The organism is Roseovarius sp. MMSF_3298, from assembly GCF_030733705.1.
In the GTDB taxonomy this organism is placed as follows: Bacteria; Pseudomonadota; Alphaproteobacteria; order Rhodobacterales; family Rhodobacteraceae; genus Roseovarius; species Roseovarius confluentis.
This window is the reverse complement of sequence record NZ_JASHIN010000017.1, coordinates 1-56276: the sequence shown is the minus strand read 5'-3', so window position 1 is coordinate 56276 and position 56276 is coordinate 1. Positions and strand designations below refer to the sequence as shown.

At 63.8% G+C, this 56276-nt stretch carries 55 protein-coding genes (1 of these 55 running past the window's edge); 32 read left to right on the top strand and 23 right to left on the bottom strand.

Annotation, left to right across the window (positions count from 1 at the left end; translation table 11 throughout):
* Nucleotides 1-493: the 3' portion of a long-chain-fatty-acid--CoA ligase gene (locus RBB18_RS15425; RefSeq protein ID WP_103764860.1), read on the top strand. The gene continues 1130 nt to the left of window position 1, outside the view; the window shows 493 of its 1623 coding nt (coding positions 1131-1623); its start codon lies beyond the left edge, outside the window; the stop codon is at nucleotides 491-493.
* Nucleotides 494-638: 145 nt separating this feature from the next.
* Nucleotides 639-1664, top strand: coding sequence for a hypothetical protein (locus RBB18_RS15420; protein WP_103764859.1), 1026 nt, complete (start codon nucleotides 639-641; stop codon nucleotides 1662-1664).
* A gap of 18 nt (nucleotides 1665-1682) precedes the next feature.
* On the opposite strand, the gene RBB18_RS15415 is transcribed toward RBB18_RS15420, so the two are convergent.
* The 5 genes from RBB18_RS15415 to RBB18_RS15395 all read right to left on the bottom strand — a co-directional run bounded on the left by RBB18_RS15415 (nucleotide 1683) and on the right by RBB18_RS15395 (nucleotide 6799).
* On the bottom strand, nucleotides 1683-3125 hold the full coding sequence (locus tag RBB18_RS15415) for an SPOR domain-containing protein (protein ID WP_306111432.1): 1443 nt from the start codon (nucleotides 3123-3125) through the stop codon (nucleotides 1683-1685).
* A 64-nt stretch (nucleotides 3126-3189) separates the two neighbouring features.
* On the bottom strand, nucleotides 3190-3822 hold the full coding sequence (gene upp, locus RBB18_RS15410) for a uracil phosphoribosyltransferase (RefSeq protein WP_103764857.1): 633 nt from the start codon (nucleotides 3820-3822) through the stop codon (nucleotides 3190-3192).
* A gap of 74 nt (nucleotides 3823-3896) precedes the next feature.
* Nucleotides 3897-5084 (bottom strand): phosphopentomutase, encoded by a 1188-nt coding sequence (locus RBB18_RS15405; RefSeq protein ID WP_306111433.1) that lies wholly within the window; start codon nucleotides 5082-5084, stop codon nucleotides 3897-3899.
* Nucleotides 5081-6388: a thymidine phosphorylase gene (locus RBB18_RS15400; RefSeq protein WP_103764855.1), complete on the bottom strand. Its 1308-nt coding sequence runs from the start codon at nucleotides 6386-6388 to the stop codon at nucleotides 5081-5083. The genes RBB18_RS15405 and RBB18_RS15400 overlap by 4 nt, the downstream gene beginning before the upstream one ends.
* A gap of 3 nt (nucleotides 6389-6391) precedes the next feature.
* Nucleotides 6392-6799 carry a cytidine deaminase gene (locus tag RBB18_RS15395; RefSeq protein WP_103764888.1) on the bottom strand — a complete coding sequence of 136 codons (408 nt, stop codon included), beginning with the start codon at nucleotides 6797-6799 and terminating at the stop codon, nucleotides 6392-6394.
* Nucleotides 6800-6939: 140 nt separating this feature from the next.
* On the opposite strand from RBB18_RS15395, the gene RBB18_RS15390 reads away from it, so the two are divergent.
* Together RBB18_RS15390 and prpE are read left to right on the top strand one after the other, a co-directional pair.
* Entirely contained in the window at nucleotides 6940-9219 is a 2280-nt protein-coding gene (locus tag RBB18_RS15390) for an NADP-dependent malic enzyme (protein WP_306111434.1), read from the top strand.
* 122 nt (nucleotides 9220-9341) lie between these two features.
* Nucleotides 9342-11231 carry a propionate-CoA ligase PrpE gene (gene prpE, locus RBB18_RS15385; protein ID WP_306111435.1) on the top strand — a complete coding sequence of 630 codons (1890 nt, stop codon included), beginning with the start codon at nucleotides 9342-9344 and terminating at the stop codon, nucleotides 11229-11231.
* Nucleotides 11232-11234: 3 nt separating this feature from the next.
* Here prpE and RBB18_RS15380 read toward each other — a convergent pair whose 3' ends face one another.
* Nucleotides 11235-12002: an NAD kinase gene (locus RBB18_RS15380; protein WP_274593451.1), complete on the bottom strand. Its 768-nt coding sequence runs from the start codon at nucleotides 12000-12002 to the stop codon at nucleotides 11235-11237.
* Between the two features lie 161 nt (nucleotides 12003-12163).
* On the opposite strand from RBB18_RS15380, the gene glyA reads away from it, so the two are divergent.
* Nucleotides 12164-13471 carry a serine hydroxymethyltransferase gene (gene glyA, locus RBB18_RS15375; RefSeq protein WP_103764851.1) on the top strand — a complete coding sequence of 436 codons (1308 nt, stop codon included), beginning with the start codon at nucleotides 12164-12166 and terminating at the stop codon, nucleotides 13469-13471.
* Between the two features lie 53 nt (nucleotides 13472-13524).
* On the opposite strand, the gene RBB18_RS15370 is transcribed toward glyA, so the two are convergent.
* Complete coding sequence (locus RBB18_RS15370; RefSeq protein ID WP_274593450.1) at nucleotides 13525-13899, bottom strand: hypothetical protein; 375 nt, start codon at nucleotides 13897-13899, stop codon at nucleotides 13525-13527.
* Nucleotides 13900-13971: 72 nt separating this feature from the next.
* On the opposite strand from RBB18_RS15370, the gene RBB18_RS15365 reads away from it, so the two are divergent.
* On the top strand, nucleotides 13972-14745 hold the full coding sequence (locus RBB18_RS15365) for an alpha/beta fold hydrolase (RefSeq protein WP_306111436.1): 774 nt from the start codon (nucleotides 13972-13974) through the stop codon (nucleotides 14743-14745).
* Nucleotides 14746-14789: 44 nt separating this feature from the next.
* Here RBB18_RS15365 and RBB18_RS15360 read toward each other — a convergent pair whose 3' ends face one another.
* Nucleotides 14790-14975 (bottom strand): CTP synthetase, encoded by a 186-nt coding sequence (locus tag RBB18_RS15360; protein WP_103764848.1) that lies wholly within the window; start codon nucleotides 14973-14975, stop codon nucleotides 14790-14792.
* Nucleotides 14976-15952: 977 nt separating this feature from the next.
* Here RBB18_RS15360 and RBB18_RS15355 point away from each other — a divergent pair.
* Both RBB18_RS15355 and RBB18_RS15350 read left to right on the top strand, forming a co-directional pair.
* The gene (locus RBB18_RS15355) at nucleotides 15953-16240 is read left to right on the top strand and encodes a hypothetical protein (RefSeq protein ID WP_146050097.1); all 288 of its coding nucleotides are present in this window, start codon (nucleotides 15953-15955) and stop codon (nucleotides 16238-16240) included.
* A gap of 300 nt (nucleotides 16241-16540) precedes the next feature.
* Nucleotides 16541-16861, top strand: coding sequence for a transposase (locus tag RBB18_RS15350; RefSeq protein WP_306111437.1), 321 nt, complete (start codon nucleotides 16541-16543; stop codon nucleotides 16859-16861).
* Between the two features lie 87 nt (nucleotides 16862-16948).
* Here RBB18_RS15350 and lepA read toward each other — a convergent pair whose 3' ends face one another.
* Entirely contained in the window at nucleotides 16949-18748 is a 1800-nt protein-coding gene (lepA, locus tag RBB18_RS15345) for a translation elongation factor 4 (RefSeq protein ID WP_274593448.1), read from the bottom strand.
* A gap of 102 nt (nucleotides 18749-18850) precedes the next feature.
* Between lepA and RBB18_RS15340 the strand changes: the two genes are divergently transcribed.
* Both RBB18_RS15340 and RBB18_RS15335 read left to right on the top strand, forming a co-directional pair.
* A complete protein-coding gene (locus RBB18_RS15340) occupies nucleotides 18851-19132 on the top strand; it encodes an acylphosphatase (RefSeq protein WP_103764844.1) in 282 nt (93 codons plus the stop codon).
* A 191-nt stretch (nucleotides 19133-19323) separates the two neighbouring features.
* On the top strand, nucleotides 19324-20169 hold the full coding sequence (locus RBB18_RS15335) for an MBL fold metallo-hydrolase (protein WP_103764843.1): 846 nt from the start codon (nucleotides 19324-19326) through the stop codon (nucleotides 20167-20169).
* A gap of 3 nt (nucleotides 20170-20172) precedes the next feature.
* On the opposite strand, the gene RBB18_RS15330 is transcribed toward RBB18_RS15335, so the two are convergent.
* A complete protein-coding gene (locus RBB18_RS15330; protein WP_306111438.1) occupies nucleotides 20173-20760 on the bottom strand; it encodes a GcrA family cell cycle regulator in 588 nt (195 codons plus the stop codon).
* Nucleotides 20761-20885: 125 nt separating this feature from the next.
* On the opposite strand from RBB18_RS15330, the gene RBB18_RS15325 reads away from it, so the two are divergent.
* Complete coding sequence (locus RBB18_RS15325; protein WP_103764841.1) at nucleotides 20886-21689, top strand: ABC transporter permease; 804 nt, start codon at nucleotides 20886-20888, stop codon at nucleotides 21687-21689.
* A gap of 2 nt (nucleotides 21690-21691) precedes the next feature.
* Here the strand turns inward: RBB18_RS15325 and RBB18_RS15320 are convergent, their stop codons facing one another.
* The 3 genes from RBB18_RS15320 to RBB18_RS15310 form a co-directional block, all read right to left on the bottom strand.
* Complete coding sequence (locus RBB18_RS15320) at nucleotides 21692-22399, bottom strand: bifunctional 2-polyprenyl-6-hydroxyphenol methylase/3-demethylubiquinol 3-O-methyltransferase UbiG (protein ID WP_103764840.1); 708 nt, start codon at nucleotides 22397-22399, stop codon at nucleotides 21692-21694.
* A complete protein-coding gene (locus RBB18_RS15315; RefSeq protein ID WP_245890571.1) occupies nucleotides 22396-22746 on the bottom strand; it encodes a hypothetical protein in 351 nt (116 codons plus the stop codon). The genes RBB18_RS15320 and RBB18_RS15315 overlap by 4 nt, the downstream gene beginning before the upstream one ends.
* 145 nt (nucleotides 22747-22891) lie before the next feature.
* On the bottom strand, nucleotides 22892-23488 hold the full coding sequence (locus RBB18_RS15310; protein ID WP_274593445.1) for a hypothetical protein: 597 nt from the start codon (nucleotides 23486-23488) through the stop codon (nucleotides 22892-22894).
* Nucleotides 23489-23698: 210 nt separating this feature from the next.
* On the opposite strand from RBB18_RS15310, the gene RBB18_RS15305 reads away from it, so the two are divergent.
* Entirely contained in the window at nucleotides 23699-24550 is an 852-nt protein-coding gene (locus RBB18_RS15305; RefSeq protein WP_274593444.1) for a DUF4394 domain-containing protein, read from the top strand.
* A gap of 307 nt (nucleotides 24551-24857) precedes the next feature.
* On the opposite strand, the gene RBB18_RS15300 is transcribed toward RBB18_RS15305, so the two are convergent.
* The 9 genes from RBB18_RS15300 to coxB form a co-directional block, all read right to left on the bottom strand.
* Entirely contained in the window at nucleotides 24858-25442 is a 585-nt protein-coding gene (locus RBB18_RS15300) for a GNAT family N-acetyltransferase (protein WP_306111439.1), read from the bottom strand.
* Entirely contained in the window at nucleotides 25442-26704 is a 1263-nt protein-coding gene (locus RBB18_RS15295; protein WP_306111440.1) for a pitrilysin family protein, read from the bottom strand. Before RBB18_RS15295 ends, RBB18_RS15300 begins: the two co-directional genes overlap by 1 nt.
* On the bottom strand, nucleotides 26701-28089 hold the full coding sequence (gene thrC / locus RBB18_RS15290) for a threonine synthase (protein ID WP_306111441.1): 1389 nt from the start codon (nucleotides 28087-28089) through the stop codon (nucleotides 26701-26703). The genes RBB18_RS15295 and thrC overlap by 4 nt, the downstream gene beginning before the upstream one ends.
* On the bottom strand, nucleotides 28086-28775 hold the full coding sequence (locus tag RBB18_RS15285; RefSeq protein ID WP_306111442.1) for an SURF1 family protein: 690 nt from the start codon (nucleotides 28773-28775) through the stop codon (nucleotides 28086-28088). Before RBB18_RS15285 ends, thrC begins: the two co-directional genes overlap by 4 nt.
* A gap of 102 nt (nucleotides 28776-28877) precedes the next feature.
* A complete protein-coding gene (locus tag RBB18_RS15280; RefSeq protein ID WP_103764833.1) occupies nucleotides 28878-29678 on the bottom strand; it encodes a cytochrome c oxidase subunit 3 in 801 nt (266 codons plus the stop codon).
* 26 nt (nucleotides 29679-29704) lie between these two features.
* Nucleotides 29705-30292: a cytochrome c oxidase assembly protein gene (locus RBB18_RS15275; RefSeq protein ID WP_103764832.1), complete on the bottom strand. Its 588-nt coding sequence runs from the start codon at nucleotides 30290-30292 to the stop codon at nucleotides 29705-29707.
* Nucleotides 30292-30450, bottom strand: coding sequence for a hypothetical protein (locus tag RBB18_RS15270; protein WP_170067268.1), 159 nt, complete (start codon nucleotides 30448-30450; stop codon nucleotides 30292-30294). Before RBB18_RS15270 ends, RBB18_RS15275 begins: the two co-directional genes overlap by 1 nt.
* Before the next feature lie 3 nt (nucleotides 30451-30453).
* The gene (gene cyoE, locus RBB18_RS15265) at nucleotides 30454-31401 is read right to left on the bottom strand and encodes a heme o synthase (protein WP_103764831.1); all 948 of its coding nucleotides are present in this window, start codon (nucleotides 31399-31401) and stop codon (nucleotides 30454-30456) included.
* 86 nt (nucleotides 31402-31487) lie between these two features.
* Nucleotides 31488-32387, bottom strand: a complete 900-nt coding sequence (coxB, locus tag RBB18_RS15260) for a cytochrome c oxidase subunit II (protein ID WP_103764830.1) — start codon at nucleotides 32385-32387, stop codon at nucleotides 31488-31490.
* Nucleotides 32388-32580: 193 nt separating this feature from the next.
* Here coxB and tldD point away from each other — a divergent pair, with 193 nt between their 5' ends.
* The 4 genes from tldD to topA all read left to right on the top strand — a co-directional run bounded on the left by tldD (nucleotide 32581) and on the right by topA (nucleotide 38968).
* On the top strand, nucleotides 32581-34008 hold the full coding sequence (gene tldD / locus RBB18_RS15255; protein WP_306111443.1) for a metalloprotease TldD: 1428 nt from the start codon (nucleotides 32581-32583) through the stop codon (nucleotides 34006-34008).
* A gap of 209 nt (nucleotides 34009-34217) precedes the next feature.
* A complete protein-coding gene (locus tag RBB18_RS15250) occupies nucleotides 34218-35039 on the top strand; it encodes a class I SAM-dependent methyltransferase (RefSeq protein WP_306111444.1) in 822 nt (273 codons plus the stop codon).
* 128 nt (nucleotides 35040-35167) lie between these two features.
* Nucleotides 35168-36310 carry a DNA-processing protein DprA gene (gene dprA / locus RBB18_RS15245; protein WP_306111445.1) on the top strand — a complete coding sequence of 381 codons (1143 nt, stop codon included), beginning with the start codon at nucleotides 35168-35170 and terminating at the stop codon, nucleotides 36308-36310.
* A 126-nt stretch (nucleotides 36311-36436) separates the two neighbouring features.
* Complete coding sequence (gene topA / locus RBB18_RS15240; RefSeq protein ID WP_103764826.1) at nucleotides 36437-38968, top strand: type I DNA topoisomerase; 2532 nt, start codon at nucleotides 36437-36439, stop codon at nucleotides 38966-38968.
* 9 nt (nucleotides 38969-38977) lie between these two features.
* Here topA and RBB18_RS15235 read toward each other — a convergent pair whose 3' ends face one another.
* A complete protein-coding gene (locus RBB18_RS15235) occupies nucleotides 38978-39814 on the bottom strand; it encodes a lytic transglycosylase domain-containing protein (protein WP_306111446.1) in 837 nt (278 codons plus the stop codon).
* Nucleotides 39815-40173: 359 nt separating this feature from the next.
* Between RBB18_RS15235 and RBB18_RS15230 the strand changes: the two genes are divergently transcribed.
* The 16 genes from RBB18_RS15230 (at nucleotide 40174) to RBB18_RS15155 (ending at nucleotide 56173) form a co-directional block, all read left to right on the top strand.
* Entirely contained in the window at nucleotides 40174-40383 is a 210-nt protein-coding gene (locus tag RBB18_RS15230; protein ID WP_103764824.1) for a Flp family type IVb pilin, read from the top strand.
* A gap of 160 nt (nucleotides 40384-40543) precedes the next feature.
* Nucleotides 40544-40729: a hypothetical protein gene (locus tag RBB18_RS15225; RefSeq protein WP_103764886.1), complete on the top strand. Its 186-nt coding sequence runs from the start codon at nucleotides 40544-40546 to the stop codon at nucleotides 40727-40729.
* 183 nt (nucleotides 40730-40912) lie between these two features.
* Nucleotides 40913-41785, top strand: coding sequence for a Flp pilus assembly protein CpaB (cpaB, locus tag RBB18_RS15220; RefSeq protein ID WP_306111447.1), 873 nt, complete (start codon nucleotides 40913-40915; stop codon nucleotides 41783-41785).
* Nucleotides 41786-41984: 199 nt separating this feature from the next.
* Nucleotides 41985-43406, top strand: coding sequence for a type II and III secretion system protein family protein (locus RBB18_RS15215; RefSeq protein WP_306111448.1), 1422 nt, complete (start codon nucleotides 41985-41987; stop codon nucleotides 43404-43406).
* A gap of 14 nt (nucleotides 43407-43420) precedes the next feature.
* Nucleotides 43421-44086, top strand: coding sequence for an OmpA family protein (locus tag RBB18_RS15210; protein WP_103764822.1), 666 nt, complete (start codon nucleotides 43421-43423; stop codon nucleotides 44084-44086).
* A 248-nt stretch (nucleotides 44087-44334) separates the two neighbouring features.
* Nucleotides 44335-45573 (top strand): AAA family ATPase, encoded by a 1239-nt coding sequence (locus tag RBB18_RS15205; RefSeq protein ID WP_103764821.1) that lies wholly within the window; start codon nucleotides 44335-44337, stop codon nucleotides 45571-45573.
* Between the two features lie 13 nt (nucleotides 45574-45586).
* Nucleotides 45587-47032 (top strand): CpaF family protein, encoded by a 1446-nt coding sequence (locus RBB18_RS15200; RefSeq protein ID WP_103764820.1) that lies wholly within the window; start codon nucleotides 45587-45589, stop codon nucleotides 47030-47032.
* Nucleotides 47033-47037: 5 nt separating this feature from the next.
* On the top strand, nucleotides 47038-48006 hold the full coding sequence (locus RBB18_RS15195; protein WP_103764819.1) for a type II secretion system F family protein: 969 nt from the start codon (nucleotides 47038-47040) through the stop codon (nucleotides 48004-48006).
* Nucleotides 48007-48016: 10 nt separating this feature from the next.
* Nucleotides 48017-48997 carry a type II secretion system F family protein gene (locus tag RBB18_RS15190; RefSeq protein WP_103764818.1) on the top strand — a complete coding sequence of 327 codons (981 nt, stop codon included), beginning with the start codon at nucleotides 48017-48019 and terminating at the stop codon, nucleotides 48995-48997.
* A 68-nt stretch (nucleotides 48998-49065) separates the two neighbouring features.
* Nucleotides 49066-49626, top strand: coding sequence for a tetratricopeptide repeat protein (locus tag RBB18_RS15185; protein ID WP_103764817.1), 561 nt, complete (start codon nucleotides 49066-49068; stop codon nucleotides 49624-49626).
* A gap of 27 nt (nucleotides 49627-49653) precedes the next feature.
* Nucleotides 49654-50511 carry a lipopolysaccharide assembly protein LapB gene (locus RBB18_RS15180; RefSeq protein ID WP_274593429.1) on the top strand — a complete coding sequence of 286 codons (858 nt, stop codon included), beginning with the start codon at nucleotides 49654-49656 and terminating at the stop codon, nucleotides 50509-50511.
* 21 nt (nucleotides 50512-50532) lie between these two features.
* Nucleotides 50533-51039, top strand: coding sequence for a prepilin peptidase (locus RBB18_RS15175; protein ID WP_103764815.1), 507 nt, complete (start codon nucleotides 50533-50535; stop codon nucleotides 51037-51039).
* A 131-nt stretch (nucleotides 51040-51170) separates the two neighbouring features.
* Nucleotides 51171-52481: an ATPase gene (locus RBB18_RS15170; protein ID WP_103764814.1), complete on the top strand. Its 1311-nt coding sequence runs from the start codon at nucleotides 51171-51173 to the stop codon at nucleotides 52479-52481.
* Nucleotides 52482-52557: 76 nt separating this feature from the next.
* Nucleotides 52558-54960, top strand: a complete 2403-nt coding sequence (locus RBB18_RS15165; protein WP_306111449.1) for a ligase-associated DNA damage response DEXH box helicase — start codon at nucleotides 52558-52560, stop codon at nucleotides 54958-54960.
* Between the two features lie 50 nt (nucleotides 54961-55010).
* A complete protein-coding gene (pdeM, locus tag RBB18_RS15160; RefSeq protein ID WP_306111450.1) occupies nucleotides 55011-55685 on the top strand; it encodes a ligase-associated DNA damage response endonuclease PdeM in 675 nt (224 codons plus the stop codon).
* A 68-nt stretch (nucleotides 55686-55753) separates the two neighbouring features.
* On the top strand, nucleotides 55754-56173 hold the full coding sequence (locus tag RBB18_RS15155; protein ID WP_103764811.1) for a PaaI family thioesterase: 420 nt from the start codon (nucleotides 55754-55756) through the stop codon (nucleotides 56171-56173).
* Nucleotides 56174-56276: the final 103 nt, after the last annotated feature.

Genomic DNA, 56276 nt, shown 5'->3' with positions numbered 1-56276 from the left:
CGAGACCATGGAACAGGTCCCGATGGACGGCGAAACGCAGGGCGAGGTCATGATCAAGGGCAATGCCGTGATGAAAGGCTACCTCAAGAACCCCAAGGCCACCGAGGAGGCTTTCCGCGGTGGGTATTTCCACTCCGGCGACATCGCCTACCAGCACGAGGACGGCTATCTCAAGATCGCCGACCGCGCCAAGGACATCATCATCTCGGGGGGCGAGAACATCAGCTCGGTCGAGATCGAAGGCGCGCTGATGATGCACCCCGCCGTGCTCTTGTGCGCCGTGGTGGCCATGCCGGACGAGAAATGGGGCGAGGTGCCCTGCGCTTTCGTCGAGGTCAAGGAAACAGCAACAGTGACCGAACAAGACCTGATCGCCTTCTGCCGCGAGCGGCTGGCCGGGTTCAAATGCCCCAAGAAGATCGTGTTCGAGGAACTGCCCAAGACGTCCACTGGCAAAATTCAGAAATTCGAATTGCGCAAGGCGTTCAAATAGAGCATCTCGCCTTCAATCCGAGGCCACGGCTAAAGCCACAACCCGTGCAACGGCTGTGTGCCGCGTCATCGGCAATTGCCCGTTCACAGCTCGTCGTGATACACTGGCCCGAACGCGCTAACGAGGCAGAGCAGGCCCCCGCGACATGACGGCGTTAAGCGAATACGAACGGCTGGAGGCATCCGGCCTGTGGCGGGAGTCCCCGGACGCGCAGCGCGTTGATGTCTACGTCTCCCTTGGTGACGCCACCCTCACCATTCTCGACCGGCGCGAACAGCCGCTGACCCATTGGTCGCTTGCCGCCATCGCCCGGGCCAATCCGGGCAAGCGCCCGGCGCTCTATCATCCCGACGGCGACGCGGGCGAAGTGCTTGAACTGGGCGACGACGCATCCGAGGTGATCGATGCCATCGAAAAGCTGCGCACCGCCGTCGACCGGGCCCGCCCGCATCCGGGGCGGCTTCGGCTGGTCATGTTCCTGGGCAGCCTTGCCGCTGTCGCCGCGCTGGCAACCCTGTGGCTGCCAGGGGCGTTGCGCGATCACGCCACCAAGGTCCTGCCAGACGTAAAACGTGACGAGATCGGCCAGGCCCTGCGCCGCCATATTGAACGGGTTACCGGACCGGCCTGTGACGGCCCCGACGGGCGCCGCGCCCTGTCGGAACTGGCCAGCCGGCTTCCGGCCGGGGACAGCCCCGGCTCGCTCGACGTGATGCGCGACGGCGTGAAGGGCGCGGTCGCCCTCCCCGGCAAGACCATCCTGCTGGACCGCGCCTTGGTCGAAGATTTCGAAGAGCCCGACGTGCTGGCCGGCTTCGTCATCGAACAACGCCTTCGCGCCAGTGTCCACGACCCGATCGACGCCCTTCTGCAATACGCCGGAACCTGGGACAGCATTCGCCTGCTGACCACTGGAGAGTTGTCCGAGGATGTTTTGTCGAACTATGCCCGTCACCTGCTGACGCAAGACGAAGAGCCGCTACCGGACGAAACGCTGCTGAACGGTTTCGAAAGCTGGTCCGTGCGCTCCACGCCCTACGCCTACGCGCTGGATGTGACCGGCGAGTCCACGCTTGGGCTGATCGAGGCTGACCCCTTCGCCAGCGAAGCGCCGCCACCGATCCTCAGCGATGCGGACTGGCTGCGGCTGCAAGGCATCTGCGGCGGCTGAGGCCGCAGATCTGCCGGGTCACTTACGGAAATAGGCGTTGGGATAACCCGCGCGGCGCACGGCCCGCATACCCGATTGAAGCTGTGATTGCGTCCCGAACGGGCCGACGACAACCGAAGTGTAGGGTTGCCCCTTGTGCGTCGTCTTGCCCATCCGCGCGGGAAGCCCGGCATTGGCCAGCCGCTGTGCCGCGCTGCGGGCCAGGTCCGGCGCGCTGAAGATCCCGACCTGCACATAGCGGTGGCTGGCCGCCTTGGCCGGCGCCTTGGGCGCCGAGGACCGTGTCGACACGGTTGGTTTCACGGTCTCCCTGGGGGGTGCGGTCTTGGCGACGTTGCGGGTCCGCTTGACAGTGCGGACCTGCCCGTCGCGGCCACGCAAGACGGTGATCGGGTCGGGCACCATCTGGCCCCGCGTCGCTACAATCACGCCCGCCGCCCGCTGCTGTTCAAAACTGGTATAGGGATACTGCAACCCGGGATAGTTATGCGTCACTTCACGCCCAGTGCGGCGGTCGATCAGGCGGCGCGGTACGGTCTTGGTCCAGGCGACCTCCATCATCGCCTTGCCGGCGAAGGTCTGGTGCGCGCGTTGCGGGTTCAGACGATCGTCTTCCCAGACAGGCTGATAGCCTTCGGGCACGAACACGCCCCGCGTACTGCTGACTTGCCGCTCGTAAACATGGCGCGGCGCCACACGCACGGGCGGCGACGGCACATCCCTTGGGGTCACCACCTGCCCGGGCCGTACCACCGACGTGGGCGCGGGCCGCGTCGGCGGCGCCGGGGTTGCTGTGACGACGCGGATGGCAGTGCCGGTCCCGGACCCGCCTGAAATCACGTTGGCATGCGGCGTGGTTTGCGGACCGCACCGCACCGCAAGGCCGGGCCTGCTCTGGACGTAGCGTTGCGAGATCGCGCTCGCGCCGGGACAGGCGGGCTGGCTCTGCACCACGCGCCGGGTTTTCGGGACCGGCTTCGGCGCGGCCGCCGTTCTGGGCGAGACCGTGATGATCTTGGGCGAGGTTGCAGCCGCGCTGGGCGCGGCGGGCTTCGACGCCGGTGCCGGGCGTACGACTTTCTTCGGCGCAGTGGCCACGCGCCTGGTCGTCGGGGCCGGCTTCGGCGCCGCGGCGGGCTGTTGCGGTACGGTAATGACCTCGGGCTCGGGTTGCGCCGGGGCGGGCCGCGCAGCTGCGGTGGCGGTTCCCTGTGTCTGTGACGGCTTGAACCCGCAGATCACCTTGCGCCCCCGCGTCACACGCGGCACCCAGGTTGTCTGACCGTCGATCCCGGCGCGGATGAACACGCATCCCCGGCTGTCGACATATTGGCGTCCGGTGTAACTGGACGGTGGAAACTCCGCCGGAACTCTTGCCCCTGAATCACTCTGCGCCACGGCTCCGCCGTGGACGACAGTTGTGGCGATTGCAGCTATCGCCAGAACACGCGTCAGTTTCATTTTGCCCCCAAGACAGTTGGGGAAAGATTGCCTTATTATTTTCGCTGAGTAAACAGCATTTAGCCTATTTAGTGCCGAACATCCGGTCACCCGCATCACCTAGACCAGGCAGAATGTATCCGATGTCATTCAGACGCTCGTCCAGCGCCGCCGTCACGATCGGCACGTCCGGGTGCGCCTCCTTCATCCGGGCCACGCCTTCGGGGGCGGCCAGCAAACACAGGAACCGGATATCGGTCGCGCCCGCCTCTTTCACCATATCGACCGCCGCCGCCGAGGAATTGCCGGTGGCCAGCATCGGATCGACGAGGATGGTCAGCCGTTTGTCCAACTGCTCAGGCACCTTGAAGTAATACTTTACCGGCTTCAGCGTCTCCTCGTCGCGGTACAGCCCGACGAACCCGACCCGGGCGGAGGGGATCAGCTCCAGCATCCCGTCAAGCAACCCATTGCCCGCCCGCAGGATCGAGATCAACGCCAGCTTGCGCCCCGCCAGAACCGGTGCGTCCATCTCCTGCAACGGTGTCTCGATGGTCTGCGTGGTCATCTTCAGCTCATGCGTAACCTCGTAGGCCAGCAATTGGCTGATCTCTCGCAGAAGCTGCCGAAAGACGGCGGTCGGGGTATGCTTGTCGCGCATGAGGGTCAGCTTGTGCTGCACCAGTGGGTGGGTCACGACGGTCAGGTGCTCTTTCATCTCGGCTCCGTTCGGCAAGGCAGGTATGGCTAGAGCGTTCTTTCCAGAAAAAACCGCGAAGGGCAACGCAGAGCTCAGGGAAGGAAAGACCGCCCCGGTCCGCGCTCGGCCAGCCCAAGATGCGCGGCCACGCTCGCGGCCACATCGACCAAATCCACGATTCCCGCCTCATGCGGCCCGACCCCGGCCGCCAGCACCGGCACCCGCTCGCGCGTGTGGTCGGTGCCGGGCCAGGTGGGGTCGTTGCCATGGTCGGCGGTGATCATCATCAGATCTCCGGGCCGCAGGCACGCCAGGCACCGGCCGATGCCAGCATCGAACCTCTCCAGTGCCTCGGCGTAGCCTTTCACGTCCCGCCGATGCCCGTATTTGCTGTCGAACTCGACGAAATTGGCGAATGTCAGGCTGCCCTCTTCGGCCCCGGCCACCGCCTGTTCCAGCGCCTCCATTAGCGTCGCATCGCTGCCGGTCACGACGTCGTCGATCCCCTGCATCGAAAAGATGTCGCCGATTTTGCCGATCCCGTGCACCCCGCGCCCCTCTGCACTGGCCCAGTCGCACAAGGTCGGCGCAGGCGGGGCCATGGCGTAATCCCTGCGCCTGCCCGTGCGCTCGAACCCCTCGGAGGCGGACCCGACGAAGGGCCGCGCGATCACCCGCCCGACGCCCATCTCGTGCAAGCGCGGTGCGATCGTGCGGCAAAGCTCCAGCAACCGATCCAGCCCGAACCGCTCTTCGTGCGCGGCGACCTGGAACACGCTATCGGTCGACGTATAACAAATCGGCCAGCCCGTACGCATGTGCTCAGCCCCCAGCGCCTTCAGGATCTCTGTACCCGACGCGTGGCAGTTCCCGAGAATCCCATCGACCCCTGCCGCCTCTTGGACCGCCGCCACCAGCGCCTCTGGAAAGGCCGGTATCGTCTGGGGAAAGACGTGCCAGGCAAACGGCATCGGCACCCCGGCCAGCTCCCAATGACCCGTCGGCGTATCCTTACCCGGCGAGATTTCCTGTGCCGCACCCCAGCATCCTTCGGGCGTCGCGCCCAGCCCCGGCGCCACCGCGCCCGATGCCAGCGTCACCGCCACCCCAAGCCCAAGCCGGTCAAGGTTGGGCAATCTCAGCCCACCAGCCCGCGCCTGCGCGATGTGGGCAAGCGTGTTGGCGCCGGTATCGGGAACAGGCCCGTTGAAAAACCTGTCGGCATCGGGCGCCCCGCCGATTCCCACCGAGTCCATCACCGCCAGAAACGCACGGGTCATGGACCGACATGCTCGATCACCAGGGGTTTCTCGGCAGGGGCCGACGGACCGATGGCCATCGCGTCGCGCACGATGGCCTCGGCGGCATCGGCATGGGCCGCACGGCTGGCGTGGATGCGCAACAAGGGCTGTCCCGCGATCACCTCCGTGCCCAAGGGCAGGATGTCGGACAGACCCACCGCCGGGTCGATCCGGTCGGTTTCAAGCTTCCGCCCGCCGCCCAGCGCGATCACCGCATGGCCAAGAGCCTCGCCATTTATGGAGGCGACAAAACCCGGCGCTTCGGCCGGGACCTCGCGGATGATCGTCGCCTCGGGCAGGAAACGCTGCCACGTATCGACGAACTGCACCGGCCCGCCCAACGCACGCAGCATCCGTCCAAAGACTTCTGCCGCCTGCCCGTTCTTCAAAACTTTCAGCACCTCGCGCGCGCCGCTTTCCGGGCTTGCGCAAAGCCCGCCATGATAAAGCGCCTCGCCGCCCAGATAGCAGGTCAGCTTCGCCAGCCGCCCCTCGACCGTTCCGGACAGGACGCGCATCGCTTCGGCCACTTCCACGGCATTGCCCGCCGACGGCGCCAATGGCTGGCTCATATCAGTGATCAACGCACTGCACCGGCATCCCGCCGCATTCGCCGTCTCCACCAGTGACTCGGCCAGCGCCCGCGCCGCGCCGATGTCCTTCATGAACGCGCCCGAGCCCTGCTTGACGTCCAGAACCAGGCCTGTCAGCCCCGCCGCAAGCTTCTTGGATAGGATCGAGGCAGTGATTAGATCGACGCTTTCCACCGTCCCCGACACGTCCCGCACCGCGTAAAGACGCCGATCCGCCGGGGCGATCTCGGCGCTGGCGGAAGCGATCACGACGCCGATTTCCTCGACGACCCTCTGCAACCGCCCGGTCTCCAACTCGGTCGAAACGCCTGGAATGGCCTCCAGCTTGTCCAGCGTGCCCCCGGTATGGCCCAGGCCGCGCCCCGAGATCATCGGCACAGCCGCGCCGCAGGCCGCCAACGCCGGCGCCAGCACCAGGCTGATGCAATCCCCGATACCACCGGTCGAGTGCTTGTCGAGGACAGGGCGGTCGGTGCGCCACCGCAAGATCTGCCCGCTGTCTCGCATCGCCAGCGTCAGTGCACGGCGGCTTTCGGGCGCAAGCGATTTCAGCAAAACCGCCATGGCAAAGGCCCCGGCTTGCGCATCGCTCACTCCGCCATCGGTCAGACCTTGCACGAAACTCGTGATCGCCTCACCGGACAGCGCGTCCCCGTCGCGTATCGCCGCTATGACCTGTCGTGCCTCCAAGGGTCAGCCATTCGCCATGTGATGTGTTGTAAAGGCACCGGGCAGCAATTCCTTCAACGTCCGCGTGACGGTGACACCGCCGAGCGTTGCCATGGTGACGAGCATCTCGCCGCTGCCGAACTCCGCCAGCTTTTGCCGACACCCGCCGCAAGGCGTCACAGGCTCGGGGCTGTCGGCGACGACCACGATCTCGGCAATTTCTGTTTCGCCGGCCGCGACCATCGCGGCGATCGCCCCGGCCTCGGCGCAGGTGCCTTCGGGATAGGCCACGTTCTCGACGTTGCACCCGGCGAACACCCGGCCCGTGCGCGTCGTCAGTGCCGCCCCGACCTTGAAGCCCGAATACGGGGCATGGGCATTCTTCCGCACACGCTGCGCCTCGTCCAGCAAACTCATTCGGCCTCCCGGCATGCTGCCTGCCTCCTCGCTCATTTGAGATTGCGTCGCCACGCCCTGATATGCAAGCTAACTGTGGCCCGGCATCAACAGGGCTGGAACATCCGGTCGATCGGATATAGTTTACCCTTAAACTAATTCTTGCAGAGGACCTCATGGCAGACAACGCGAACGAAAGCCTTCGCCAGGCGGCATTGACCTATCACGAGTTTCCCAAGCCCGGAAAACTCGAGATTCGTGCGACGAAACCGCTGGCCAACGGGCGCGACCTGGCCCGCGCCTATTCGCCCGGCGTCGCCGAGGCCTGTCTCGAAATCAAGGCCAATCCCACCGACGCCAGCCGCTATACCAGCCGCGCCAACCAGGTGGCCGTTGTCACCAATGGCACCGCCGTGCTGGGTCTTGGCAACATTGGCGCCCTCGCTTCCAAGCCGGTGATGGAGGGCAAGGCAGTCCTGTTCAAGAAATTCGCCAATATCGACTGCTTCGATCTCGAACTGGACGAGCAGGACCCCGAGCGCCTCGCCGAGATCGTCTGCGCGCTGGAGCCGTCCTTCGGCGCCATCAACCTTGAGGATATCAAGGCGCCCGACTGCTTCATCGTGGAAAAGATCTGCCGCGAGCGCATGAACATTCCCGTCTTCCACGACGACCAGCACGGCACCGCCATCGTCGTCGGCGCCGCCGCCACCAACGCGCTGCACGTGGCGGGCAAATCCTTCGAGGATATCAAGATCGTCTCGACCGGGGGCGGGGCCGCCGGCATCGCCTGCCTCAACCTGCTGCTGAAGCTTGGCGTGAAACGCGAAAACATCTGGCTCTGCGACATTCACGGTCTGGTCTACGAAGGCCGCTCCGAAGACATGAACCCGCAAAAGGCCGCCTTCGCCCAGAAAACCGATCTGCGCACGCTCGACGACGTGATCGAGGGCGCAGACCTCTTCCTCGGTCTTTCAGGCGCGGGCGTGCTGAAACCCGAACATGTCGCCCGGATGTCCGACAGCCCAATCATCCTCGCGCTGGCCAACCCGATGCCGGAAATCATGCCCGACGAAGTGCGCAAGATTGCGCCCAACGCGATCATCGCGACGGGCCGAAGCGACTTTCCCAACCAGGTCAACAACGTGCTCTGCTTTCCGTTCATCTTCCGCGGGGCGCTCGACGTGGGCGCCACGGACATCAACGACGCTATGCAGATCGCCTGCGTCGAGGCCATTGCCGAGCTGGCCCGCGCCACCACGTCAGCCGAGGCTGCCGCCGCCTACCAGGGCGAGCAGATGAATTTCGGGCCCGACTACCTGATCCCGAAACCTTTCGATCCGCGTCTGTCCAGCGTCGTGCCCACCGCGGTGGCCAAGGCGGCGATGGAATCGGGCGTTGCCGCGCGGCCCATCGAGGATCTCAACGCCTATTCGGCCAACCTTCAGGCGTCTGTTTTCAAATCCGCCCTCCTGATGCGCCCGGTCTTCGAGGCCGCGGCCACGGCCGCCCGGCGGATCGTCTTTGCCGAGGGCGAGGACGAGCGCGTATTGCGCGCCGCTCAGGCCATCCTCGAGGAAACGACCGAACTGCCAATCCTTATTGGCCGTCCTGACGTGATCGCCGCGCGTTGCGAACGCATCGGCCTGGAAATCCGCCCCGACAAGGATTTCAGCATCGTGAACCCGGAGCGTGACCACCGGTACCGCGACTACTGGGCCACGTATCACGACATCATGAAACGCCGCGGCGTCACGCCTGACCTTGCCAAGGCGATCATGCGCACCAACACCACCGCCATCGGCGCGATCATGGTATACCGCGAAGAGGCGGACTCGCTCATTTGCGGCACCTTCGGCGAATACCGCTGGCACATGAATTACGTCTCACAGGTGCTGGGCGACGCCGAACATCACCCGCACGGCGCCCTGTCGATGATGATCCTCGAGGACGGCCCGCTTTTCATCGCCGATACCCATGTGCGCATCCGCCCCACGCCCGAGGAACTGGCCGAAACCGCCATCGGCGCGGCTCGCCACGTCAAGCGCTTCGGCCTCGAGCCCAGCGTCGCCTTTTGCTCGCAGTCGCAATTCGGCAACCAGGGCAGCGATTCCGGCAACCGTCTGCGCGAGGCACTTCAGATCCTCGACCGCGAGCCGCGCAATTTCTGCTACGAAGGCGAGATGAACCTCGACGCCGCGCTTGACCCGGACCTGCGCCAACGGCTCCTGCCGGACAACCGCATGGAAGGCGCCGCCAACGTGCTTCTCTTTTCCAATGGCGACACCGCTTCGGGCGTGCGCAACATCCTGAAAATGAAGGCCGGCGGGCTCGAGGTCGGGCCGATCCTGATGGGCATGGGCAATCGGGCACATATCGTGACACCGTCGATCACCGCGCGCGGATTGCTCAACATGGCCGCCATCGCCGGCACCCCGGTGGCCCATTACGGCTGACGCACCCGGGATATTCCCTTATCCGGGCGGCTTGCGGTATTGTGCCACGGGCCGTCCGGACAGCCTTGTCTTGGCGCATTGCCCTGGCGTAAACGAGGCGCGAGGACCGTGGAGGGGATACAATGGCATACAATGATGTTTACGAAGGCTGGAAAAGCGATCCTGAAGGCTTCTGGATGCAGGCCGCCGAAGCTATCGACTGGGACGAAAAACCCTCCAAGGCGCTTTTCGATGACAAGGCTCCTTTCTATGAGTGGTACAGCGACGGCAAGGTGAACGGCTGCTACAACGCAGTTGATCGTCATGTCGAGGCCGGACGCGGCGATCAGGTGGCAATCATCCACGACAGCCCGATCACCGACAGTATCTCCAAGATCACCTATGCCGAACTCAAGGACCGTGTCGCCAGCCTTGCCGGGGCGCTGCGGGCCAAGGGCGTGCAAAAGGGCGACCGCGTCATCATCTACATGCCCATGGTCCCCGAGGCGCTGGAGGCGATGCTGGCCTGCGCCCGCATCGGCGCGATCCACTCGGTCGTCTTCGGCGGCTTCGCGGCCCACGAGCTGGCCGTACGTATCGACGACGCCAAGCCGAAATGCATTATCGCCGCCTCCTGCGGGCTGGAGCCCGACCGCGTCGTCCACTACAAGCCCCTGCTTGACGGCGCAGTGGACCAAGCCTCGCACAAGCCCGATTTCTGCGTGATCTTTCAACGCGAACAGGAGACGGCCACCCTGACCGAGGGGCGCGATGTCGACTGGCACGACTTCCAGAAAGGCACCGAACCCGCCGATTGCCTGCCGGTCGAGGGCAACCACCCCGCCTATATCCTCTACACCTCCGGTACCACCGGCGCACCTAAGGGGGTTGTCCGGGCCACGGGCGGCCACCTCGTGGCGCTGAACTGGAGCATGAAGAACATCTACAATGTCGATCCGGGCGACGTGTTCTGGGCCGCGTCCGACGTGGGCTGGGTCGTGGGACACAGCTATATCTGCTATGCGCCGCTCATTCACGGCAACACCACCATCGTGTTCGAGGGCAAACCCGTCGGCACGCCTGACGCCGGTACGTTCTGGCGGGTGATCGAGGAGCACAAGGTGAAGTCCTTCTTCACCGCGCCCACCGCCTTCCGCGCGGTAAAGCGCGAGGACCCGCATGGCGAATACCTCAAGAAATACGACTTGTCAGGTCTGGGCGCCATCTACCTCGCTGGCGAACGCGCCGACCCCGATACCATTGAATGGACGCATAAAATGACCGGAAAGCCGGTCTATGACCACTGGTGGCAGACCGAAACCGGCTGGACCATCGCGGGCATGCCGGCGGGGATCGAGGCGCTGCCGGTCAAGATCGGCTCGCCCACCGTGGCGATGCCCGGCTATGACATCCAGATCCTCGACGATGCGGGTCACCCCGTGGCCCCCGGCACACTGGGCGCCATCGCCATCAAGCTGCCCCTGCCCCCGGGCACCCTGCCCACGCTCTGGAACGCCGAGGACCGTTTTCGAAAAAGCTACCTCGACCATTTTCCAGGCTATTATGAGACCGGCGACGCCGGGATGGTCGACGAAGATGGCTATGTCTGGATCATGGCGCGCACCGATGACGTCATCAACGTCGCGGGTCACCGCCTCTCGACCGGCGGGATGGAGGAAGTTCTGGCCAGCCACCCCGACGTGGCCGAATGCGCGGTGATCGGTGTCAGCGACGAACTCAAGGGGCAACTTCCCGTGGGCTTCGTTTGCCTGACCAAGGGCGTCGACCGCCCGCATGAAGAGATCACTGCCGAATGCGTCAAGCTGGTGCGCGACCAGATCGGCCCCGTCGCGGCCTTCAAGCTGGCCGTGGTCGTGGACCGTCTGCCCAAGACCCGCTCGGGCAAGATCCTGCGCGCCACCATGGTCAAAATCGCCGACAATCAGGACTACAAGATGCCAGCGACGATCGACGATCCCGCCATCCTGGACGAGATCCGCGACGCGCTGCAAACCATCGGCCTGGCGAAGTAGGGCTTAGCTGAACTGCTCCCGCAGCAGCCGTTCCTCCAGCCCGTGTCCCGGATCGAACAATATCCGGTGCTGAATGGTAGGATCGGACCGCACCTCGACCGACAGGACATTTCGGATGGAACTGCTGTCCGCATCCGCCATCACCGGCCGCTTTTCGGGGTCCAACACGTCGAACCGCACATGCGCGTTCTTGGGCAAGAGCGCCCCGCGCCACCGCCTGGGCCGGAACGCCGCCACCGCGGTCAGCGCCAGAACGTCCGACCCGATCGGCAGGATCGGTCCGTGCGCGCTGTAGTTATAGGCCGTGGACCCGGCAGGCGTCGCCAACAGGCAGCCGTCGCAGCTCAGTTCTTCCAAGCGCAACCGCCCGTCCACCGTGATCCGCAGCTTGGCCGCCTGCGGTCCCGCCCGCAGCAGAGACACCTCGTTGATCGCCAACGCCTCATGCGTTTGCCCATTTTTATCCGTGGCAGACATGAACAGCGGGTTGATGACTTCTTCTTCGGCCTCTTCCAACCGCTCAAGCAGATCCGATTCGCTGTATTCGTTCATCAGGAAGCCGACAGTACCGCGATTCATACCGTAAACCGGCTTTCCCAGCTTCTGTACCGCGTGCAGCGTCTCGAGCATGAACCCGTCGCCGCCCAGCGCCACAATCAGATCCGCGTCCTCGGGCGTGGCATCGCCGAACCGCGCAGCAAGCGCCGCTCGGGCGGTCTGTGCAATGGGCACGTTGCTGGCGACAAAGGCGATTTTCTGCGGATTGCCCATTTTGGCTACCTTGATTTGTTCCGGAAGTTGATCGAAGCATAAAATGCGCCTTCGTACCAGCGATGCCGGTCCGCAGGTGACATGTGTCGCATTACCGCCTTTCAAAAAGACGGTGTATCCGATACGAAATCGCTTGGCTCGCAATGTGGAGGACATCAAAAATGGCGCACGACGGAAATCAAGAATTTGTTTCAGAAGGCTTTTTCACGGAATCGCTGACGTCTCGCGACCCCGATATCGCCGAAGCCATCCAGAAAGAGCTCGGTCGTCAACGCGACGAAATCGAGCTTATCGCATCGGAAAACATCGTCTCTGCCGCCGTGATGGAAGCGCAAGGCAGCGTGATGACCAACAAATACGCCGAAGGTTACGCCGGCCGGCGCTACTATGGCGGCTGCCAGTTCGTCGACATTGCCGAGAATCTGGCCATCGAGCGCGCATGCAAGCTTTTCGACTGCGGCTTTGCCAACGTGCAGCCCAATTCGGGCAGCCAGGCGAACCAGGGCGTGTTCACCGCCCTTCTGCAACCGGGCGACACGATCCTGGGCATGAGCCTCGACGCAGGCGGCCACCTGACCCACGGCGCGGCCCCCAACCAATCGGGTAAGTGGTTCAACGCCGTGCAATACGGCGTCCGCAAGGAAGACAACCTGATCGACTACGACCAGGTCGAGGCGCTGGCAAAGGAACACCAGCCCAAGATGCTGATCGCCGGTGGCTCCGCCGTACCGCGCCAGATCGACTTTGCCCGCATGCGCGAGATCGCCGACATGGTCGGCGCCTACCTGCACGTGGATATGGCCCACTTTGCCGGCCTGGTGGCCGCAGGCCTGCACCCCTCGCCCTTCCCGCACGCGCATGTCGCCACGACCACAACACACAAGACACTGCGCGGCCCGCGCGGCGGCATGATCCTGACCAATGACGAGGCGCTGGCGAAGAAGTTCAACTCCGCCATCTTCCCGGGCATCCAGGGCGGCCCCTTGATGCACGTGATCGCCGCCAAGGCCGTCGCCTTTGGCGAGGCCCTGCGGCCCGAGTTCAAGTCCTACATCCAGCAGGTCATCACCAACGCGCAGGCTATGAGCGACCAACTGATTAAGGGCGGGCTGGATACCGTGACCCACGGCACCGACACCCACGTCCTGCTGGTCGACCTGCGGCCCAAGGGCGTCAAAGGCAACGCGACCGAGAAGTCGCTGGGCCGTGCCCACATCACCTGCAACAAGAACGGCGTTCCCTTCGACCCCGAGAAGCCCACCGTCACCAGCGGCATCCGTCTCGGCTCGCCCGCCGGAACGACCCGTGGTTTCGGCGAGGCGGAATTCCGCCAGATCGCCGACTGGATCGTCGAGGTGGTCGACGGGCTTGCAGCCAACGGTGAGGACGGAAACGGCGATGCCGAGGCCAAAGTCAAAGCCGAGGTCGCGGACCTTTGCGCCCGCTTCCCGCTTTACCCGAACCTCTGATCTCGGTCTGACCTATCCTGGAAACCCGCGTAAGCCATTGCTTGCGCGGGTTTTTATATGACACCCTGCCAGCGCAGCGCGATAAGTACCAGCGCGCCAAGGATCAACAGGTTGAACACCAAACCGGCCAGCCAGTGGATCAGTCGACTGCGCCGCCGGTCGGCCGCGTCGATGGCTTTCAGGTGCGTCTCCAAAGCCTCGAAAGCCTTCTCGACACGCGCCTCATCGACTTGGGTGGCCAACCGCGGATGCGCCAATTTCCGCTCCGCGTCCACCAGGAACCGGCCTTCGTCCCGAAGGCGCTTGGGCAAAAGCCGCCCGGCGCGGCGCAGCCGCGTGGCAAGCGTCTTGCCCCGAAGCCCCAGCTTTTCGTGAAGCTGCTTTTCAAGCGCCTCGCGCCGTGTGCCAAATTGTTTGCGATCAATCACTTAAGCCACCTCTCGGCGGCGCACACTAGGCGCAATTGATTGCGGGGGCAATGGCGTGTATTGGCTTGTGCCATGCTGAATGTCATTCACCACGCGTCCCAAGGCACGAAGCCGCCGCTTCTCATCGCTCACGGCCTTTATGGTTCGGGCCGCAACTGGGGAGTCATCGCCAAGCGGCTGTCCGACAGGGGCCCGGTCATGGCCGTCGACATGCGCAATCACGGCACAAGCCCTTGGTTTTCCGAGCATTCCTACGAGGACATGGCCGCTGACCTCGCCGAGGTGATTGAGGCCAAAACTGACGGTCCGATTGACGTGCTCGGGCATTCCATGGGCGGCAAGGCGGCGATGGTGCTGGCATTGACCCGGCCCGACCTTGTGCACCGCCTGATCGTGGCCGACATCGCGCCGGTCAGCTATGGTCACAGCCAGGCGCAGTATATCGACGCGATGCGCAGCGTGGACCTGTCGGCGATCACCAAGCGGTCGGATGCGGAGGCGCAGTTGAAAGGCGTCGTCGATGATCCGGCGCTCATTCCCTTCTTCACGCAATCGCTTGATGTGAAAGAAAAAAAATGGCGCCTCAACCTCGATACGCTCGAGGCCGAGATGCCGAAGATCCTCAGCTTTCCCGACTTGGACGGCCGGTTCGACGGCAAGACGCTGTTTCTGTCCGGTGCGAATTCCAACTACGTCGCGCGAGAGTACCGCGCCCGTATCAAGGACCTGTTCCCCGACGCGACCTTCATCAAGATCAAGGACGCGGGCCACTGGCTGCACGCCGAGCGGCCGCGCGAATTTGAATCCGCCGTGCGCGGATGGCTGGAAAATACCGCGTCGGTATAGCGTCGGTATCCGGGTGGCATCGCGTCGGTGCGATATCCCCGGCGTCAGCGGGCCTGATAAAGCTGTTTCGCCACGATCCACGATACCGGAAATGCCACGACGAACCCCGCCGCCGCTGTGACCAGGATCGGCGTCAGCGTGTCATAGCCCATGGCCAGCGCCGCGATGACGAACGAGCCGGCAAGGGTGGATCCGATGAAAACGTGCAAGATAACCATCAACCAGATCATGATGGGTCTCCTCAGTCAGGATGTTGCGCAGCCGGACCATAGCGCGACAGCGGCGCAGCAACCTTGATCTGGGTCACGTGATCTGTGACCAAATTGCGCAGATATGGTGAATTTTGCAATCCGAGCCGCCAGATCTGGTTGACCGCCGACAAAGCGCGCTATATCGCGATGGTACAGGTGTTAGACGCGGTAGCATCAACTGACAGCGGGGTCCGGCGGCCATTTGCCACGGACCCCGTTCGCGTTCCGACCTACTGCCATTCGGCGCATCGGAAGAAATAAAGGCGCCAGGTGCTCAGACGCGGTCTTTGCATCGCGGGGGTCACCCCGCACCCTGACGCCTTTGCCGAACTGACCACCCCGAGGGGCATCCGGCCCGGCTTTGCCGCCGGCCTCTAAGAGACCCTTGGCGATCCCGCCACCCGAGGGCAACGACATCGTACCATCCCCGTCGCCGGACATGGCCGCCTTGGCACCCGAAGGCGCCTTGGCCACGAACATGGGGCAGGCCCCGGTCCGTTTGCATCGACCCGGCGCGACACGCGGCTTGTCCTTCCCTCGAAAGCGACGGACATCCCGGGCATCGGCCTGAACTGGCTTGAGCGGTCGCTAAGGCCCTGCGGCCCCCGGTTCCGCCCGCGCCGGTCCCGAGGGGCCTTTGCGGTGCTGCGTTGGGTCAGCGACCCGTTGCAGTCATTGGAATGACACACCCGAAACCGCCGTCGGGCAAGAAAAAAGCACTGCGGCATCAAAATTTCTTGGGGATAACCTTTTGATATCCCAATGGGAATTTCTGTGGATAAGTCAGAAAACGCTTGTGATCCAGCACACTTGGTCGGGGACAAACGCAATCATTCGGAGAGCGCGTGCACCGGCAAGGATTCTGCAGTTGCAAATTAACCTTTCTCGCAAAATTGACTCAGAGAAGAACGACTCACGTGATATGTTGGTGAGACACTACACCAGGGTGGGGACCCATGCTTAAAACAACATTATGCGCCGCGACAGCGGCATTTCTGGTCATGGCCGACACGGCCAAGGCGGACTCGTATATCTTGGTCAGCTGCTATCGCGGCCCGTGGAACGAAGTGATCTGGGACAAGGCGAACCCGAACTTCGTCCAGTCACTGATCGACGCGGGCTACAATACGACCGAGGCCACCAGCATCGCCGACTATATCTGTCGCGATCCAAGGCTGGTGGACAACCCGATCGCGCTGGCGAAGGAAGTGCGGGCAGCTGTGAGGGCCGCGCCGCGGGGGTGAGGGATAAGGCCGGGCGGTGACGCCCGGTTTCAATTTCCCGCATTCGTAGGGTTGGTGAAAACCCACGAAGCAAAACGCGTCATCGCGCGTGGGTTATCACCCACCCTACATGGTTTATTAACCTTGTCGCGGAATTATGGGCGTATGCCCAGATACCGACGCCTTCATGTTCCAGCTGGGACATACTTCTTCACTGTCACACTTGCAGACAGGTCCGCGACGACCCTCACCGATGAAATAGATCTTCTGCGGTCGGTCTATGCCTCGGTCACCGCGCAACACCCTGTGCACTGCGACGCGATGGTCATTCTTCCCGATCAAATCCATGCGGTCTGGACGTTGCCGCCCGACGACGCTGATTTCTCGATACGGTGGAAAAAGATCAAGTCCGTGTTTTCACGGCACTGCGTGGCCAGCGGATATGCCAACCGAAGCCGAATGCGCAAAGGTGAGAAAGGGATCTGGCAGCGGCGATTCTGGGAACACGCGATCCGCGATGACGCGGACTTTGTCGCGCATGTGAACTATTGCCATTTCAACCCGGTAAAACACGGATTGGTCGAGCACCCTGAGGATTGGCCTTATTCGACGGTACATCGAACTATCCGCGCGGCTGCCTAGGGTGGGTGATAACCCACGCGCTAAGGAACGTCGCGCCGCGTGGGTTATCACCCACCCTACGCCAATTTTTCACCGGGGTGCGCGCCCTCAGCTGTCCATTTTCAATGCGCTGATAAACGCTTCCTGCGGGATATCCACCTTCCCGAACTGGCGCATCTTCTTCTTGCCGGCTTTCTGCTTGTCCAAGAGCTTGCGCTTCCGGCTGGCGTCGCCGCCATAGCACTTGGCGGTCACGTCCTTGCGCAGGGCCGACAACGTCTCTCGCGCGATCACCTTGCCGCCGATGGCCGCCTGGATCGGGATCTTGAACATGTGGCGCGGGATCAGGTCCTTCAATTTTTCGCACATCGCTCGACCGCGCATCTCGGCCCGGTCGCGGTGCACCATCATCGACAGCGCGTCCACAGGCTCGTCATTCACCAGCACGGACATCTTCACCAGGTTGTCCTCGCGGTAGCCTTCCAACTGGTAATCGAAGGACGCATAGCCGCGCGTCACCGATTTCAGCCGGTCGTAGAAGTCGAACACCACCTCGTTGAGTGGCAGGTCATAGACCGCCATCGCGCGGCTGCCGGCATAGGTCAGGTCAAGCTGGATGCCCCGCCGGTCCTGGCACAGCTTCAGCACATCGCCCAGGAATTCGTCTGGCACCAGGATCGTCGCCTTGATGCGCGGCTCCTCCACATGGGCCACGACCGACGGGTCGGGCATGTCGGCCGGGTTGTGCAGGTCGATCTGCGTGCCGTCCTTCATGTAGACGTGGTAGATCACCGAGGGCGCGGTGGTGATCAGTTCGATATCGTATTCCCGTTCGATCCGGTCGCGGACCACCTCGAGGTGCAGAAGGCCAAGGAAACCGCAGCGGAACCCGAAGCCCAGCGCGGTGGAGCTTTCCATCTCGTAGCTGAACGACGCGTCATTGAGCGCCAGCTTCTCGATGGCGTCGCGCAGGTCCTCGAACTCTGCCGAATCCACCGGGAAAAGCCCGCAGAAGACCACGGGTTGCGACGGGTTGAAGCCCGGCAGCGGCTCGGGCGTCTGGTTCTTTTCCAGCGTGATGGTGTCGCCCACGCGGGTGTCGCGCACCTGCTTGATCGAAGCGTTGAGATAGCCGATCTCGCCCGGTCCCAGTTCTTTGACCGCCTTCATCGATGGGCGGTAGACGCCGATATCGTCCACGTCATAGATGCCGCCGGTCTTCATCATGCGGATGCGGTCGCCCTTTTTCAGCACGCCGTCGACGATGCGTATAATACAGATCACGCCCAGGTACTGGTCGTACTTGCTGTCCACCAGCATGGCCTTCAGCGGCGCGTCGCGGGTGCCCGTGGGCGGAGGCAGCAATTTGACGATGGCTTCCAGCACCTCGCGGATGCCCTCGCCCGTCTTGGCCGACACCGGGATCGCGCCCGAGGCGTCGATGCCGATGACATCCTCGACCTGCTCGGCCACGCGGCTGATATCCGAGGCGGGCAGGTCGATCTTGTTGAACACCGGAACGATCTCGTGGTCAGCGTCGATCGCCTGGTACACGTTGGCCAGGGTCTGCGCCTCGACGCCTTGGGTGGAATCCACGACCAGCAGCGAGCCCTCGACCGCCCGCATGGAGCGCGAGACCTCGTAGGCGAAATCGACATGGCCGGGCGTGTCGATCAGGTTCAGCACGTAATCCTCGCCATCGAGCGCGGTATACTCGATGCGCACCGTGTTGGCCTTGATGGTGATGCCGCGCTCGCGCTCGATATCCATCGCGTCCAGAAGCTGTTCCTTCATGTCCCGGTCCGGCACCGTGTCGGTGGCCTGGATCAGCCTGTCGGCCAGCGTCGATTTCCCGTGGTCGATATGCGCCACGATGGAGAAATTGCGGATATGCGAAAGCGGTGTCATGGGCAGGGTATGTAGCGGAAATCAAAGGTGGTCAAGGTGGCTTGAGCACGCGGGACACGAGTGCGAAACGCCCTATGTCATTCCCGAGAACAGGAGGCGACCATGCATAACGAGACGACACTGACCGGCGTTCTGGTCACCGGCAAGGTGCAGGGCGTGAATTACCGCGCCTGGACGCAGGAAGAGGCGCGGTCACGCGGTCTGCGCGGCTGGGTCAAGAACGAGGCGGACGGGTCGGTCCGGGCCGTTCTGTCAGGGCCGGAAGAGGCCGTGGCGGACATGCTGCGCGCGATGGAAAAGGGCCCACCGGCGGCAAATGTCGCGCGGGTGGAGCCGGAGCCCGCCGAGGCACCGGATCAGGACGGGTTCGAGATCCTGCGCTGACGGCGCGTCCTTGGCGCGACGTCATCCCGGACTTGATCCGGGATCTCCTGCTCGTGGGCACGACGCGACGGCCAACGCGCCACCGATATGCTTCTGAAACAGGCATTGCACCACACCGTGCAGCGTCGCCGCCCGCGTAAAGCTGACTTTCGCGCCCCATGCGCTACACTTCTCGGCAGGAGGTACTGCCGATGGTCCGACTCGCCATTTTGCTCGCCACGCTTGCAACGTCAGTCTTGGTCCAGGACGTCGTGGCGCAAGAGGCCGAGCGCAAGCCCAGCCATTGTCTGTCGATCGCCCAGTCCGCGCCGGGGCTTGAGTATATCCAACAGGCCAGTTTTCGTGATCCGGTGCCGCAGGACCGCGTGCGCCTGCATTACATCGCCCACGCCTCTTTCCTGATCCAGGCTCATACCGGCACCAGTGCCATCACCGATTTCACAGGCTTTATCGGCAACGTGGATTTCCTGCCGGATGTCGTGACGATGAACCACGCCCACGAAACCCACTGGACGCCCTTTCCCGACCCCGCCATCCCCAACGTCCTGCCCGGCTGGGGCGAAGAGCATGGCGCAGGGGTCGATCATTATGTCGATCTGGGCGACATGGTGATCCGCAATGTCTCGACCGATATCCGCTCGCGCTATGGCGCGCCGGCCGAGCCCGAGGGCAACTCGATCTTCGTGTTCGAAACGGCGGGGCTGTGCATCGGCCACCTGGGCCACCTGCACCACATGCCGACGGATGAGCAATTCGCGGCCCTGGGCCGGGTGGATGTGCTGCTGGCGCCGGTCGACGGGGGCTACACGCTGCCCCTGCCCCGGATGATCGAGACGGTCAAACGCCTGCGGTCGTCCATCGTCATCCCCATGCACTGGTTCGGCGACGGCACGCTTCAGGCGTTTCTGGCCGCGATGGAAGAGGAGTTCGCCGTGGTGCGCACCGAGGACAGCGCGCTGACCGTGTCGCTGGATACGCTTCCGGGGCAGCCCACGGTGATGGTGCTGCGGCCCCGGTGGCTGTCAGAGCCGGACTAATGCCTAGCGTTTCCGGTCGCGGCGCGAGCTCATGGGCTGGAAGGCGACGCCGACATGGGCCTCGCAATAGGGCTTGCCGGATTTCACAGGCAGACCGCAGAACCAGAAATCCGGCGTCGCCGGGTCGCCCACGGGCCATTTGCAGGTCCGCTCGGTCAGTTCCATCAGCGACAGCTTCTTCGCCTTCTTCTCGATTTCGCTGACCTTGGCCAGCGCCTCGGGGTCGATCTCGTTCGCAGACGGTTGCGGCGGCAGGGGTTGGCCCGCCGGGATGATCGCCTTGATGCGGCTTGCCGCGGCGGTCGGCGCCGGCTCTTCCTTGGGCTCGGGCGCCTTAGGTTCAGCCTTCGGAGCGGCGGCCTTGGGCTTGGGAGCGGGCTTGGCCTTGGCGGCGGGCTTGGCCTTGGCCGTGCTTTCCGAGGCCGCGGCCCCGTTGCCCGACCCGCTGCGGTTCGACAGGCCAAGGCGGTGCACCTTGCCGATCACCGCGTTGCGGGTCACGCCGCCCAGTTCCTTGGCGATCTGGCTGGCCGACTGGCCCTCGCCCCACATCTTCTTCAGCAGTTCGACGCGCTCGTCACTCCAGGACATGAGCCACCTTTCATTGGTTCGTCACGCCGCCGATGCATCGGGGGCGTGGTCTTTTTTCCAGTTGCCCTATTCTAATCACTGGGCGTTGAGTTACAAGGCGTCCGAAGGCGACAATCGAGGCAGAGATGCAGGAATTCCACGAAATGGGCAGCCGCCGCTTCGGGCGGGTCAACTGGCTTGGTCTGGCCACGCTGGCCAAGCGCGAGACGCAGCGGTTTCTCGCCGTCTGGACGCAGACGCTGATGGCGCCGCTGGCAACGGCGGGGCTTTTCATGGTGATCTTTTCCATCGCCATCGGAGAGCGCCGGGGCGACGTGATGGGCGTGGATTTCACCACCTTCATCGCGCCCGGCATCCTGATGATGACGGTGATCCAGAACAGCTTCGCCAACACGTCGTCCTCGATCGTGATTTCCAAGGTGCAGGGCAATATCGTCGACACGCTGATGCCGCCCCTGTCGCCGGCCGAGCTGGTGTTGGGCTACCTGGCCGGGGCCGTGGCGCGAGGCGTACTGGTGGCGCTGGCCATCGCGGTGGGGCTGGCGCTGTTCCTGGGGATCGTACCGGCGCATCCGCTAATCTGGCTGGGCTTCGTGACGCTGGGCGCGGCGTTTCTGGGCGCGCTTGGTATGGTCGCGGGCATCTTCGCGCAGAAGTTCGACCAGATGGCGGCGATCACCAACTTCATCGTCACGCCGCTCGCGTTCCTGTCCGGCACGTTCTACTCGGTCGAGGCGCTGCCCGGCGCGCTTTACACGATCAGCCACGTGAACCCGGTTTTCTACCTGATGGACGGGGGGCGCTACGGCATGATCGGCGTGTCGGACAGCAGCGTGTCGCTGGGCGCGGTGATCGTGCTGGGCTCGACACTGGTCGTCTCGGCCCTGGCCTGGGCGCTCTTTCGCAAAGGGTACCGCCTGAAGGCCTGAGCCTATCGCGGGCTCAGCGCGCAGACATGGCGCACCTTGCGGCCGTCGCGGAAATAGTCGTGCATGCCCCGCCGGTCCTCGCCCAGGATCAATTCGTGGTCGATCCAGGTCGTCTCGTAATCCAGCGCCTCGGCCATGAAATCGGTGGCCTTGCGCGACGGCACGCCAACCACGGTATGGCTGCGCCCCTCAACCTCGGTCACGGCGTTCAGCGGGTTCGAGACTTCTTCCTTCAGCACCTGGATCATGGCGTTGTCCAGCACGATGAACTCGCTGTCGATGACGACCAGCCCGGGCGCCAGCGCGCGAATGAGCGACAACAGGCGGAAGTGGTCCATCACGTGGTAAAAGATACCGTAAAGCGCCACCACGTCGAACCGCTCGCCCGCCGCGCCCCGCGCCTCCAAATCGGCGAAAAGATCGCCGCAGGTCAGCCGCACGCGCGGCTTGAAGTCGGTGTCCGGGAAGGCGTCGAACCGCGCCACCAGTTCGGACCGCGCCTCGACCCCCACGACCTCGGACGCGCCGGCGGCGGCCAGCGCGTAGGACCACCGCCCGTCATGGGCGGCGATGTCCAGCACGCGGGCGCCTTCGATCTGCGGCCGGAACGGCTCGATGATCAGCTTGTGACGCTGGTTCAGCCGGTAGATCGTGGTTGCGTTGTCGTCATAGGGGGGGAGCTCGGCCAGAAAGTCGAACAATCCGCTCATCGGCACAGGCGCTCGGCGCGTTCTCCATAGGCGCGGTACGCCTTCCAGAAGCTTTCATCCCGGGTCCGGCTCGACTGGCGGATTTCCTGTGCCTTGTGCGGGTCGCGATAGAACGCCGCCGCACGGCGCTGGTCGGAACCGTTCAGTGTCTGGTCCGCCGCCGCCTGGATACAGCCGCAGAGCGCGCGCGACCGGCCCTTTCGGTCCGACGCCATGCATGCATTGGCGATCGGGCCGGACGCCATCGGCGCGGCCCGGCTGACCGTGCCGCTGCGCCCGTCGAAGCGGTCTGGTTGGCCACAGCCGGCAAGACCGAGCGCCATGAGAGTCATCAATAATTTTTTCATCAGGACTGTCCTGCTCTGTCCTCGAGGTGGCGGCGGGATCGCGGGTTTGCCCCGTCTTGGCCGCACCGTTTCGTTAACCTTCAATGAGGTTGATATTGCCCCATCGCCCGGGGTTTTTCAATCGGGATGACGCGGGCCGCGACGCTCAGTCCTGCGACGGGTTCTCTTCGGGGCGCGTGGTGTCGTACTGATCGCCGGGCGAGGTAAAGCGTGTCCACCGCGCCGGCAGGATCGAGCCCGAAGTGAGCGCCAGGTTTTCGCCGTTGGCCGGCATGAACCAGATCTCGGCCCCGATGCCGTCGCTGTCGCGCTCGCGCACCACGGCGCGGCGCGGAATGCGGATTTCCACGCGGACACCATCGCGATACGGCTGGCCCGTGCCCATGCAGGTGGCCGAGGCGCCGACATAGCTTTCGGCCGGCGCAACCTCGTTGAACACCCTGAGATCGTGCAGCACCACCTGCCCGTCCACGGCCAACGATCCGGGCGCCAGAAGGTCGCGCACATGCGGGCGCACATAGGCTGTCAGCCGCTCGCTTTGCGCCCAGACACCGCAAAGCGCCAACTGCCCGTCGATGGCCCGGCGCGGCTCGACCGCCACGGTGATGCCGCCGCCGGTGCTGAAATCGCCGCCGCCCAGCGTGATATCGTCGGTCAACGGCACGGTGTCGGGCGCGGCCATGGCGCTCCCAGACACGCTGAACGCGGCCAACGCGGCAGTTAGAAAGGCGCGGAATGACATGATGCAGCTCTCCGTTGTGAGTTGCCCAACGCTACACAGCCTTTCCATGCGCTTCAACAGGACCGTCAACACCCCTGCGTGAAACCGCGAACGTGTAGTGCCGAAAAAAAATTGTGCGCACTGAAACTTCTCTCGATCACGGTCCGTGTTTCTGATCAAGCGCCGGCCAGGAAGGCTGGTTGCGCAAGCTAAGAAAGAGAGAGGATTACAATGTATACTCGTACCATTACCGCTGTTTCCGCCCTGTCGATGCTGGGGGGTGCCGCTCTTGCAGACGATCATGCCGCAGATATGGGCTTTGCCCTTGCCAATGACGGCATGACCCTTGTCTCCATGGCCGACATCACGTCGCCCACCGACGTGCAGACCATGGACCTGAGCGAGGCGCTGGATGCCATCGCATGGCGCCCCGTCACCGGCGAACTTCTGGGCTTCAAGAACGGCATGGTCGTCACCATCGACCCCGCGAGCGGTGAAATGACCGATCTCGAAGCGTCGTTCAACGAAGACGCCATGGTGGCCGACGGCTCCAAGGTCGCGTTCGACTTCAACAACAAGATCGACGCCGTCCGCGCCGTGTCTTCGGAAGAAGACAACCTGGTCTATTTTCCCAAGGATTTCAGCGCCGAGGACAAGGCCGGCAAGGTCGTTCGCGTGAATGATCTGGCCTATGCCGAAGGCGACGCAAATGCCGGCGCCGACCCGGTGATCTATGCCAACGCCTATACCAACGCGATCAACGGCGAGACCGCCGGCAGCACGTTCCAGTACGCGCTGGATGCCGAGACGGATTCGCTGGTCAGCCTCGCCAACAACGAAGGCACGCTGGAAACCATCGCGGAAGTCACCGTCGACGGCGAAGCCGTGGACCTGAGCGACTGGGGCGGCTTCGACATCATGTCGCCGTCCGAGGGCGAGGACATGGCCTATGCCATCCTGCAGATGGAAGGCGCAGACAGCGCCGGCTTCTACACCATCAACCTGGAAACGGGTGAAGCCATGATGCAGGCCGATCTGGGCATGGGCGGCTTCACCGCGCTGGCCATCGCACAGGCGCGCTAAGCCAAGACTTGCGTAACGAGTTCTCTGTTGGGTTCGTAACGAGTGATGAGGGGGGTCTTCGGGCTCCCCTCTTTTTATGCTTACGTCTTAAGTGTAGCCGCGGGATTGCCAGACCGCGGGGTGGCGAACCAACTGGTATTCAGAGCACTTTATCGCAGCCAAATCCGCAAAAACTCAATCGGAGCACCAACGTTAAACAATCGCCAGCCCGGGGGGCGGTCTGGCGATCGCGCGGCTGCGCGTCTACGCCGCGCCTTTATTCCGCGCGAAGGATCAGTTAGTCGTCGCGGCGGGGTGAAACCCCGCCCTACCCCACATCCGTCCGCCCGCGCCGGTCGCCGCGCAGCGCGGCATACAGAACATGCGTCCGCCAGCGCCCTGCGATCTGCAAGTAACTCTGCGCCACGCCCTCGTACTTGAACCCGCAGCTTTCCAAAAGCCTCCGAGACGGCGCGTTTTCCGGCAGGCAGGCCGCCTCCAGCCGTGACAGGTCCAACCGCTCGAACGCATAATGCGACATCGCCTGCAATGCCTCGCGCATGTAACCCATCCGCGCATAGGGCTGGCCTGTCCAGTAACCCAGCGTCCCCGATTGAGCCGGGCCACGGCGGATATTGTCCAGCGTGATCGCGCCCACCAGCGCATCATCTTCGCGCCGGAACAGGAACAGCGGCACCGCCGACCCCGAGGAGATTGACCGCTGCGACCAGTAGACCCGGCTCGCAAATCCCTTGCGCGACAGGTGGTCGGCGGCCCATTGCGGCTCCCACGGGGTCAGGAAATCGGCGCTGCCTTCGCGCAAGGAAGACCACTCGCGGAAGTCGGTCAGGACGGGCTCGCGCAAGGTCAGGCGTTCCGTCTCGATCCGGATCTTCCGGCGCGGCAGGAACATCAGGCCGCGCGCCTTTCCTGCAAGGTCTGCAGTGACGGTGCATGGCTCACGGGCCCGTAAAGCGCCAGCGCGGCAGGCGCTTGCGTCGCGATCACCTCGGCATGGGATTTGAGATCTGCAAGCGTGACCGCGTCGATCCGCTCGACCACTTCGTCGAGGTCGGGCACCCGGCCCCAGATCTGCATCATGCGCGCCGACCGCTCGGCCCGGTTCGACGGGCTTTCCAGCCCCATCAGCAACCCGGCCTTCATCTGCGCGCGCGCCCGGTCCAGCTCGGCCTGGCTGAAATCCTCGGCTGCGCGCTTCATCTCGTCCACCGTCAGCCGGCCAAGGCTTGCCATCTCGTCCGCCGAGGTCCCGGCATAGATCGTCAGCATCCCGGTATCCGAATAGGCCCCGGCCTGCGCGAAGATCGTATAGCACAGCCCCCGCCGCTCGCGGATCTCCTGGAACAGGCGCGAGGACATCGAGCCGCCCAGCGCCGAGGCATAGATCTGCGCGGTGTGAATGTCCGGGCTGGAATAGTTCGAGCTTTCGAACGCCATGGCGAAATGCGCCTGTTCCAGCGTCCGCACGGTGCGCGTCTCGCCACCGGCGAACTTGGCAGTCGGCGGCGCGATGGTTTTGGAGGGCTGCATGTCGCCGAACGCCTCTTCGGCCAGTTTGACCAGCGCATCGTGATCCACGGCACCGGCAGCGGACAGGATCATCTGCCCCGGACGATAGCGCTGATCGACGAACCGCGTCAGGTCATCCCGCGAAAAGCTGCGCACCCGTTCCTCGGGGCCAAGGATGGTGCGGCCCAGCGGATGGTTGGGATAGGCCTGCTCCTGCAACCAGTCGAAAATGATGTCGTCAGGCGTGTCCAGCGCCTGCCCGATCTCCTGCAGGATCACGCCCCGCTCCACCTCGATCTCGCGCGCGTCAAACACCGGGTTACGCAGAATGTCAGACACCACGTCCAGCGCCAGCGGCACGTCATCGGCCAGAACGCGGGCATAATAGGCCGTCACCTCGCGGCTGGTATAGGCATTGATATAGCCGCCCACATCCTCGATCGCCTCTGCGATTTCCAGCGCGTTGCGCCGCTTGGTGCCCTTGAAGGCCATGTGTTCGAGGAAATGCGCGATACCGTTCTGCGCGGCGTCCTCGTGCCGGGCGCCAGCCAGAACCCACACGCCGATGGCCGCCGATTGCAGGCCGGGCATATGTTCGGTGACGATGCGAAATCCGTTGTCGAGAGTGGTCAGGTTGACGGTCAATTCGGGATGCGGTCCTTGATGAGGGTTTCGATGGCGGCAAGGTCGTTCTCGACCCGCGTCACGCGTTCCGACCGCTCATACAGGTCGGCCATACGTTCCGGCAAGGGGGGATGTTGGCCGCTGGCCTCTTCCACCGCCGCCGGGAATTTCGCCGGGTGCGCCGTCGCCAGCGTGATCATCGGGGTGGCCGCGTCGCGCATTTCCTCGGCCACCTTCACGCCCACGGCGGAATGCGGGCACAGCAGTTCCCCGGCGGCGTTCCACGTCTCCAAGATCGTCGCGCGGGTCTCGTCCTCAGCGCAGCGGCCCGAGGCGAAGCTCTCCTGCAAGGCCTCCAGCGCGCCCTGGCTGACCGAGAAGCCCCCGGCCTTCAGCTCGTCCATCAGCTGCGCCACGGCCGCGCCGTCCTGATCGTAGGCATAGTAAAGCGCCCGCTCGAAATTGGAGCTGACCTGGATATCCATCGACGGGCTGATCGACGGGATCACGCCGTCGGGCCGGTATTCCGACGTGGTCAGGCAGCGATGCAGGATGTCGTTCTGGTTGGTGGCGACGATCAGCTGATCGATCGGCAGGCCCATGCGCTTGGCGATGTAGCCTGCGAAGATGTCGCCGAAATTGCCCGTGGGCACGGTGAAACTGACCGTGCGCTCCGGCGCGCCCAGCGACACGGCGGAGGTGAAATAGTACACCACCTGCGCCAGAACCCGCGCCCAGTTGATCGAGTTCACCCCGGCCAGGCCGACCGCATCGCGGAACTGAAAATCGTTGAACATGTCCTTCACCCGCGCCTGGCAGGCGTCGAAATCGCCGTCCACGGCGATGGCGTGCACGTTGTCCTCGGTGGGCGTGGTCATCTGCCGCCGCTGCACCTCGCTGACCCGACCATGGGGGTAGAGGATGAAGACATCCACCTTGTCCAGCCCCCGGAACGCCTCGATCGCGGCCGAGCCGGTATCGCCCGAGGTCGCGCCCACGATGCACACCCGGTCGCCCGAGCGTTTGAGCGACGCCTCGAAAAGCTGGCCGATCAGCTGCATCGCGAAGTCCTTGAACGCGAGCGTGGGGCCGTGAAACAGCTCCAGCAGGAAATGTCCGGCGTCCAGTTGCTTCAACGGCGCGCGTGCGGCGTGGCCGAACCCGGCATAGGTCTTGGCGATGATGGTGCGGAACTCGTCATCGGTGAAGGCGTCGCCAATGAAGGGCCGCATGATGCTAAACGCCGCCTCTTCATAGCTGACGCCGTGCAGCGCCTTGATGTCGTCCGCCGAAAGCGCCGGGATGCTCTCGGGCAGGTAGAGCCCCCCGTCCCGCGCCAGCCCGGTCAGCATGGCTTCCTCGAAACTCAAGACGGGCGCGTTGCCCCGGGTCGAGATGTATTTCATCGGTCCAGTCCTTTTGCGGCGCCACGGCCGCGGAAGATATAGAATGCGGTCATCCCCAGCCAGATGACGGCCAGCGAGAACCAGGTGATCGCATATTGCAAGTGATCGTTCGGAATGTGCGCGGTGTCCACCGGCAAGGGCGTCACGGCGTCCTCAGGTTGCGACAATTCACGTGCCACCAGCAACACCGGCTCGGTGTCCAGCACGTCGGCCATCTGGCCCAGGTCCCTTGCGAACCACGTGTTGCCCGCGACATCGTTCTCGGGCGTCGAGCTGTTGCGGTCTTCGGGCCAGTGCAGGTTGCCGGCGACGGTCAGTTCGCTGTCGGGCGCAGGCTCCAGCGTGTCACTTTGCCGGATAAAGCCGCGATCCACCAGGATGCGCCGCCCCGTTGCGGTCTCGAACGGCGAGATCACTAGGTATCCCGCCCCCACCTGCTTGCGGCTGACCAGAACCCGCAGCGCGCCCTCGCCGAATTGCCCGGTCACGATAACCGGCAGGTACCTGTCGGCCTCGGGATCGAAACTCTCGGGCAGGGCCACAGGCTCAGCGGCGATCCGCGTCTCGATCTGCGACAGGATGCCTTCCTTCCAGTCCAGCCGCTGCATTTGCCACACGCCCAGCCAGATCAGCACGGCCGCACCGGCCAGGCCGAAGATCAGCGGAAGTAACAGGTTTCTCTGCATGACGCCCCATCTGACGCGAAAATGCGGAAGGCACCCCCTCCGCATCTTCCTCTGGCTTCAAGTATCCCCGCCGGAGGCAGAGAATTTTCGTACGAAAATTCTTCAGCCGCCCCAGATGTAGACCGCGGCGAACAGGAACAGCCACACCACGTCGACGAAGTGCCAGTACCAGGCGGCGGCCTCGAAGCCGATGTGGTTTTCCGGGGTGAAATGGCCCTTCAGCACCCGCATCAGGCAGACGAACAGGAAGATCGTGCCGATCACCACGTGCGCCCCGTGAAAGCCCGTCGCCATGAAGAAGTTGGCGCCGTAGATGTTGCCGGAGAAGCCGAAGGCCGCGTGGCTGTATTCATAGGCTTGCAACACGGTAAAGATCGCGCCCAGCGCAATGGCGATGGTCAGGCCCCACTTGATGTCGTCGCGGTTGTCCTCGTGCACCAGCGCGTGGTGCGCCCAGGTCGCCGCCATCCCAGAGCACAGCAGGATCAGCGTGTTGATCAGCGGCAGGTGCCAGGGGTCGAACGTCTCGATCCCCGCCGGAGGCCAGACGCCGTCCTGGATCGGGGACATCTCGCCCATCGGGTAGATCGCGTGCTTGAAGAAGCTCCAGAACCAGGCCGCGAAGAACATGACCTCGGACATGATGAACATGATGAAGCCGTAGCGCAGGCCGATCCGCACCACCGGCGTGTGATCGCCTGCGTGGTTCTCCTTGATCGTGTCGGCCCACCAGCCGAACATCACGTAGGCGACGCCCACGAAGCCGGCCAGCAGCATCCACGGCCCGCTGCCGTGGAAGAACAGCACCGCGCCGAACAGCATGACAAACCCGGCAAGTGCGCCCAGCAAGGGCCAGATTGAGGGGTTCAGAATGTGGTAGTCGTGATTTTTTTCATGTGCCATCTGGCTTGGTCCCTCGTCGGTGGCTCTCAGTTCACGTTATTATCAGGTGTCTCGCCCTTGTCGAGCGCGGCCTGCGTTTCGTCTTCGGGCATCTCCGTCTCGTAGAACGTGTAGCCCAAAGTAATTGTCTTGGTGTACTTGGCGTCGCGGTCGTCGACAATCTCGGGGTCGACGAAAAACGTCACCGGCATCTGCACGCGCTCGCCCGGTTGCAGAACCTGCTGCGTAAAGCAGAAGCAATCGATCTTGGTAAAGAAGCCGCCGGCCTCGAACGGGGTGACATTATAGGTGGCCGATCCCGCAATCGGACGATCGGTCGGGTTATACGCCTCGTAGAAGGCAAGGCCCGTCTCGCCGATGCGGATCTCCATCTCGCGCTGCACCGGCTTGAACTCCCACGGGAAGCCGCGCTCGTTGCTGGCGTCGAACCGCACCTTGATCGTCCGGTCCAGGATCTCGTCCGAGCCGAGATCCGCCACGTTGGTCTCGCCGCCATAGCCGGTGACCCGGCAGAACCAGTCGTACAGCGGCACCGACGCCCAGGCCAGCGCCCCCATTGTAACGCCCACCGCCACCAGCCGCATCACCGTCTTGGTATTCCGGTCCATCGCCATCAGCTTGCCTCCTCCGTCGTCACCGCGAAATCGTCGTCAGAAACCTTGGCAATGGTCAGCCCGAACACAAGTGCGACAAAAGCGGCCAGCACGAGGCCAAGACCAAGGTTCCGCGAAAAGCGGCGCTTGTGCATTTCGTGTTGGCGCGACAGGGACATGGCTTACCAGCCTCCCAATCCGTAGGGCGCCAGCAGCGCCTCGGCGGCAATTGCGCCGAAATGGGCGAAAAGATACAGCAGCGACGCCTTGAAGAACTTGCGCTCGGCCAGATATTTGTCGGCCTCCGAGGCGGCCTCGTCCCGGCGCCAGATGTCCACGGCCCCTTTCAGGAAGTTGAGGTTCAGCACCACGGCAACGGCCAGGTAAAGCGGCCCGCCCACGCTGGTAAAGCCCAGCCCGATGGCCAGCGCGGCCAGCAGGATGGTATAGACCAGGATGTGCACGCGGGTCGACCGGCGGCCGTGGGTCACGGTCAGCATCGGCACCTGCGCGTTGTCGTAATCCATCTTGGTGAAAAGCGCCAAGGCCCAGAAATGCGGCGGCGTCCACATGAAGGTCAGGCAGAACATCAGCACCGCCTCGACCGAGACCGAGCCGGTGGCCGCGGCCCAGCCGATCATCGGGGGAAAGGCGCCCGCCGCGCCGCCGATCACGATGTTCTGCGGCGTCCAGCGTTTCAGCCACATGGTGTAGATCACGATGTAGAAAAAGATGGTAAAGGCCAGCAGACCGGCCGCCAGCAGGTTGGTCGCCAGCCCCAGCATGACCACCGAGAAGCCCGACAGCGCCACGCCGAAGGCGAACGCCTCGTCCCGCGTGACCTTGCCCGCCGGGATGGGGCGCTTGGCGGTGCGTTTCATCACCGCGTCGATATCGGCATCCCACCACATGTTGAGCGCGCCCGACGCACCGCCGCCCACGGCGATGAACAGGATCGCGGCAAAGCCCACCACCGGGTGCACCGACACGGGCGCGGCGATCAGTCCGACAAAGGCGGTGAATACCACCAGCGTCATCACGCGCGGCTTCAGCAACGCGAAGAAATCGCCGAAGGTGGCCTCGTCCTCGAGGCTCTTCACACTGGTGGTGTTCAGACTTGCGTCGCTCATGTCGTCTCCGAAACACGGGATGCGCCCGGGGGCGCATCCTGCGGGGGATGGCATGGGGCGCGCGTGCTGCGCGCCCCGGCTGTCTTTTACTCGGCGGAGGCCAGTTTCACGCGGTCGGGCAGCGTCGAGGGGTCGCCGGCGTATTCGTCGATCGCGCCTTCCAGCCACGCGTCATACTCTTCCTGGCTGACGACCTTGACCGTGATCGGCATGTAGGCATGCGCCTGGCCGCACAGTTCCGAGCACTGGCCGAAATAGATGCCTTCCTTCTCGGCCGTGAACCAAAGCTGCGCGATCCGGCCCGGAACGGCATCCTGCTTCACGCCGAAGGCGGGGATGGTCCAGCTGTGGATCACGTCCGCGCCGGTGACCTGCATCACGACCGTCTGGCCCACGGGCACGACGACGGCGGTGTCGGTGGCCAGCAGGAACTCGTCCTCGGAGTAACCTGCCTCTTCCAGCTGCGCACGCACGTCGTCGGTCAGGCGGTTGTCGCCGCCCGTGGCCGGTGCACCGATCATGTAGCTGTCGAAGGCAAAGTCGTGGTCCATGTATTCATAGCCCCAGTACCACTGGTAGCCGGTGACCTTGATGTTGACGTCGCCCTCGGGGATTTCCTGCTGCTTGAACAGCACCGGCAGTGAGAACGCCGCGATGAAGACCAGGATCACGATCGGCACGACGGTCCACGCCACCTCGATCGGCGAGTTGTGGGTAAAGCTGGCCGGTTTCGGGTTGGCTTTCGCGTTGTAGCGCACGATGCAATAGCCCAGCAGGCCGCAGACGAAGATGGTGATCGCGGTGATGATCACCAGCACCATGCCGTCCAGCCATTGCAGGTCCCGCGCAAGCTCGGTTGCCGCCGGTTGAAAACCAATCCCGCCCGTTTCGGGCTTGCCGATGATTTCAAGATTTTCCTGAGCCATCGCCGGAAGCGCCGTTGCGGCGGCCATCATGGTCGCCAGAAAGCTGGTGAATTTGCGCATGTTGCACCCTGATCCCGTTAGTTCGGTTTTGTCTTTGCAGAACGTTCCAAGGCGCAGGCCATGGAATCCCGTTGTTCGCGGTGTAAATAACAATATTCTTACGGGGCGTACAAGGAAATGCGTTGCGGCAAACGGACGCTTTTGAAACCGTTAAAATATTGGCGTTTCAGCCGCCAGGAGCAGGAGCAAGCAGATGACAGCAGACGTTTTTCGCCCCTTCGAGACCCAGATCGAGCGCGAGGCGGCCCTGACCAAGCTGCGCGAGGCGGTGGCCGGCGCGGACGATGGCGAGCTTTTCCTGGAACGCCGCCGGGCGGAATCGCTGGTCTTCGACGATGGCCGGGTCAAGACCGCCTCCTACGACGCCGCGCAAGGTTTCGGCCTGCGCGCCGTGCGGGGCGAGGTGGCGGGCTATGCCCATTCGTCCGAGATTTCCGAGGCCGCGATGGGCCGCGCGGTGGAAACCGCACGCCTTGCCGTGGGTGATGGCGGTGGCACGATGGCCGACGCCCCTTCGCCCACCAACAAGCGGCTTTATTCCGACGCCGACCCCATTGCCGGGCATGAATTCCCGGTAAAGCTCGACACCCTGCGCGAGATCGATGCCTACCTGCGCGACATGGACCCGCGCGTGGTGCAGGTCACCGCCACCATCGCCGCCTCTCTGCAGGAGGTCGTGATCCTGCGGGCCGACGGGCACGAGGTCTCCGACACCCGGCCCATGACGCGCCTCAATATAAGTGTCATCGTCGAAAAGGACGGCCGCCGGGAAACCGGCAGCGTCGGCGGCGGCGGGCGCGTCATGCTCGACGGGCTCATCGCCCCCGAAGACTGGCAGGCCAAGGCCCGCGAGGCGCTGCGCGTGGCGCTGGTGAACCTCGAGGCCGAGGCGGCGCCGGCGGGCGTGATGGACGTGGTCCTCGGCCCCGGCTGGCCCGGGATCCTGCTGCACGAGGCCATCGGCCACGGGCTGGAAGGCGATTTCAACCGCAAGGGCAGTTCCGCCTTTGCCGGTCTGATGGGCCAGCGCATCGCCGCGCCGGGCGTCACGGTATTGGACGACGGCACCATTCCCGACCGGCGCGGCAGCATCACCGTGGATGACGAGGGCACGCCCTCGGGCAAGAACGTCCTGATCGAGGATGGCATATTGGTGGGCTACATGCAGGACCGCCAGAACGCCCGCCTGATGGGGGTCGAGGCCACCGGCAACGGCCGCCGCCAAAGCTATGCCCACGCACCGATGCCGCGCATGACCAACACCTACATGCTGGGCGGCGAGGCGACGCGGGACGAGATCGTGTCGGACCTCAAGGACGGCATCTATGCCGTGGGCTTCGGCGGCGGGCAGGTCGACATCACCAACGGCAAGTTCGTCTTTTCCTGCACCGAGGCCTACCGCGTGAAGAACGGCAAGATCGGCGCGCCGGTCAAGGGCGCCACGCTGATCGGCGACGGCGCCACGGCGCTGCAACAGATCAGGGCGCTTGGCAACGACATGACGCTCGACCCCGGCATGGGCAATTGCGGCAAGCAGGGGCAATGGGTTCCGGTGGGCGTGGGCCAGCCCACGGTGATGATCGGCGGGCTGACCGTGGGCGGCTCGCAGGCGGGGAGTTGAGCCAAGGACTGCAAGGAGCCGCGCGATTGCCAGACCGCGGGCTGGCGACCCAATAGTGGTTTAGCGCGCTTTATGGCAGCCACATCCGCAAGACTTCAAATCGAAGCGCCGACATTCCCAAATCGCCAGCCCGGGGGGCGGTCTGGCGATCGCGCGGCGGCCTCCGGCCTTTATTCCGCGCGAACCAAGCTCCGAAAGCACGTACTAAAATGACAGACCCGACCCAAAACCTCGACACCGGTGCCCTCCGCGCCTTCGGCAGGGACGTCGATTTCGGCCGCACCGCGACAGACTATGCCACCCATCGCGCCGGCTTCCCGCTTGCCTTCTTCGACCTTCTCGCAGAGCGCGGCTGGGCCAGCCCCGGCCAGACCGCCATCGACTTGGGCTGCGGCACCGGCACCGTCGCGCGCGGATTGGCGGCGCGCGGGCTTCAGGTCACCGGCATAGACCCGGCGCAGCCGCTTCTCGACGAAGCGGCGAGGCTGGACACGGCTGCGGATGTCGAAATCACCTACAAGATGGGTAGGGCCGAGGCGACGGGCCTTGCCGCCACCTCGGCAGACCTCGTCACTGCGGGCCAGTGCTGGCACTGGTTCGACCGCGCCGCCGCCGCGGCAGAGGTCGTGCGCCTGCTGCGCCCCGGCGGGCGGGTCGTGATTGCCCATTTCGACTGGCTTCCTCTGCCCGGCAACGTGGTGGCGGCGACCGAGGCGCTGATCCTGCACTACACTCCCGGCTGGGCCGGGGCGGGCGGCACAGGTCTTTATCCCGCTTGGCTGACGGATCTTTCCAGCGCAGGCTTCACCGCGTTGGAAACCGCCTCCTTCGATGTGTTGCAGCCTTACACGCATACCGCCTGGCGCGGGCGCATCCGGGCAAGCGCCGGCGTCGCCGCTTCGCTTGACGCCGAGGCGACGGCGCGATTCGACGCCGACCTCGCGGCCCTGCTGGCGCGCGACTTCCCCGACGGCACCTTGCAGGTGCCGCACCGGGTCTGGCTAGTGACCGGTACTCTTGGCGGTGTATGAACCGATCATTCGGCGCGAATGAACCTTGATGCGTATGCAATCAAAATTTCTTCAACCAGAATGGTTTTGGTTTACTCCCTATTAACCAACCGCGCGTATCACTGACCCTGCAGCTAGGCGAAGTCACGATGTCCGAGGAAACACATCCTTCCACTCACCCCCCACTCCCACCCACCACGGAAGATGATCGGGTAGCGTGGCTTCGTCTGTTGCGCTCTCGCCGGGTCGGCCCGGCGACGTTCCTCAGGCTGATGAACGAACACGGCAGCGCCCAAGCGGCGCTGGAGGCCTTGCCCGAGGTCGCCCGTGCCGCGGGCGTCGAGAAATATACCCCCTGCCCCATCGGCGTGGCCGAGGCTGAACTGAAGGCCGGCGCCGCCATTGGCGCCCGGCTGATCTTCATGGGCAGCCCCGATTACCCCGACTTTCTGGCAGGCATCCCCGATGCGCCGCCCTTCCTGTGGGCCGCCGGACAGGGCATGCAACTGCTGCACCGCCCCATGGTGGCGCTTGTCGGCGCACGCAACGCGTCTTCGCTGGGCTTGCGCATGGCCAAGGCACTGGCGGGCGCGCTGTCCGAGCAGGGTCATGTCGTTGTCTCCGGCCTCGCCCGGGGAATCGACGCGGCATCGCATCTGGCCGCGCTGGATCACGGAACGCTGTCAGTCGTCGCGGGCGGCGTCGACGTCATGTACCCAGCCGAGAACACCAAGCTGGCAGAGGATATCGCCCGGACCGGCCTGCGCCTGTCGGAACAACCCATCGCCATGACCCCGCAGGCGCGGCACTTCCCGGCCCGCAACCGCATCATCAGCGGCCTCGTGCAGGCCGTCGTGGTGGTCGAGGCCGCGGCCAAGTCCGGATCGCTCATCACCGCCCGCAACGCGCTGGATCAGGGGCGCGACGTGCTGGCGGTGCCGGGACATCCTTTCGACGCCCGCGCCGCGGGCTGCAACATGCTGATCCGCGACGGGGCCACACTGGTACGCAACGCAGATGACGTGCTCGCCGTCCTGCCCGCCCTTTCGGACACGGCGCCACCGCCGCAGCCCGAACTTCGGCTGGCCCCGCCGCCGGAAAAGCGCAGCCTGACCGAAACCGCCCGGCTTCATACCGACATCCTGAACCGCCTCGGCCCCGCCCCGCTGGCCGAGGATCAGCTGATCCGCGACCTCTCGGCCCCCGCCGCGCAAGTGTCGCCGGTGCTCACCGATCTCGAGGTCGACGGCAAGATCCGGCGCCATCCCGGCGGGCTCGTCTCGCTGAACTGAGACGAAGCGCCCCGACAACCACGCGTTCCGCGCCGCATTGACAATCCCCGCACAGACACCACATGTTTCGCCGCCATGGGGCCGGGCCGAGTCGCCCGCCCCGTTTTTCAGACCATAGGAGTGTTCATGCCAGTCGTTGTTGTCGAATCCCCGGCCAAGGCCAAGACGATCAACAAGTACCTGGGCAAGGACTACACCGTGTTGGCCTCCTACGGGCATGTGCGCGACCTTCCGGCCAAGAACGGCTCGGTCGATCCCGACCAGGATTTCGAGATGACCTGGGAGGTCGGCAACGACAGCAAGAAACATATCAAGGCCATCGCCGACGCGCTGAAAGACGACAATTCCCTGATCCTCGCCACCGACCCCGACCGCGAGGGCGAGGCGATCAGCTGGCACCTGGAAGAGGCCCTGCGCAAGCGCCGCGCCATCAAGAAGGACACCGACGTCAAGCGCGTGGTGTTCAACGCCATCACCAAGACCGCCGTCACCGAGGCGATGCAGAACCCGCGCGACGTGGACGGCCCGCTGGTCGAGGCGTATCTGGCCCGCCGCGCGCTGGACTATCTGGTGGGCTTCAACCTGTCTCCCGTGCTCTGGCGCAAACTGCCCGGCGCACGCAGCGCAGGCCGGGTGCAATCGGTCTGCCTGCGCCTGATCGTAGAACGCGAGATGGAGATCGAGGCGTTCAATCCCCGCGAATACTGGAGCGTGAAGGCCCTGCTCACCACGCCCCGCGGGCAAGAGTTCGAGGCGCGGCTGGTCAGCCTGGCCGGTGACAAGCTCGACAAATACGATCTGGAAAACGCCACGCAGGCGGAGATGGCGCAACAGGCAATCGAGAGCCGCGACCTCACCGTCACGAGCGTCGAGGCCAAGCCGGGCAGCCGCAACCCCAGCCCGCCTTTCATGACCTCGACCCTGCAACAAGAGGCCAGCCGCAAGTTCGGCATGGGCGCGCGGCAATGCATGAGCGCGGCCCAGCGTCTGTATGAGGCGGGACACATTACATATATGCGGACAGATGGCATCGACATGGCGCCCGAGGCCGTCGAGGCCGCCCGCGACGCCATCGGCGAGCGCTTCGGCAAGGATTACGTTCCGTCCAGCCCCCGCATCTACAAGAACAAGGCCAAGAACGCGCAGGAAGCGCACGAGTGCATCCGTCCCACCGAGATGACGCGCGACGTGGACAGCCTGAAACTCAGCGAGCCGGATCAGCGCAAGCTCTATGACCTGATCTGGAAGCGCACGCTGGCCTGCCAGATGGAAGGCGCGCGGCTGGAACGCACCACGGTCGAGATCGGCTCGAAGGACGGCCAGGTCGGCCTGCGCGCAACGGGGCAGGTCGTGCTGTTCGACGGCTTCCTGCGGGTCTACGAGGAAGGCCGTGACGACGCCGTCGTCGATGACGACGACAAGCGCCTGCCGCAACTGGCCGAGGGTGACAAGACCGACAAGCGCTCGGTCACCCCCGAACAGCATTTCACCCAGCCCCCGCCCCGCTATACCGAGGCGACGCTGGTGAAACAGATGGAAGAACTGGGCATCGGCCGCCCCTCGACCTATGCCAGTATCGTCACCACGATCCAGGAGCGTGAATATGTCCGCAAGGACAAGAACCGCCTGATCCCCGAGGACAAGGGCCGGATCGTCACGATCTTCCTGCTCAACTTCTTCCGAAAATACGTGGGCTACGAGTTCACCGCCAACCTCGAGGAAGAGCTGGATGTCATCTCGGCCGGCGACGCGGACTATAAAAAGGTGCTGGCCGAGTTCTGGCGCGATTTCCACGCCGCGGTCGAGGAAGCGTCGGAATTGCGCATCGCCGAGGTGCTCGACAAGCTGGACGAGGTGCTGGCGCCGCAGCTTTATCCCCCGCGCGAGGATGGGTCCGATCCGCGCATCTGCCCCAAATGCGGCGAAGGACGCCTGCATCTGAAGACCTCTCGCACCGGCGGCTTCGTGGGCTGCGGCAACTATCCTGAATGCACCTATACCCGCCCCATCGCCGGTGAAGGCGCCGAGGGTGACGAGCGTCTGCTGGGCGAGGATCAGGGCGACGAGATCTGGCTGAAGTCCGGGCGCTTCGGGCCTTACGTGCAGCGCGGCGAGCCGACGCCAGAGAACAAGAAACCGCCACGCGCGTCGCTGCCCAAGGGCTGGGACAAGGACGAGATGACGCTGGAAAAGGCGCTGACCCTGCTCAGCCTGCCGCGCATCGTGGGCGAACATCCCGACGGCGGCGAGGTGAAATCCAATTTCGGGCGGTTCGGACCTTATGTCATGCACCAGGCCGAGGACGAGGCGAAGCCGGTCTACGTGAACCTCAAGGATCCTGCGGACGTCTTCGAGATCGGCATGAACCGCGCGGTCGAACTTCTGGCCGAAAAGCGCGCCAACCCGGGGCGCGGACGCGGGCGCACCGCCGCCAAGCCGCTCAAGGAACTGGGCGAGCACCCCGAAAGCGGCGGGCCGGTCAATGTCATGGAAGGCCGCTATGGCCCCTACGTGAAATGGGACAAGGTCAATGCCACCCTGCCCAAGGATGTGGAGCCAGCCAACGTGACCATGGATATGGCCGTGGAACTGATCGCCGAGAAGGCCGCGAAAAAAGGCACGAAGAAGGGAACAAGCCGCGCCAAGAAGAAAGCGTGACGCCGGTTCTCAGTAAGACGCCAGCGTCAGCGCGCAGGCATCGGTGATCAGTTCGGGCTGCGTCTTGCACAACCCGCTGGCCACCTTGAAGGCCGCCAGAACCTTGGGCACGTAATCGCGGGTCTCGGCATAGGGCGGCACGCCTTCGTGCTTCTTCACCGCGTTCTCGCCCGCGTTGTAGCCAGCCAGCGCCAGCACGGCGTCGCCGCGGAATTCCTTCATCAGCCAGTCGAGGTAGGCCACCCCGCCCTTGATGTTCTGCCCCGCCTGCAGCGAGTCCGCCACGCCGAAACGCTCCGCCGTGGCCGGGATCAGCTGCATAAGTCCCTGGGCACCGGCGCCGCTGACAGCATCCGTGCGGCCGCCCGATTCCACCGAGATCACCGCCAGCACCAGCGCCGGCGACACCTCGGTCCCGATCGTGGCGCGCAGGATGTCGGCGCCGTGGACACGGGCGATCTCCTGCATGTGCTGCAACCGTGGCCCCTTGACCGACGCACCGCCGGGCCCGTCCCGCAGGTTCTCGAACGCGAGGCGCAGCCGGTCCGGCCCGCTGGTCTTGTCATCGGTGGGCACTTTCGTCCAGAACCAGCCATAGGCGGCGGTTACGCTCGGCACGACGGGAATGTCCGCGGCCCCGTCGTCGCCGCTCTTGCTTTTGCCGGTGGGTTTCAGGTGGGCCTGGTCTTCGGGATCGATCTGCACCGTGATCAGCTTGCCACCGCCTTTCTTGGGCGGCTTGCCTTTCTTGAACGTGAACTCCGGAAACGGCGGCGGATCGCCTGCATGAACGGGGAATGCACACGCCAGACACACGCCGAGGGCGAGAAGTCGTTTGAATCGCATGGTCGGGCCTGCTCTGCCTCGGTTGATTTTTTGCCAGTATGACACCAATCGCGCCATTTGCCTATAATTGTCGTTCTATAACGAACGCCAAACCCGGCCTTTCGGCAGGAAAAGCCCCGATCAAACGAATGATTCAAAAAATTTAACCTTTTTTAAACATTGCAAATCAATGCCTTAGGCAAGCTCTTCGCGGAAAAGTTAACGCGGTCCAAAAACGCTCAAATGCCGCCCAAATCTTGCCGGAATCGGACGGCTATATTCTCCCCATACCGCAACGCAGCGGGCCAAAGAGAGAGGCGGCCCACTCAACTGCAAGCGGTTGCAACTTGAGTAAAACTGATCCTTTGGAGGGACCAACCATGATCAAATTCATCAAAAAATTCCGCAAGGACGAAGAAGGTGCCGTGACTGTTGACTGGGTCGTGCTGACCGCAGCTGTCGTGGGCCTGGGCGTTGCTGGCGTTACTGCCGTTTCCGGTGGCGTGAACAGCCTGGCCCAAGCGATCTCGAGCGGCGTTGAGGGCCAAGATGTCGGTACCGCCGCGCCCGCCGACGACGGCAGCACCTAACAAGTCAGTCTCGTGACTTGCAAAACGCCGCATACCACAAGTTATGCGGCGTTTTGTCATTGGGCTAAGGAGAAATCCGGCGAAATTGCCGATCCTGAGCCTAACTAAGGCCACATTCATTAAGCAATGTCGGACTATCAAGAAGCGAGTGAGGTCTAAAATGTTGAAGATGCTGAAGCACTTCTCGAATTCGGAAGCCGGCGCTGTCACCGTGGACTGGGTTGTTCTGACAGCGGCAATCGTCGGCTTGGCTGCGGGTACCATTCAAACTATCGGTAGCGCCAACGAAGCACTCGGAACGTCCACTTCCCAAAGGATTGCTGAACAGACAGTGGGCGAAGAATGAAGCTTGAAGAGGCTCATCAACATGCGGTGGCATGAGGGTGCGCAATTCCAGTTCAAAGGCGTTTCCGGTGTCAATCCGGTGAGGCTATACACTGTGATCTTTGCTTGAAGACATTGGATTGCGCTTAGAAAGCATAAGGCGCTCGAAACGCCACGAGAGCAGCACAACTTGAAAGGACACGCCATGCGTTTGGTGTTTGGACTTGTACTCATTCTGGGCATTGGATTGGCGGGTTTTGCCGTCTACATGGCCAAGAATTACATCCAGGGCTATCAGGCCCAGCTTGCACAGGAACGTGCCAAGAGCGCCCCTGCCTTTGAAACGGTCGACGTCTACGTGGCCACGCAGAAGCTGGAATACGGTCAGCGCCTGCTGAAGGATCACGTATCGCTGGTGACCTACCCCGTCGGCTCGCTGCCCAAGGGCACCTATTCCACTATGGAAGAGCTGTTCCCCGAGGGCGAGGACGAACCACGCACGGTGCTGCGCACGATGGAACCCAAGGAAGCGATCCTTGATGTCAAGGTGACCGGACCGGGTGAAGATGCCGGCATCACCTCGCAGCTCCAGCGCGGCATGCGTGCATTTGCCATCAAGGTGGACGTGGCCAGCGGCGTGTCGGGCTTTTTGCGTCCCGGCGACCGCGTGGATGTCTACTGGACCGGCAGAGACGCATCCGAACGGGGAATTGACGGCCGCCGCGGTGGCCGCGAGATCACCAAGCTGATCGAGACCGGTGTCCGCCTGATCGCGGTCGATCAGGAGGCCAACGGCGACACCACCGAGGCGATGATCGCCCGCACCGTCACCGTCGCCGTCAACCCGCAGCAGGTCGCTGCCCTGGCGCAGGCCCAATCCACCGGAAGCCTGTCGCTGTCGCTGGTCGGAGCGAACGACGAATCCGTGGCCGAGGTGATCGAGGTCGACCAGAACATGCTGCTGGGGATCGAACAGGCCGCCGCCCCCACGCCGCAGGTAAAGGAAGAGATCTGCACGATCAAAACCCGCCGCGGCGGTGAAGTGATCTCGACACCGATCCCCTGCGCCACGAACTGATCAACACAACATCTTGTATACGCGAGGCGCCCCCACCACAGGGCGCCTCGTTTCTTTCCGGCAACTGTCCCCAAAAATCCACAGCAACAGCGCCTCGAAAGTGGTTGATTCTTGAAAAAATTTTTGAACTGGCCCACAGTCTTGGCAATTCCGGGCGAAAAGACCCGATTAATGAGGCGTGATCGGAAAGGCAGGTCACATGAAAAATTCGAGCTTGTGTAAGGCTGCCCTGTTGGGGCTGGCTGTATTGATTTCTCCCCTCGCGGAAATGGCCATGGCGGAATCCATCACCGTGATCCGCAAGGGCGCAAACCGTGATCTCAGCATCCCGATGAACCGGGCCGTCGTCATAGAAAGTGACGTGCCCTTCGCGGAACTGAGCATCGCGAACCCCTCCATCGCGGACTTTTCGACATTGTCGGACCGCACCGTATACGTGCTGGGCAAGGCGCCCGGGCGCACCACCCTGACCCTTCTGGATGCGACGGGCCGGCTGATCACCAACGTGGAGGTGCATGTCAGCCCCGATATCTCCGAGTTCAAGGAACGACTGCAACAGATCATGCCGGGCGAAAAGATCGAGGTCCGGTCGGCCAATGACGGCATCGTTCTGTCGGGCACCGTCACCAGCGCCGGCAAGATGGACCGCGCGCTTGAACTGGCCAACCGCTACGCGCCCGAGCGCGTGTCGAACCTGATGTCTGTCTCGGGCAAACAGCAGGTCATGCTGAAAGTCCGCTTTGCCGAGATGCAGCGCACCGTGTCCAAGGCACTGGGCACCTCGCTGTCTCTGGATGGCCGGTCCGGGGGCAACACAGGCGCGATCGGCGGCTCGGGCACCACCAACACCCAGGGCGGCGTCCTGGGCACGCTGGCGGGCGCGATCCCGAACGTTCAGAACAATTTCGGCGCACTTGCCATCGGCTTCGACATCGGCTCGACCGAGGTTGGTATCCTGTTGGAAGCCTTGGAAGAAAAAGGCGTCGTGCGCACGCTGGCCGAGCCCAACCTGACCGCCCTTTCGGGCCAGGAGGCGAAGTTCCTCGCAGGCGGCGAATTCCCGATCCCGGTGGCCCAGGAAAACGGCACCACCACGATCGAGTTCAAGCCCTTCGGCGTCGAGCTCAACTTCACCCCGCGCGTGCTGGACGACGAGGTCATCAACCTGGAAATGGCCGCCGCCGTCTCCTCGCTCGACCCCGCCAACGGCCTGACGACAAACGGTCTGAACGTCGCCGCCTTCCGCCGCCGCGACGCCTCGACCACCGTTGTCATGCGGGACGGGCAAAGCTTTGCCATCGCGGGCCTGCTGCAGGACGACTTCCGCGACAATGCGGGCCAGATCCCGTGGCTGGGTGACATCCCGATCCTCGGCGCGCTTTTCCGCAGCGCGGAATACGAACGCGCCCAGACCGAGCTGGTGATCATCGTCACCGCGCATCTCGTGACCCCGACCAGCGGCACGGTTCTTGCCCTGCCGACCGACCGGGTCAAGCTGCCGACGGAAAAAGACCTGTTCCTGAACGGCCGCGTCGCCAAAGACGTGCGCCAGTCAGGCGGCTCGACTGGCGAAGTCGCCCGGCAGGATTTCAACGGGTCCTACGGCTACGTGATGGACTGAGGAGAGACGAGGCCATGAAAAAGTTTCTTATAACAGCGTCGGTTCTCGCCCTCGCCGGGTGTTCGCAGCAGGGGCAGGTCTACAAGTCCTACTTCGGCGAAGCGGGCAGCCTCGTCGACGGCGGCAACTTCGGCAATGCCACCGTCCACAACCAATTGGTGATGCGCGGCGAGAAAGGCTACGTCTACGATCTGGCCAACCGCTTCTCTAACGAGGTTCTGAGCACGGTCAACTTCGCCTTCAACAGCGCAAAACTCGATGCCGGCGCCCGTGACACGCTGCGCGAGCAGGCCCGCTGGATCAGGCAGTTCCCCGAGGTCCGCTTCCGGGTCTACGGCCACACCGACCTTGTCGGGTCCGCCGGCTATAACAAGAGCCTCGGACAGCAACGCGCCAACGCGGTGGTCAACTTCCTTGTTTCGCAGGGCATCAGCCGCAGCCGCCTCGAGGCCGTCGTCTCCTTCGGTGAGGCACAGCCGCTGGTCGTCACGCAAGGCCGCGAACGCCGCAACCGCCGCACCGTGACCGAGGTCACCGGCTTTGTCGCATCGCATCCCATCGTGATGGACGGCAAATATGCCGAGGTGGTCTACCGCGAATACGTCGCCAGCGCCGTACCGCGCTCGGAACTGATCATGGTCCAAGAAGGTGGTGAAGTCACCAGCGGTAGTTCGGAATGATCTGAATTCTCCCTGTCCGGCCACAGGCCGGGCCACCTCAAGAACCCGCCCGAAACAATCTGTTGGGCGGGTTTTTTTTGTCCTGAGATATCGCACAATTACGATCTTTTGGCCCAATTATTGCCCAGATTTTCCAGCAGTTTCAGCGCATGGCAATGGGTCCGTGCGTGTATGCGCATCGTCCCGAAGTCCGAAAGATAACGGTTTCCGACGCATTGACGTCGCAACAAGCATGGGGCCGACCTGAGATGAGTAGTGTGCAAAAACAACCCGAGTCCAGCCCGATCACGGCCTGCACCGTCAGCCGTGACGTGCAGGATTTCGACCTGTTGATCGAGGACATGGAAACCGCCCTGGGCGAGGCTTGGGGCGATCTTGGCTTTGCCGAGGCGCTGGCCTTCTTCAACCAGCCCGAAGCCGACGGTCTGGAATTCGTGGCGCTGGCGATCGACGCCAGCGACGAGGACGAGATCGGCCTGCTCAGCGAAATCATCACCATGGCCAAGGCACGCGGGATCAAGGTGATCCTGATCGCCGAGGATGTCAGCCCCTCGTCCCTGCACCAGCTTTTGCGGCAGGGCGCGGATGAATTCGTCCCCTACCCTTTGCCCGAGAACGAGCTGCAGGCCGCGATCGACCGCCTGCAGCGCACCGATATCTCTGCCTCTGCCGCCGCCGCCGCCCCATTCGGCAATTCGAGCAGCCCGGGCGACGGTGTTCTGCTGGCGGTTCAGAGCCTTGCCGGCGGCACCGGCGCCACGACCCTGGCGGTGAACCTTGCATGGGAACTGGCCACGGTCACCAAGAACGACGCCCCGCGCGTCTGCATCCTGGACCTCGGCCTGCAAACCGGCTCGGTCGCCACCTATCTCGACCTGCCGCGCAAGGATGTCGTCTATGAAATGTGGGCCGACACCGACTCGATGGACGAGGATATCTTCAAGCAGGCGCTGGTCTCCTACGAGGACAAGCTTTGGGTTCTGACCGCACCCACCGACATCCTGCCGCTCGACATGATCACGCCCGAGGATGTACAGCGCGTGCTGGACATGGCCCGTGCCAAGTTCGACTATGTCATCGTCGACATGCCCGGCACATTGGTCCAGTGGACCGAAACCGTGCTGCATTCCGCGCAGATCTACTTCACCACGCTGGAGCTCGACATGCGCTCGGCCCAGAACGCCCTGCGCCTCAAGCGGGCGCTGCGCTCCGAGGACCTGCCGGTCGAGAAGCTGCGCTATTGCCTGAACCGCGCGCCGAAGTTCACCGACCTGAACGGCAAAAGCCGGGTCAAGCGCATGGCCGAAAGCCTGGAAATCAGCATCGAGGTGCAGCTGCCCGACGGCGGCAAGCCGGTGATGCAGGCGGGCGACCACGGCACGCCGCTGGCAAGCGCCGCCGGCAAGAACCCGCTGCGCAAGGAAATCGCCAAGCTGGCGGTCTCGCTGCACGCGCTTGGCCAAAGCGACGCCGATCAGGCCGCATAAAGGAAGTTAACCAATGTTCTCGCGATACAAGAAGACGACCGAAGGCGCCCAGCCGGTCAAGGCCAACAAGACGCCTGTCGCCGAAGCACCCCGGACCGCCCCCGTGGAAGAGGCGCAAAGCGTCTCGCTGCGCAAACCGCTTCAGAAAGCGGCGGCAACTACGTCGCCGCAGGACAAGGACCGCAAGCGCAAGGAACGTTTGTCCGAGATCAAGATCGAACTGCACCGCGCGCTTCTGGACAACCTGAACCTCGGCGCGTTGGAAAGTGCGACGGAGGCTGACCTGCGCGCGGAGATCGCGTCGATTGCAGGCGAGGCGCTGGAAGAACGCAGCATCGTTCTGAATCGCGAGGACCGGTCCACGCTGACACAGGACCTCTATGACGAGGTGCGCGGCCTTGGCCCGCTGGAACCGCTCCTGAAGGACGACACCGTCAACGATATTCTGGTCAACGGCCCGCAGCAGGTTTTCGTAGAACGCGCGGGCAGGCTGGAACTGACCGACACGACCTTCAAGGATGAAAAGCACCTTCTGCGGATCATCGACAAGATCGTGTCGGCCGTGGGCCGGCGCGTCGACGAATCCAACCCCTACGTCGACGCCCGTCTGCAGGATGGCTCGCGTTTCAACGCCATGGTCCCGCCCGTGGCGGTGGATGGCAGCCTGGTGTCCATTCGTAAGTTCAAGAAGGACAAGCTGGGCATCGACGACCTGGTGAATTTCGGCGCCTTTTCCGAGGAAATGGCGGCCTATCTTCAGGCCGCCGTTGCCACGCGCCTCAACGTGATCGTCTCGGGCGGTACCGGTTCGGGCAAGACGACCACGCTCAACGCGCTGTCGTCCTTCATCGACAATGCCGAACGCATCCTGACGATCGAGGATACCGCGGAACTTCAGCTGCAGCAGATCCACGTGGGCCGAATGGAAAGCCGCCCGCCCAACGTCGAGGGCAAAGGCGAAGTTTCCCCGCGCGACTGTCTGAAAAACGCCCTGCGGATGCGCCCCGACCGCATCATCGTCGGCGAGACGCGCGGCGAGGAAGTGATCGACATGCTGCAGGCCATGAACACCGGCCACGACGGCTCGATGACCACGATCCACGCAAACAACCCGCGCGACGGGATCAGCCGCCTGGAAAACATGGTCGCCATGGCCGGGATCGAGATGCCGCTCAAGGCGGTGCGCTCGCAGATCGCGTCGGCCGTGAACCTTCTGGTGCAGGCCAGCCGCCTTCAGGACGGCTCGCGCCGGATGACCTCGATCACCGAGATCACCGGCATGGAGGGCGACGTGATTTCCATGCAGGAGATCTTCCGCTTCCAGCGCGTCGGCCTGTCGCCCGACAACAAGATCATCGGCCATTTCACCGGCACAGGTGTGCGGTCGAATTTTTCAGAACGGTTCCGCTTGTGGGGGTATGACCTGCCGCCCAGCATCTATGAACCCGTGGGAGAGTAAACGCTATGTCTATCAGTGCAGAGCCAATCATTTACGGCCTGATCTTCATCGGGATCATGGTCCTCGTTCAGGGTCTTTACCTGACCGTCTTCGGACGCTCCATCAGCCTCAACAACCGCGTGAACCGCCGGCTGGAGATGCTCGACAAGGGCGGCAATCGCGAGGAGGTGATGGAAAAGCTGCGCAAGGAGATGGAACAGCATCTCAAGGCGCGCAAGATCCCGCTTTACTCGATCCTCGCCACCAAGGCCCAGATGGGGGCCATCGCGTTCTCGCCCAAGCAGCTGATGATGCTGATGGTGGCCTGCGGCTTCATCGCCTTTATCGGCCTGTCGGTCGGCACCAGCACCGCCTTACCCGTGCGCATTCTCGTCTCCGTCGCGATGGGCGTCGGCGGCATCTTTGTCTGGGTCAACATGAAGGCCAGCAAACGCATGGCCATGCTGGAAGAACAGCTGCCCGACGCCATCGAACTCATGGTGCGCAGTTTGCGTGTCGGCCACCCGTTCAGCTCGGCCATTTCCATCGTCGCCAACGAGGTCGCCGACCCGCTGGCCACCGAATTCGGCGTCATCGCCGACGAGGCCGCCTATGGCCGCGACATGGGCGAGGCGCTTAAGGACATGGCCGAACGGCTGGACATGCAGGATTTGCGCTTCCTCGCCGTGGCCGTGACCATCCAGCAGCAATCGGGTGGTAACCTGGCCGAGATCCTCGATGGTCTGGCCAAGGTGATCCGCGCCCGCTTCCGCCTGTTCCGCCGCGTCAAGGCCATCACCGCCGAGGCCAAGTGGTCGGGCAAGTTCCTGTCGGGCTTCCCGATCCTGGCGCTGATCGCGATCCAGATGATCAAGCCCAACTATTACGACGAGGCGATGGAACACCCCTACTTCATCCCGGCCTGCCTGGCCGTGGGCTTCTTCCTCGTGGCGAACCTCTTCGTGATGCGCGCCCTCGTGAACATCAAAGTGTAAGGCCACGATCATGCTCGATACCCTGACACAACTCATGACAGATACGCTGGGCCCCTTCGGCCCGCTGATCGCGGTCGGCACGCTGGGCCTGCTCTTGGTCCTGCTGACGATCCCGATCCTGATCCGCGAGTCGAAAGACCCTCTGGACAAGATCAAGAAGGCCTCGCGCTCGGGCGTGTCGCAGGAAGAGCAGAAGAAGAAACTTCGCTCGGGCCAGCGCAACGCGAAGCTGGACAAATATGCGAAGTTCCTCGAACCCGAGGATGAAAAGCAGCTCAGCCAGATCCGCCTGACCTTGATGCAGGCCGGCTATCGCAGCCGCGACGCCGTGCGCTATTTCCACTTCGCGCAGTTCGCGCTCGGCATCGGGTTTCTGATCCTCGGCGTGCTGTACTTCCTGGTGTTCCTGGCGGGTGCCGAGGACACGACCACGACGCAAACGATGATGTATATCCTCGGCCCCGGCGGGATCGGCTACCTGATACCGAAATACTGGGTGACCAAGCGCCAGCAGCAGCGCCAGCAGGAAATCGAGGAAGGCTTCCCCGACAGCCTCGACATGATGCTGACCTGCGTCGAGGCGGGCCAGTCGCTCGACCAGGCAATCATCCGGGTGTCCAAGGAAATCCGCGCCTCTTATCCTGCGTTGTCCGAGGAATTCGAGATCGTCTCCCACCAGGTCAAGGCCGGACGGGACAAACCCTCGGTCCTGAACGAAATGGCCGAACGCTGCGGCGTGCAGGATATCTCCAGCTTCGTGACCGTGCTGGTGCAATCACAATCCTTCGGCACCTCGATCGCCGACGCCCTGCGCGTCTATGCCGGCGAGATGCGTGACAAACGGGTCATGCGGGCCGAAGAAAAGGCCAACAAGCTGCCGACGAAGATGACATTGGCCACGATGATGCTTACAGTGCCGCCATTGCTGATCATTCTGGTCGGCCCGTCGGTGCTGGGGATCATGGAACTCTTCACGATGGCGGGCCAATAACGGCCGGACCAACGAAAGGCAGGTCCCGCGCGGGCCTGCCGCCACAACGAAGAGGCGACATAACCGGCATGGCACGAGCAGGTGTCTGGCTTCTGGTTTCCTTCGCTCTCGTCGCGGGCTGCGGCGAAGGCGCTTCGCGTGATCCCGACAGCCCCTACGCCCCCGGCGTCGCAAAGGATGGCGAGGCCGTCGACTCCAAGCTGGTCGGCCACCGCCTCGTGGCCGCCGGCGAGTACGAATTGGCCATCGACGCCTTTTCCCGCGCCGCCCTCGACGAGGGCATGAGCGCCGATGTGCTTGGCGGCCTGGGCACCGCCAATCTCGGCCTGGGGCGTCTGCACACCGCCGAACGCCTGCTGCGACAGGCCATCGAAAAAGACGAATTCTCGCCCGAGGTCTGGAACAACCTTGGCGTTGTCCTGCTGGAAAAGGGCGAAAACGGCGAGGCCGAACAGGTGTTCAAAAAGGCCTACGCGCTCGACAATGGCCAAAGTGACTCAATCCGAGACAATTTGCGGTTAGTTCTCGCAAAATCGGAAAATTCTCTTTATAGTGAAGAGTTAGAGCAAGATTATAAACTGGTGCGGCGCGGGAGCAGCGACTACCTGATCCGCAGTATACCAGGTTGAGGCAAAGGCAGTAAAAGGACGCAAAAAATGCGCCACCCTATTCTTATGTGCATCTGCGTGGGCAGCGCATTTGCCCTTTCCGCTTGTGATGAAAAGGCCGGCAAGGCCGATGTGGACCGGGCCTTGTCCGATCTCAACGTCGTCGACGAAAGCAATCTTGGCGATGTCATGCTGACCGTGGCAGACCCAAACGAGTCCGTGAAATATTTCCAGCGCACGCTGGGCGAAAAGCCCGACCGCATCGACGTGCGCCGCGGCCTCGCGCTATCGCTCATTCGCGCCAAGCGCCACACCGAGGCCGTCGCGGCCTGGCAAAACGTGGTCGAGCATGAAAAGTCCACCAATGACGACCAGGTGGAATACGCCGACGCGCTCATTCGCAACAACGAATGGAAACGCGCCGACGAGGTGCTGGATTCCGTCCCGCCGACCCATGAGACCTTCAAACGCTACCGGCTCGAGGCGATGATCGCCGACAGCAACCAGAACTGGAAGAAAGCCGACAGCTTCTACGAGACCGCGGTCGGCCTCACGACCCAGCCCGCCAGCGTCATGAACAACTGGGGCTATTCCAAGCTGACCCGCGGCGACTTCGCCGCCGCCGAGCGCCTGTTCACCGACGCGATCCGACAGGATGACAGCCTGTTCACCGCCAAGAACAACCTTGTCCTGGCGCGCGGCGCGCAAAAGAAATATTCCATGCCTGTCCTGCAGACCAGCCAGGAAGAGCGCGCGCAACTGCTCTACACGCTGGGTCTTTCGGCCATCAAGCAGGGCGACACCAATATCGGCAAGGGCCTTCTGCGCGACGCCATCGACACGCATCCCCAGCATTTCGAGGCCGCCGCGCGCAGCCTGAATGCGCTGGAAAACAACGTCGAATAAAAGACGTGCGAGGCGCGGGTCATGCCCCTTGAAATCACCAGTTGGGCGGCGCTCTGGTTCCTGCCTTTCGTCACCCCGGTCTGTCTCTGGGTGATGTGGAGTGACCTCAAGGCTATGCGCATTCCCAACACCTCGGTGCTGACGCTGGCGGGGATCTTCGTGATCGTCGGCCTTTGGGCCGTCACCCCGTTCTGGCCCGACTACGCATGGCGCATCGCGATCATGTTCATCGCCCTCGTGATCGGCTTCATCGCCAATGCCGGCGGGCTGATGGGCGCGGGCGACAGCAAGTTCATCGCCGCCGCGGCGCCCTTCATCGCCCCAGCCGACTGGCGGATCATCATGTTTCTCTTTACCGCCAACCTTTTGGCCTGTTTCGTCACGCACCGGCTGGCGAAACACACGCCGCTGCGCCGGCTCGCCCCCGACTGGATCAGCTGGGACCGCGGCAAGAAGTTTCCCATGGGCTTCGCCCTGGGCGCGACACTCGTGATTTATCTCGGCCTCGGCGCCGCCTACGGCGCCTGAGGCGCCTGCCCCAACCACGCCCGCGCGCGACCACAATTTCCGCATGATTTGATGCCATCCTGCCCCGGATTGCGCCGCAGTATGCGGTGCCTGAGACATGTCAACTTGTCGAAGAAAACGGGCAGAAAACCATGAATATGCAAGTGACCAACGGCGTTCAGCCGCCCCCGCCACCCTCCGGGCTCGACGAAATGCAGCTCCCCATCGTCATGATGCGGGACATCCTGCTGAAGACCATGTTCCGCAAGAACCTCGACATGGTCAGCGAAATCTCCGAGGCGATCTGCCTGCCTCGCGCCGTCACGCAGGAACTGGTGGACATGGCGCGCCAGCAACGCCTGCTCGAGGCGACCGGCACGCTCAACGCCAATTCGGGCGGCGAGATGGGCTTTCAGCTGACCGACGCGGGCAAGTCCCGCGCCCTCGACGCGCTGTCGCAATCGGAATATTTCGGCGCCATGCCCGTGCCGCTGGCGGTTTACCGTGAACAGGTCAAGCGCCAGTCGATCCGCAACATCCAGATCACCCGGGACGAACTGACCGGCGCCATGGGCCACCTCGTGCTGCCCAACGATCTGCTCGATCACCTCGGCCCTGCCGTGTCGGCCGGCCGCTCGATCCTGATGTACGGCCCGCCCGGCAACGGGAAATCCTCGATCTCGAACGGCATCCGCGACGCCATGGGCGACAAGATCTATGTCCCCCGCGCCATCGAATACGCGGGCCAGGTCATCACCGTCTACGACCCGATCGTCCATTCCAAGGCCGAGGTCGAGGTCGACGATCCCAACTCCCTGCGCCGCAAGCGCACCTTCGACACGCGTTACGTGCGCTGCGAACGGCCCACGGTCATCACCGGGGGCGAGCTCAGCCTGTCGATGCTCGACCTGGTCTACAACCCGACCGCGCGGACCTACCAGGCACCGCTGCAGTTGAAATCGACGGGCGGCATCTTCATCGTCGACGACCTTGGCCGCCAGGCCGAGCCGCCGCAAAGCCTCGTCAACCGCTGGATCGTCCCGCTCGAGGAATCCAAGGACATCCTCGCGCTGCAATCGGGCGAAAAGTTCGAGGTGCCGTTCGACACGCTGGTGATCTTCTCGACCAACTTCCACCCCAACGAGATCTTCGACCAGGCCGCCCTGCGCCGGATCTTCTTCAAGATCAAGATCGACGGCCCGAACCAGCAGGACTTCCTCAAGATCTTCGCCATGGTGGCCAAGAAACGCGGCATGCCGCTGGACGAGGACACCTTGTTGCATCTGCTCAAGGTCAAGTACCCGACGATCAACAACGTCTACGCCAACTACCAGCCGATCTTCCTGATCGACCAGATGATTTCGATCTGCGAATTCGAGGGCATTCCCTACCAGATGCGTCCCGACCTCTTGGACCGTGCCTGGGCGAACATGTTCGTCAAGGACGAGACCATCGTGAAGTAAGCGCCGCCCGGAGTTTTTGAAAACTCCGGGCAAAACTTTTCCTGAAAAGTTTTGCGGTTCCGCCTACATCTGGCGGATGACGTCGTTACCCCCCGTGTTCACTGAATGGTTCGCCTCGCGCGGCTGGTCCATCCACCCGCACCAGCAGGCGATGCTGGACCGCGCCGATGACCCCGCCCTGCTGCTCATCGCCCCCACCGGCGGCGGCAAGACACTGGCGGGCTTCCTGCCCACGCTGGTGGACATCGCCGAGCACGGCCACGAGGGGCTGCACACGCTCTACATCTCGCCCCTCAAGGCGCTCGCGGCCGACATCAAGCGCAACCTCACCACGCCTGTGTCAGACATGGACCTGCCCATCCGCATCGAGGACCGCACCGGCGACACGTCCTCGTCGGCCAAGCGCCGCCAGCGCGCCGACCCGCCGCATATCCTGCTGACGACGCCCGAAAGCCTAGCACTCCTCACGTCCTACGAGGATGCGCCGCGCATCTTTGCAGGGCTGAAACGCATCGTCGTCGACGAGATCCACGCGCTGGCCGAGTCGAAGCGCGGCGACCAGCTTTTCCTCGCCCTCAGCCGCCTTCAGGCCATGTGTCCCGGCCTGCGCCGCGTGGGCCTCTCGGCCACGGTCGAGGACCCCGCCGCCATCGCGCGCCTGCTCGCCCGCCACCCCGACCCTTGTGAAATCCTCATGGCCGATCCCGGCCCCGAGCCCGATATCGCAATGCTGCAAACCGATGCCACCCCACCTTGGTCCGGGGGTGGTGCAGCCTATTCGATCCCCGCCGTTTTGGAAGAGGTGAAACGCCACCGCATCACCCTCATCTTCCACAACACCCGCGCCCAGGCCGAGATCTTCTTTCACAACCTCTGGCTCGCCAATGAAGAGGCCCTGCCGATCGGCATCCACCACGGCTCACTCGACCGGGCACAGCGCGAGCGGGTCGAGGCCGCCATGCAGCGCGGCGAGCTGCGCGCCGTGGTCTGCACCGGCAGTCTGGACCTCGGCATCGACTGGGGCGATGTGGACCTCGTGATCCAGGTCGGCGCGCCCAAGAACGTCAAGCGCCTGGTGCAGCGCATCGGCCGCGCCAACCACCGTTACAACGCGCCATCAAAGGCGCTTCTGGTCCCCGCCAACCGGTTCGAGGTCATCGAATGCCATGCCGCGTTGGAGGCCGTCCGTGACCACGACCTCGACGGCGAGCCACGCGGCCCCGGCCCCCGCGACGTGCTCTGCCAGCACATCCTCATCCGCGCCTGCGCCGGGCCGTTCGATGCAGATGCATTTTTCGAGGAAGTCCAAACCGTCGGCGCCTATGCCACCCTCACCCGCGCCCAGTTCGACGCCTGCCTCGATTTTTGCGCAACCGGCGGCTATGCCCTGCGCGCCTATGACCAATGGCAGCGCCTGCTCAATCGCGACGGCCTGTGGCAGTTGCGCGATCCACGCAGCGCCCGCCTGATCCGCATGAACATAGGCACCATCCAGGACGCCGATCTGCTGAAGGTCCGGATGCGCCGCAACCGCGGCGGCAAGCCGCTGGGCGAGGTCGAGGAAGGCTTCGCCGCCTCCCTCACCCCCGGCGACACGTTCCTGATCGGCGGGCAGATCGTGAAATACGAAGGCCTGCGCGAAACCGTGGTCGAGGTCAGCCGCGACGCCGCGAAGAAACCCAAGATCGCCACCTTCGCCGGGACGAAGTTCGCCACCTCCACCCAGCTCAGCCAGCGCATCCTGTCGCTCTTGCATTCCGGCGACTACTCCGCCCTTCCGGCCCATACCGCCGACTGGATTGCGCTCCAGCAAGACGTGTCGCAACTGCCCAAGGCAGGCCGCCTGCTCATCGAAAGCTTCCCCCATGACGGGCGCGAACATGCCTGCATCTACGGCTTCGCCGGCCGCAACGCGCAACAGACGCTGGGCCTGATCCTCAGCAAACGCATGGAGGAGATGCGTCTTGCCCCCATGGGTTTCGTCTCGACCGATTACGCCACTCTCATCTGGGGGCTGGAACCGCTGACCGACGCCACCGGCCTTCTGGACCGCGCCGCCCTGCGCGAAGGCCTCGACAAGTGGCTGGCCGGTAACCAGCTGATAAAACGTACCTTTCGCGCCTCCGCCACCATCGCGGGCCTGATCCAGCGCAACCTGCCCCAGGTCCGCAAATCCGGGCGGCAGGCCACGTTTTCCTCCGATATCCTTTACGACACGCTGGCCAAATACGACCCCGATCACCTGCTCCTGGACATCACAAGGCAAGAGGCAATGCGCGGCCTGATCGACTTTGGCCGGATCGAAGAAATGCTCGACCGCATCGGCGACCGCGTCGACCTTGTCCGCCTGCCCCGCGTCACCCCCTTCGCCGCGCCGCTGTTCCTCGAGGCCGGACGCACCCCCGTCGAAGGCAGCGCACAGGACCGCCTGATTGAGGAAGAAACCCAACGCCTGATGCAGGCTGCCGGTCTCGCCTGACACCCGGAAAAGCCCTTGCAAAATCAGTCGCCCCGCGTGATGAACGAAGCATGAACGGCTACGAGTTCACATTGGCAGGCGCCCGTCTCACCGCCCTCGGCTCCGGCGCGCTTTTCTGGCGTGACCAGAACCTGCTTTGCGTGTCGGACATGCACCTGGGCAAGACCGAACGCCGGGCCCGCCTGGGCGAAGCGCAACTGCCCCCCTACGAGACCCACGACACCCTGTCGCGGCTGCAGGCCGACCTGGAAGCCACCGGTGCCCATACCGTCATCTGCCTCGGCGACAGCTTCGACGACGCGCTGGCCGCCCGCGCCCTTCTCGATGCCGAAAAGCTCTGGATCAGCCGCCTTCAGGCCGGCCGCCGCTGGGTCTGGATCGAGGGCAACCACGATCCCGGCCCCGTCGACCTTGGCGGTGCGCATCTGTTCGAGTTGCCCGTCCCGCCACTCACCTTTCGCCACATCGCGCAACAGGGCTTTTCCGGCGAGGTGTCGGGGCACTACCACCCCAAGGTCACCCTGCCCGTCCGGGGCCGCGCCATCACCCGGCCCGCCTTCCTGCTCGACAGCGACCGGCTGGTGATGCCCGCCTACGGCACCTATACCGGCGGCCTGCGCAGCCACGACACCGCGCTCTGCGATCTCATGCGCCCCGAGGCGCTGGCGATCCTGACGGGCAAGACCCCCCATCCCGCGCCCATGCCGCGCGGCGCAAAGGCATGACCGGCGCGGTTCCTATTCATACGCGCACGGCCTAGACTGTCCGGACACCCTACGGAGACCCCAGCCCCATGTCTGCTCCCTTCGAGACCCGCATCCGCGACAGCTTTGCCCGGCAATCCATGATGCAGACGCTGGGCGCCACGCTCACCGGCATCGCCGAGGGCCGGGTCGAGATCACCGCCCCCATCCTCGAGGGCAGCCGCCAGCAGCAGGGGGTCGCCCATGCCGGCCTGACCTTCGCCATCGGCGACAGTGCCGCGGGCTATTCCGCGCTGACCCTGATCCCCGAGGGGATGGAGGTGATGACCACTGAGATGAAGATCAACCTGCTGGCTCCCGGCGCGGGCGACACCCTTGTGGCCCGGGGCCGGGTGATCAAGCCGGGCCGCCGCCTGATGGTGGTGCAATCGGATATTTTTGCCGTGACAGACGGTGCGGAACGCCACATCGCCATGATGGTCGGCACCATGATTCCGGTGGACCTTTAGCGACGTGCGCAAGACCTGCGACAAGGCCGAAAAGAAATGAGGGCAGTCCCCGACCGAGGGTGGGGGTGAAGCCCCCGCCCGCGGGGGCGGTCGGGGGCTGCCC

Excerpts from the sequence above, each read along its gene's own strand:
- RBB18_RS15420 (WP_103764859.1), top strand. The coding sequence starts at position 639 with ATGACGGCGTTAAGCGAATACGAACGGCTGGAGGCATCCGGCCTGTGG.
- RBB18_RS15415 (WP_306111432.1), bottom strand. The coding sequence starts at position 3,125 with ATGAAACTGACGCGTGTTCTGGCGATAGCTGCAATCGCCACAACTGTC.
- upp (WP_103764857.1), bottom strand. The coding sequence starts at position 3,822 with ATGAAAGAGCACCTGACCGTCGTGACCCACCCACTGGTGCAGCACAAG.
- RBB18_RS15405 (WP_306111433.1), bottom strand. The coding sequence starts at position 5,084 with ATGACCCGTGCGTTTCTGGCGGTGATGGACTCGGTGGGAATCGGCGGG.
- RBB18_RS15395 (WP_103764888.1), bottom strand. The coding sequence starts at position 6,799 with ATGCCGGGAGGCCGAATGAGTTTGCTGGACGAGGCGCAGCGTGTGCGG.
- RBB18_RS15390 (WP_306111434.1), top strand. The coding sequence starts at position 6,940 with ATGGCAGACAACGCGAACGAAAGCCTTCGCCAGGCGGCATTGACCTAT.
- prpE (WP_306111435.1), top strand. The coding sequence starts at position 9,342 with ATGGCATACAATGATGTTTACGAAGGCTGGAAAAGCGATCCTGAAGGC.
- RBB18_RS15380 (WP_274593451.1), bottom strand. The coding sequence starts at position 12,002 with ATGGGCAATCCGCAGAAAATCGCCTTTGTCGCCAGCAACGTGCCCATT.
- glyA (WP_103764851.1), top strand. The coding sequence starts at position 12,164 with ATGGCGCACGACGGAAATCAAGAATTTGTTTCAGAAGGCTTTTTCACG.
- RBB18_RS15365 (WP_306111436.1), top strand. The coding sequence starts at position 13,972 with ATGCTGAATGTCATTCACCACGCGTCCCAAGGCACGAAGCCGCCGCTT.
- RBB18_RS15360 (WP_103764848.1), bottom strand. The coding sequence starts at position 14,975 with ATGATCTGGTTGATGGTTATCTTGCACGTTTTCATCGGATCCACCCTT.
- RBB18_RS15355 (WP_146050097.1), top strand. The coding sequence starts at position 15,953 with ATGCTTAAAACAACATTATGCGCCGCGACAGCGGCATTTCTGGTCATG.
- RBB18_RS15350 (WP_306111437.1), top strand. The coding sequence starts at position 16,541 with ATGGTCATTCTTCCCGATCAAATCCATGCGGTCTGGACGTTGCCGCCC.
- lepA (WP_274593448.1), bottom strand. The coding sequence starts at position 18,748 with ATGACACCGCTTTCGCATATCCGCAATTTCTCCATCGTGGCGCATATC.
- RBB18_RS15340 (WP_103764844.1), top strand. The coding sequence starts at position 18,851 with ATGCATAACGAGACGACACTGACCGGCGTTCTGGTCACCGGCAAGGTG.
- RBB18_RS15335 (WP_103764843.1), top strand. The coding sequence starts at position 19,324 with ATGGTCCGACTCGCCATTTTGCTCGCCACGCTTGCAACGTCAGTCTTG.
- RBB18_RS15330 (WP_306111438.1), bottom strand. The coding sequence starts at position 20,760 with ATGTCCTGGAGTGACGAGCGCGTCGAACTGCTGAAGAAGATGTGGGGC.
- RBB18_RS15325 (WP_103764841.1), top strand. The coding sequence starts at position 20,886 with ATGCAGGAATTCCACGAAATGGGCAGCCGCCGCTTCGGGCGGGTCAAC.
- RBB18_RS15320 (WP_103764840.1), bottom strand. The coding sequence starts at position 22,399 with ATGAGCGGATTGTTCGACTTTCTGGCCGAGCTCCCCCCCTATGACGAC.
- RBB18_RS15315 (WP_245890571.1), bottom strand. The coding sequence starts at position 22,746 with ATGAAAAAATTATTGATGACTCTCATGGCGCTCGGTCTTGCCGGCTGT.
- RBB18_RS15310 (WP_274593445.1), bottom strand. The coding sequence starts at position 23,488 with ATGTCATTCCGCGCCTTTCTAACTGCCGCGTTGGCCGCGTTCAGCGTG.
- RBB18_RS15305 (WP_274593444.1), top strand. The coding sequence starts at position 23,699 with ATGTATACTCGTACCATTACCGCTGTTTCCGCCCTGTCGATGCTGGGG.
- RBB18_RS15300 (WP_306111439.1), bottom strand. The coding sequence starts at position 25,442 with ATGTTCCTGCCGCGCCGGAAGATCCGGATCGAGACGGAACGCCTGACC.
- thrC (WP_306111441.1), bottom strand. The coding sequence starts at position 28,089 with ATGAAATACATCTCGACCCGGGGCAACGCGCCCGTCTTGAGTTTCGAG.
- RBB18_RS15285 (WP_306111442.1), bottom strand. The coding sequence starts at position 28,775 with ATGCAGAGAAACCTGTTACTTCCGCTGATCTTCGGCCTGGCCGGTGCG.
- RBB18_RS15280 (WP_103764833.1), bottom strand. The coding sequence starts at position 29,678 with ATGGCACATGAAAAAAATCACGACTACCACATTCTGAACCCCTCAATC.
- RBB18_RS15275 (WP_103764832.1), bottom strand. The coding sequence starts at position 30,292 with ATGGCGATGGACCGGAATACCAAGACGGTGATGCGGCTGGTGGCGGTG.
- RBB18_RS15270 (WP_170067268.1), bottom strand. The coding sequence starts at position 30,450 with ATGTCCCTGTCGCGCCAACACGAAATGCACAAGCGCCGCTTTTCGCGG.
- cyoE (WP_103764831.1), bottom strand. The coding sequence starts at position 31,401 with ATGAGCGACGCAAGTCTGAACACCACCAGTGTGAAGAGCCTCGAGGAC.
- coxB (WP_103764830.1), bottom strand. The coding sequence starts at position 32,387 with ATGCGCAAATTCACCAGCTTTCTGGCGACCATGATGGCCGCCGCAACG.
- tldD (WP_306111443.1), top strand. The coding sequence starts at position 32,581 with ATGACAGCAGACGTTTTTCGCCCCTTCGAGACCCAGATCGAGCGCGAG.
- RBB18_RS15250 (WP_306111444.1), top strand. The coding sequence starts at position 34,218 with ATGACAGACCCGACCCAAAACCTCGACACCGGTGCCCTCCGCGCCTTC.
- dprA (WP_306111445.1), top strand. The coding sequence starts at position 35,168 with ATGTCCGAGGAAACACATCCTTCCACTCACCCCCCACTCCCACCCACC.
- topA (WP_103764826.1), top strand. The coding sequence starts at position 36,437 with ATGCCAGTCGTTGTTGTCGAATCCCCGGCCAAGGCCAAGACGATCAAC.
- RBB18_RS15235 (WP_306111446.1), bottom strand. The coding sequence starts at position 39,814 with ATGCGATTCAAACGACTTCTCGCCCTCGGCGTGTGTCTGGCGTGTGCA.
- RBB18_RS15230 (WP_103764824.1), top strand. The coding sequence starts at position 40,174 with ATGATCAAATTCATCAAAAAATTCCGCAAGGACGAAGAAGGTGCCGTG.
- RBB18_RS15225 (WP_103764886.1), top strand. The coding sequence starts at position 40,544 with ATGTTGAAGATGCTGAAGCACTTCTCGAATTCGGAAGCCGGCGCTGTC.
- cpaB (WP_306111447.1), top strand. The coding sequence starts at position 40,913 with ATGCGTTTGGTGTTTGGACTTGTACTCATTCTGGGCATTGGATTGGCG.
- RBB18_RS15215 (WP_306111448.1), top strand. The coding sequence starts at position 41,985 with ATGAAAAATTCGAGCTTGTGTAAGGCTGCCCTGTTGGGGCTGGCTGTA.
- RBB18_RS15210 (WP_103764822.1), top strand. The coding sequence starts at position 43,421 with ATGAAAAAGTTTCTTATAACAGCGTCGGTTCTCGCCCTCGCCGGGTGT.
- RBB18_RS15205 (WP_103764821.1), top strand. The coding sequence starts at position 44,335 with ATGAGTAGTGTGCAAAAACAACCCGAGTCCAGCCCGATCACGGCCTGC.
- RBB18_RS15200 (WP_103764820.1), top strand. The coding sequence starts at position 45,587 with ATGTTCTCGCGATACAAGAAGACGACCGAAGGCGCCCAGCCGGTCAAG.
- RBB18_RS15195 (WP_103764819.1), top strand. The coding sequence starts at position 47,038 with ATGTCTATCAGTGCAGAGCCAATCATTTACGGCCTGATCTTCATCGGG.
- RBB18_RS15190 (WP_103764818.1), top strand. The coding sequence starts at position 48,017 with ATGCTCGATACCCTGACACAACTCATGACAGATACGCTGGGCCCCTTC.
- RBB18_RS15185 (WP_103764817.1), top strand. The coding sequence starts at position 49,066 with ATGGCACGAGCAGGTGTCTGGCTTCTGGTTTCCTTCGCTCTCGTCGCG.
- RBB18_RS15180 (WP_274593429.1), top strand. The coding sequence starts at position 49,654 with ATGCGCCACCCTATTCTTATGTGCATCTGCGTGGGCAGCGCATTTGCC.
- RBB18_RS15175 (WP_103764815.1), top strand. The coding sequence starts at position 50,533 with ATGCCCCTTGAAATCACCAGTTGGGCGGCGCTCTGGTTCCTGCCTTTC.
- RBB18_RS15170 (WP_103764814.1), top strand. The coding sequence starts at position 51,171 with ATGAATATGCAAGTGACCAACGGCGTTCAGCCGCCCCCGCCACCCTCC.
- RBB18_RS15165 (WP_306111449.1), top strand. The coding sequence starts at position 52,558 with ATGACGTCGTTACCCCCCGTGTTCACTGAATGGTTCGCCTCGCGCGGC.
- pdeM (WP_306111450.1), top strand. The coding sequence starts at position 55,011 with ATGAACGGCTACGAGTTCACATTGGCAGGCGCCCGTCTCACCGCCCTC.
- RBB18_RS15155 (WP_103764811.1), top strand. The coding sequence starts at position 55,754 with ATGTCTGCTCCCTTCGAGACCCGCATCCGCGACAGCTTTGCCCGGCAA.